General features: G+C 73.6%; 55 protein-coding genes (1 of these 55 cut by a window edge). 41 read left to right on the top strand and 14 right to left on the bottom strand.

The genetic code is table 11. The annotated features are described in order from the left end of the window. From BUE41_RS25150 to BUE41_RS25140, 3 genes are all read left to right on the top strand, one after another. Positions 1–221, top strand: partial view of a M50 family metallopeptidase gene (locus BUE41_RS25150; RefSeq protein WP_073459803.1) — the 3' end only. 1,078 nt of this gene lie to the left of the window's left edge; only the last 221 of its 1,299 coding nucleotides appear in the window; its start codon lies off the left edge, out of view; it ends in the stop codon at positions 219–221. Between the two features lie 58 nt (positions 222–279). Continuing rightward, complete coding sequence (ispG, locus tag BUE41_RS25145) at positions 280–1,422, top strand: flavodoxin-dependent (E)-4-hydroxy-3-methylbut-2-enyl-diphosphate synthase (protein WP_073459802.1); 1,143 nt, start codon at positions 280–282, stop codon at positions 1,420–1,422. 112 nt (positions 1,423–1,534) lie between these two features. Beyond that, the gene (locus tag BUE41_RS25140) at positions 1,535–2,368 is read left to right on the top strand and encodes a GNAT family N-acetyltransferase (protein WP_073459801.1); all 834 of its coding nucleotides are present in this window, start codon (positions 1,535–1,537) and stop codon (positions 2,366–2,368) included. An 8-nt stretch (positions 2,369–2,376) separates the two neighbouring features. Here BUE41_RS25140 and BUE41_RS25135 read toward each other — a convergent pair whose 3' ends face one another. Continuing rightward, a complete protein-coding gene (locus tag BUE41_RS25135; RefSeq protein ID WP_073459800.1) occupies positions 2,377–3,201 on the bottom strand; it encodes an ABC transporter permease in 825 nt (274 codons plus the stop codon). Then, positions 3,198–4,229 carry an ATP-binding cassette domain-containing protein gene (locus BUE41_RS25130; protein ID WP_073459799.1) on the bottom strand — a complete coding sequence of 344 codons (1,032 nt, stop codon included), beginning with the start codon at positions 4,227–4,229 and terminating at the stop codon, positions 3,198–3,200. Before BUE41_RS25130 ends, BUE41_RS25135 begins: the two co-directional genes overlap by 4 nt. A gap of 126 nt (positions 4,230–4,355) precedes the next feature. On the opposite strand from BUE41_RS25130, the gene BUE41_RS32215 reads away from it, so the two are divergent. The 6 genes from BUE41_RS32215 (at position 4,356) to BUE41_RS30920 (ending at position 8,970) form a co-directional block, all read left to right on the top strand. Continuing rightward, complete coding sequence (locus tag BUE41_RS32215; protein WP_084755801.1) at positions 4,356–4,646, top strand: hypothetical protein; 291 nt, start codon at positions 4,356–4,358, stop codon at positions 4,644–4,646. 13 nt (positions 4,647–4,659) lie between these two features. Further along, positions 4,660–5,409, top strand: coding sequence for a TetR/AcrR family transcriptional regulator (locus tag BUE41_RS25120; protein WP_073459798.1), 750 nt, complete (start codon positions 4,660–4,662; stop codon positions 5,407–5,409). A 55-nt stretch (positions 5,410–5,464) separates the two neighbouring features. Next, entirely contained in the window at positions 5,465–7,288 is a 1,824-nt protein-coding gene (locus tag BUE41_RS25115; RefSeq protein ID WP_073459797.1) for a penicillin-binding transpeptidase domain-containing protein, read from the top strand. A gap of 157 nt (positions 7,289–7,445) precedes the next feature. Then, positions 7,446–7,820 (top strand): DUF3054 domain-containing protein, encoded by a 375-nt coding sequence (locus BUE41_RS25110; RefSeq protein WP_073459796.1) that lies wholly within the window; start codon positions 7,446–7,448, stop codon positions 7,818–7,820. A 41-nt stretch (positions 7,821–7,861) separates the two neighbouring features. Further along, complete coding sequence (gene map / locus BUE41_RS25105; protein ID WP_073459795.1) at positions 7,862–8,728, top strand: type I methionyl aminopeptidase; 867 nt, start codon at positions 7,862–7,864, stop codon at positions 8,726–8,728. 86 nt (positions 8,729–8,814) lie between these two features. Next, positions 8,815–8,970, top strand: a complete 156-nt coding sequence (locus tag BUE41_RS30920) for a hypothetical protein (protein ID WP_159444963.1) — start codon at positions 8,815–8,817, stop codon at positions 8,968–8,970. A gap of 11 nt (positions 8,971–8,981) precedes the next feature. On the opposite strand, the gene BUE41_RS25100 is transcribed toward BUE41_RS30920, so the two are convergent. Next, positions 8,982–9,794: a DUF1295 domain-containing protein gene (locus BUE41_RS25100; protein WP_073459794.1), complete on the bottom strand. Its 813-nt coding sequence runs from the start codon at positions 9,792–9,794 to the stop codon at positions 8,982–8,984. 155 nt (positions 9,795–9,949) lie between these two features. Between BUE41_RS25100 and BUE41_RS25095 the strand changes: the two genes are divergently transcribed. After that, the gene (locus BUE41_RS25095) at positions 9,950–10,729 is read left to right on the top strand and encodes a lysophospholipid acyltransferase family protein (protein ID WP_073459793.1); all 780 of its coding nucleotides are present in this window, start codon (positions 9,950–9,952) and stop codon (positions 10,727–10,729) included. A gap of 72 nt (positions 10,730–10,801) precedes the next feature. Here the strand turns inward: BUE41_RS25095 and BUE41_RS25090 are convergent, their stop codons facing one another. Together BUE41_RS25090 and BUE41_RS25085 are read right to left on the bottom strand one after the other, a co-directional pair. Further along, the gene (locus BUE41_RS25090) at positions 10,802–12,178 is read right to left on the bottom strand and encodes a mycothione reductase (RefSeq protein ID WP_073459792.1); all 1,377 of its coding nucleotides are present in this window, start codon (positions 12,176–12,178) and stop codon (positions 10,802–10,804) included. A gap of 27 nt (positions 12,179–12,205) precedes the next feature. Continuing rightward, entirely contained in the window at positions 12,206–12,727 is a 522-nt protein-coding gene (locus BUE41_RS25085) for an NUDIX domain-containing protein (RefSeq protein ID WP_073459791.1), read from the bottom strand. Between the two features lie 250 nt (positions 12,728–12,977). On the opposite strand from BUE41_RS25085, the gene BUE41_RS25080 reads away from it, so the two are divergent. Beyond that, positions 12,978–13,472 carry a LapA family protein gene (locus BUE41_RS25080; RefSeq protein ID WP_200804104.1) on the top strand — a complete coding sequence of 165 codons (495 nt, stop codon included), beginning with the start codon at positions 12,978–12,980 and terminating at the stop codon, positions 13,470–13,472. A 51-nt stretch (positions 13,473–13,523) separates the two neighbouring features. On the opposite strand, the gene BUE41_RS25075 is transcribed toward BUE41_RS25080, so the two are convergent. The 3 genes from BUE41_RS25075 to BUE41_RS25065 form a co-directional block, all read right to left on the bottom strand. Next, positions 13,524–14,777, bottom strand: a complete 1,254-nt coding sequence (locus BUE41_RS25075; protein WP_073459790.1) for a DEAD/DEAH box helicase — start codon at positions 14,775–14,777, stop codon at positions 13,524–13,526. A 281-nt stretch (positions 14,778–15,058) separates the two neighbouring features. Then, complete coding sequence (locus tag BUE41_RS25070) at positions 15,059–15,988, bottom strand: serine protein kinase RIO (protein ID WP_073459789.1); 930 nt, start codon at positions 15,986–15,988, stop codon at positions 15,059–15,061. Between the two features lie 234 nt (positions 15,989–16,222). Then, complete coding sequence (locus BUE41_RS25065; protein ID WP_073459788.1) at positions 16,223–17,287, bottom strand: helix-turn-helix domain-containing protein; 1,065 nt, start codon at positions 17,285–17,287, stop codon at positions 16,223–16,225. A 268-nt stretch (positions 17,288–17,555) separates the two neighbouring features. On the opposite strand from BUE41_RS25065, the gene BUE41_RS25060 reads away from it, so the two are divergent. Continuing rightward, complete coding sequence (locus BUE41_RS25060) at positions 17,556–18,488, top strand: alpha/beta hydrolase (RefSeq protein ID WP_073459787.1); 933 nt, start codon at positions 17,556–17,558, stop codon at positions 18,486–18,488. Positions 18,489–18,498: 10 nt separating this feature from the next. Next, entirely contained in the window at positions 18,499–20,136 is a 1,638-nt protein-coding gene (locus tag BUE41_RS25055) for a flavin-containing monooxygenase (RefSeq protein WP_073459786.1), read from the top strand. Between the two features lie 333 nt (positions 20,137–20,469). Here BUE41_RS25055 and BUE41_RS30480 read toward each other — a convergent pair whose 3' ends face one another. Continuing rightward, the gene (locus tag BUE41_RS30480; protein WP_143172345.1) at positions 20,470–22,551 is read right to left on the bottom strand and encodes a hypothetical protein; all 2,082 of its coding nucleotides are present in this window, start codon (positions 22,549–22,551) and stop codon (positions 20,470–20,472) included. 210 nt (positions 22,552–22,761) lie between these two features. Further along, positions 22,762–23,511 (bottom strand): peroxide stress protein YaaA, encoded by a 750-nt coding sequence (yaaA, locus tag BUE41_RS25040; RefSeq protein ID WP_073459783.1) that lies wholly within the window; start codon positions 23,509–23,511, stop codon positions 22,762–22,764. Positions 23,512–23,543: 32 nt separating this feature from the next. Between yaaA and BUE41_RS33015 the strand changes: the two genes are divergently transcribed. The 8 genes from BUE41_RS33015 to BUE41_RS25005 all read left to right on the top strand — a co-directional run bounded on the left by BUE41_RS33015 (position 23,544) and on the right by BUE41_RS25005 (position 34,698). Then, positions 23,544–23,678 (top strand): putative leader peptide, encoded by a 135-nt coding sequence (locus BUE41_RS33015; RefSeq protein WP_407691686.1) that lies wholly within the window; start codon positions 23,544–23,546, stop codon positions 23,676–23,678. A gap of 47 nt (positions 23,679–23,725) precedes the next feature. After that, positions 23,726–25,033 carry a bifunctional o-acetylhomoserine/o-acetylserine sulfhydrylase gene (locus tag BUE41_RS25035; protein WP_073459782.1) on the top strand — a complete coding sequence of 436 codons (1,308 nt, stop codon included), beginning with the start codon at positions 23,726–23,728 and terminating at the stop codon, positions 25,031–25,033. 11 nt (positions 25,034–25,044) lie between these two features. After that, positions 25,045–26,184 carry a homoserine O-acetyltransferase MetX gene (gene metX / locus BUE41_RS25030; RefSeq protein ID WP_073459781.1) on the top strand — a complete coding sequence of 380 codons (1,140 nt, stop codon included), beginning with the start codon at positions 25,045–25,047 and terminating at the stop codon, positions 26,182–26,184. A gap of 187 nt (positions 26,185–26,371) precedes the next feature. After that, the gene (locus BUE41_RS25025; protein ID WP_073459780.1) at positions 26,372–26,989 is read left to right on the top strand and encodes an FHA domain-containing protein; all 618 of its coding nucleotides are present in this window, start codon (positions 26,372–26,374) and stop codon (positions 26,987–26,989) included. Positions 26,990–27,002: 13 nt separating this feature from the next. Then, positions 27,003–30,110, top strand: coding sequence for a Kelch repeat-containing protein (locus tag BUE41_RS25020; protein WP_073459779.1), 3,108 nt, complete (start codon positions 27,003–27,005; stop codon positions 30,108–30,110). Positions 30,111–30,211: 101 nt separating this feature from the next. Continuing rightward, the gene (locus tag BUE41_RS25015) at positions 30,212–30,856 is read left to right on the top strand and encodes a RibD family protein (protein ID WP_073459778.1); all 645 of its coding nucleotides are present in this window, start codon (positions 30,212–30,214) and stop codon (positions 30,854–30,856) included. Positions 30,857–30,897: 41 nt separating this feature from the next. Beyond that, positions 30,898–32,646 (top strand): proline--tRNA ligase, encoded by a 1,749-nt coding sequence (locus tag BUE41_RS25010; RefSeq protein ID WP_073459777.1) that lies wholly within the window; start codon positions 30,898–30,900, stop codon positions 32,644–32,646. Positions 32,647–32,895: 249 nt separating this feature from the next. Further along, a complete protein-coding gene (locus tag BUE41_RS25005) occupies positions 32,896–34,698 on the top strand; it encodes an FHA domain-containing protein (protein ID WP_073459776.1) in 1,803 nt (600 codons plus the stop codon). Between the two features lie 9 nt (positions 34,699–34,707). Here BUE41_RS25005 and BUE41_RS25000 read toward each other — a convergent pair whose 3' ends face one another. Beyond that, positions 34,708–35,118: a secondary thiamine-phosphate synthase enzyme YjbQ gene (locus BUE41_RS25000; protein ID WP_073459775.1), complete on the bottom strand. Its 411-nt coding sequence runs from the start codon at positions 35,116–35,118 to the stop codon at positions 34,708–34,710. A 19-nt stretch (positions 35,119–35,137) separates the two neighbouring features. Between BUE41_RS25000 and BUE41_RS24995 the strand changes: the two genes are divergently transcribed. After that, a complete protein-coding gene (locus BUE41_RS24995) occupies positions 35,138–36,166 on the top strand; it encodes an aminotransferase class V-fold PLP-dependent enzyme (RefSeq protein ID WP_073459855.1) in 1,029 nt (342 codons plus the stop codon). 13 nt (positions 36,167–36,179) lie between these two features. On the opposite strand, the gene BUE41_RS24990 is transcribed toward BUE41_RS24995, so the two are convergent. Beyond that, a complete protein-coding gene (locus tag BUE41_RS24990) occupies positions 36,180–36,656 on the bottom strand; it encodes a ferritin-like domain-containing protein (RefSeq protein WP_073459774.1) in 477 nt (158 codons plus the stop codon). Between the two features lie 41 nt (positions 36,657–36,697). Further along, complete coding sequence (locus tag BUE41_RS24985; RefSeq protein WP_073459773.1) at positions 36,698–37,234, bottom strand: hypothetical protein; 537 nt, start codon at positions 37,232–37,234, stop codon at positions 36,698–36,700. A 267-nt stretch (positions 37,235–37,501) separates the two neighbouring features. On the opposite strand from BUE41_RS24985, the gene rimP reads away from it, so the two are divergent. The 18 genes from rimP (at position 37,502) to dapB (ending at position 54,926) form a co-directional block, all read left to right on the top strand. Then, complete coding sequence (gene rimP / locus BUE41_RS24980; RefSeq protein WP_073459854.1) at positions 37,502–38,008, top strand: ribosome maturation factor RimP; 507 nt, start codon at positions 37,502–37,504, stop codon at positions 38,006–38,008. Then, complete coding sequence (nusA, locus tag BUE41_RS24975; RefSeq protein ID WP_073459772.1) at positions 38,005–39,036, top strand: transcription termination factor NusA; 1,032 nt, start codon at positions 38,005–38,007, stop codon at positions 39,034–39,036. Before rimP ends, nusA begins: the two co-directional genes overlap by 4 nt. Positions 39,037–39,172: 136 nt before the next feature. After that, positions 39,173–39,547 carry a YlxR family protein gene (locus BUE41_RS24970; RefSeq protein WP_084755798.1) on the top strand — a complete coding sequence of 125 codons (375 nt, stop codon included), beginning with the start codon at positions 39,173–39,175 and terminating at the stop codon, positions 39,545–39,547. 91 nt (positions 39,548–39,638) lie between these two features. Beyond that, a complete protein-coding gene (gene infB / locus BUE41_RS24965) occupies positions 39,639–42,710 on the top strand; it encodes a translation initiation factor IF-2 (RefSeq protein WP_073459770.1) in 3,072 nt (1,023 codons plus the stop codon). Between the two features lie 86 nt (positions 42,711–42,796). Next, positions 42,797–43,093 carry a DUF503 domain-containing protein gene (locus BUE41_RS24960; RefSeq protein WP_073459769.1) on the top strand — a complete coding sequence of 99 codons (297 nt, stop codon included), beginning with the start codon at positions 42,797–42,799 and terminating at the stop codon, positions 43,091–43,093. A gap of 21 nt (positions 43,094–43,114) precedes the next feature. Next, complete coding sequence (gene rbfA / locus BUE41_RS24955; RefSeq protein ID WP_073459768.1) at positions 43,115–43,591, top strand: 30S ribosome-binding factor RbfA; 477 nt, start codon at positions 43,115–43,117, stop codon at positions 43,589–43,591. A gap of 108 nt (positions 43,592–43,699) precedes the next feature. Then, positions 43,700–44,341: a class I SAM-dependent methyltransferase gene (locus tag BUE41_RS24950; RefSeq protein ID WP_143172343.1), complete on the top strand. Its 642-nt coding sequence runs from the start codon at positions 43,700–43,702 to the stop codon at positions 44,339–44,341. Beyond that, positions 44,338–45,663 (top strand): MATE family efflux transporter, encoded by a 1,326-nt coding sequence (locus tag BUE41_RS24945; protein WP_073459767.1) that lies wholly within the window; start codon positions 44,338–44,340, stop codon positions 45,661–45,663. The genes BUE41_RS24950 and BUE41_RS24945 overlap by 4 nt, the downstream gene beginning before the upstream one ends. Positions 45,664–45,705: 42 nt before the next feature. After that, entirely contained in the window at positions 45,706–46,581 is an 876-nt protein-coding gene (truB, locus tag BUE41_RS24940; protein WP_234997558.1) for a tRNA pseudouridine(55) synthase TruB, read from the top strand. Positions 46,582–46,646: 65 nt separating this feature from the next. Beyond that, positions 46,647–47,570 (top strand): bifunctional riboflavin kinase/FAD synthetase, encoded by a 924-nt coding sequence (locus tag BUE41_RS24935; RefSeq protein ID WP_073459765.1) that lies wholly within the window; start codon positions 46,647–46,649, stop codon positions 47,568–47,570. 53 nt (positions 47,571–47,623) lie between these two features. Then, a complete protein-coding gene (locus BUE41_RS24930; protein WP_073459764.1) occupies positions 47,624–48,073 on the top strand; it encodes a helix-turn-helix domain-containing protein in 450 nt (149 codons plus the stop codon). Further along, positions 48,073–48,570: a 2'-5' RNA ligase family protein gene (locus tag BUE41_RS24925; protein ID WP_073459852.1), complete on the top strand. Its 498-nt coding sequence runs from the start codon at positions 48,073–48,075 to the stop codon at positions 48,568–48,570. The genes BUE41_RS24930 and BUE41_RS24925 overlap by 1 nt, the downstream gene beginning before the upstream one ends. Before the next feature lie 104 nt (positions 48,571–48,674). Next, complete coding sequence (locus BUE41_RS24920) at positions 48,675–49,247, top strand: hypothetical protein (protein ID WP_143172342.1); 573 nt, start codon at positions 48,675–48,677, stop codon at positions 49,245–49,247. A 233-nt stretch (positions 49,248–49,480) separates the two neighbouring features. After that, positions 49,481–49,750, top strand: coding sequence for a 30S ribosomal protein S15 (gene rpsO / locus BUE41_RS24915; RefSeq protein ID WP_073459762.1), 270 nt, complete (start codon positions 49,481–49,483; stop codon positions 49,748–49,750). Between the two features lie 212 nt (positions 49,751–49,962). Continuing rightward, positions 49,963–52,194 (top strand): polyribonucleotide nucleotidyltransferase, encoded by a 2,232-nt coding sequence (locus BUE41_RS24910; protein WP_073459761.1) that lies wholly within the window; start codon positions 49,963–49,965, stop codon positions 52,192–52,194. After that, positions 52,191–53,528, top strand: a complete 1,338-nt coding sequence (locus BUE41_RS24905; RefSeq protein WP_073459760.1) for a M16 family metallopeptidase — start codon at positions 52,191–52,193, stop codon at positions 53,526–53,528. The genes BUE41_RS24910 and BUE41_RS24905 overlap by 4 nt, the downstream gene beginning before the upstream one ends. A 155-nt stretch (positions 53,529–53,683) precedes the next feature. Beyond that, positions 53,684–54,160 carry a DUF456 domain-containing protein gene (locus BUE41_RS24900; RefSeq protein WP_073459759.1) on the top strand — a complete coding sequence of 159 codons (477 nt, stop codon included), beginning with the start codon at positions 53,684–53,686 and terminating at the stop codon, positions 54,158–54,160. 19 nt (positions 54,161–54,179) lie between these two features. After that, on the top strand, positions 54,180–54,926 hold the full coding sequence (gene dapB, locus BUE41_RS24895; RefSeq protein WP_268794551.1) for a 4-hydroxy-tetrahydrodipicolinate reductase: 747 nt from the start codon (positions 54,180–54,182) through the stop codon (positions 54,924–54,926). A gap of 38 nt (positions 54,927–54,964) precedes the next feature. Here dapB and BUE41_RS24890 read toward each other — a convergent pair whose 3' ends face one another. Then, positions 54,965–55,519 (bottom strand): GNAT family N-acetyltransferase, encoded by a 555-nt coding sequence (locus BUE41_RS24890; RefSeq protein ID WP_073459758.1) that lies wholly within the window; start codon positions 55,517–55,519, stop codon positions 54,965–54,967. Positions 55,520–55,630: 111 nt separating this feature from the next. Here BUE41_RS24890 and BUE41_RS24885 point away from each other — a divergent pair, with 111 nt between their 5' ends. Beyond that, positions 55,631–56,827, top strand: coding sequence for a winged helix-turn-helix domain-containing protein (locus BUE41_RS24885; protein ID WP_234997557.1), 1,197 nt, complete (start codon positions 55,631–55,633; stop codon positions 56,825–56,827). Positions 56,828–56,923 lie beyond the last annotated feature (96 nt).

Below are 56,923 nucleotides of genomic sequence, written 5' to 3'. Positions count from 1 at the left end.
TGCTGCCGATCCCGCCGCTGGACGGCGGCCAGATCTTCCCGGCGCTGTGGGAGGCCGCCCGGCGGCGGATCGCGAAGCTGCGCGGCAAGCCCGATCCCGGCCCGGTCGACGTGGCCAAGCTGATGCCCGTCTCGTACGTGGTGGCGCTGATCTTCGTGGCGTGGAGCGGGCTGCTGTTCGTGGCCGACATCATCAACCCGGTCACGCTCGTCCAGCAGTAGCAGTGCTCCCGGGCACGCTCGGCGACGTCCGCGCCGGGGCAGGGGGATACTGGGCCCCGTGAGCGTCTCCCTGGGCATGCCCACCCCGCCCGCGCCGGCACTGGCCCCGCGCCGGCCCACCCGCCAGCTGCAGGTCGGGTCCGTCGGGGTCGGCTCCGAGCACCCCATCTCGGTGCAGTCGATGACCACCACGGTCACCGCCGACGTCAACGCGACGCTGCAGCAGATCGCCGAGCTGACCGCGGCGGGCTGCGACATCGTGCGTGTGGCGTGCCCGAGCCAGGACGACGCCGACGCGCTGCCGGCGATCGCGGCGAAGTCGCAGATCCCGGTCATCGCCGACATCCACTTCCAGCCCAAGTACGTGTTCGCCGCCATCGAGGCCGGCTGCGCCGGTGTGCGGGTGAACCCGGGCAACATCCGCAAGTTCGACGACCAGGTCAAGCAGATCGCGGCCGCGGCCAAGGACCACGGCACCCCGATCCGCATCGGCGTCAACGCGGGCTCGCTGGACAAGCGCCTGCTGGCCAAGTACGGCAAGGCCACCCCGGAGGCGCTGGCCGAGTCGGCGCTGTGGGAGGCCAGCCTGTTCGCCGAGCACGATTTCCACGACATCAAGATCTCGGTCAAGCACCACGACCCGGTCGTCATGATCCGGGCCTACGAGCTCCTCGCCGAGCAGTGCGACTACCCGCTGCACCTCGGTGTCACCGAGGCCGGTCCGGCGTTCCAGGGCACCATCAAGTCCGCGGTCGCGTTCGGGGCGCTGCTGCGCCAGGGCATCGGCGACACCATCCGGGTCTCGCTGTCGGCTCCGCCGGTCGAGGAGATCCGGGTCGGCTCGCAGATCCTGCAGTCGCTGAACCTGCGCCCGCGCAAGCTGGAGATCGTCTCCTGCCCGTCCTGCGGCCGCGCCCAGGTCGACGTCTACAAGCTCGCCGATGAGGTCACCGCGGGGCTCACCGGCCTGGAGGTGCCGCTGCGCGTCGCCGTCATGGGCTGCGTGGTGAACGGTCCCGGCGAGGCGCGCGAGGCCGATCTGGGCGTCGCCTCCGGCAACGGCAAGGGCCAGATCTTCGTCCGGGGCGAGGTCATCAAGACCGTCCCGGAGCACGCCATCGTGGAGACCCTCATCGAGGAGGCCATGAAGATCGCCGGCTCGGTCGGGGGAGAGGGCACTCCTCAGGTCACCGTCGGGTGAACCGGTGCTGAAGCCCCCGGCCCCCGCCTCGCCCGAACCCGCACCCGGCCGGTCGGTACCGTCCGGCGATCCCGTCGTACCGCCTCGGCGGTCGTTGTGGCACCGTAGGAGGGTGCTACGTGTCGCCGGTGCGCGGCTCCTCGATGATCGCGACCGAGTAGGGGTCCGCGCGGTCCTGGACGACGATCCGGTGGCCACCTGCATGGTCGCGGCGCGCGTCGAGGTGGCCGGTCTGGATCCCTGGCGTCTGGGCGGCGAGCTGTGGGGGGTCGGTTCCCGCTTCGACGGGTTGTGCTTCTCCGGGGCGAACCTGGTCCCGCTGCGCGGCGACCGCCACGTCATGCGGCTGTTCGCCGATCGCGCCCGCCGGCACGGCCGGACCTGCTCGTCGGTGGTGGGCCGGCAGGAGCTGGTGCTGCCGCTGTGGGAGGAGCTGGCGGCGTACTGGGCACCTGCCCGCGAGATCCGCGACGACCAGCCGCTGATGGTGTTGGCCGGGCCGCCCGCGGTGACCCCCGATCCGCTCGTGCGCGAGGTGCGGCCCGAGGAGCTCGACGCCTACCTGCCCGCCGCGATCGCGATGTTCACCGAGGAGGTGGGCATCGACCCGTGCGCGGGCGACGGCGGGGCCGGCTACCGCGCACGGGTCGCCGAGCTGGTGGCGTCGGGGCGGGCGTTCGCCCGGTTCGAACACGGCCAGGTGGTGTTCAAGGCCGAGATCGGTGCCTTGTCCGCCCGGGTCGGGCAGATCCAAGGCGTGTGGGTGCACCCGGCCTACCGCGGCCGCGGGCTGGGCGTGGCGGGCACGGCCGCGGTCGCCGACCGGCTCGCCGCGCTCGGGCGGATCGCGAGCCTCTACGTCAACAGCTTCAACCACACCGCCCGCGCCGTGTACCGCAAGATCGGGTTCACTCAGGTCGGCAGCTTCGCGACGATCCTGTTCTGACACCCGTTCTAACGCGCCGCGCGGGCGTAGCGGCGCACTGCCAGCGGCAGGAAGACCGCCACGATCAGCAGTGGCCACAGGACGGCGAGGACCAGCGCGTTCTGCGCCGGCCAGCTCGCGGTCCCGGCGGTGACCGCGCCCGCGTTGCCGAACAGGATCCGGGCGGCACCGGCGGTCGCCGACACCGGGTTCCACTCGGCGATCGTGCCCAGCCAGGCGGGCATCTGCTCCGGCGAGACGAACGTGTTGGCCACCATCGACAGCGGGAAGATCGGCGCCCACGCCATCCCGGCCGCCTCCGGGCTCACGATCAGCCCGAGGAAGATGCCGACCCAGATCATCGCGAACCGCATCAGGAACAGCACACCGATCCCGGCCAGCACCGCCAACGGGCCGGTGCGGGTGACCCACCCGACGAGCAGCCCGCAGACGACGAGCACCGTCAGCTCCAGCGCCGAGTTGCACAGGTCGGCGATGCTGCGCCCGACCAGCGCGGCGCCCCGGGAGACGGGCATCGAGCGGAACCGGTCGGTGACCCCGCGGGCCCGGTCGGTCGACACGATCGCGACGGTGGAGGCCGCGCCGCTGATCATCGCCTGGGCGAACATGCCCGGCATGAGGAACTCCCGGTAGTCGCCGCCTCCGGGCACCGAGATCGCGCTGCCGAACACGTAGCCGAACAGCAGCACGAACATCACCGGGAACGTGACCCCGAAGACGATCGCGGTCGGGTTGCGGACCCAGTGCACGAGATCGCGCTTGGCGATGGTCCAGGAGTCGGCCGCGAGCCAGCGCAGGGCCGATCCCGGCGCGGGTGCGACGAGGGTGGTCATGCGGGCACCTCCTCTGCGGTCGGGTTCTCGCCAGTCGTCCGGCCGGTGGTCTCTGCCTGTGTGGTCTCTGCCGGTGTGGTCTCTGCCTCGGTGGTGCGCCGGCCGGTGAGGTGCAGGAACACCTCGTCGAGGGTGGGCCGGCGGATCGAGATGTCGTCGACGGCGAGCATCGCGTCGTCGAGGGCGCGCACGACGGCGGTGAGCGCGGCGACGCGGTCCCGCACGGGCGCACCGACCCGCAGCTGCGCCCGGTCGTGCTCCGGTTCGGCGCCGGTCACCCGGGCGAGCAGGTCCGCCACGGCCGGCAGCTCAGCCGCCTCCCGCACCTGCACGGACAGCCGGTCGCCGCCGAGCAGCGACTTGAGTCCGGCTGGGGTGCCCTCGGCGACCTTGCGGCCCTCGTCGAGGACGACGACCTGGTCGGCGACCTGGTCGGCCTCGTCGAGGTACTGGGTGGTCATGAGGACGGTGGTGCCGTCGGCGACGAGCCCGCGCAGCGCCGCCCACACCTCGCCGCGGTTGCGCGGATCGAGCCCGGTGGTGGGCTCGTCGAGGAAGAACACGCGCGGCGCCAGCACCAGGCTGCTGGCGATGTCCAGGCGCCGGCGCATGCCGCCGGAGTAGTCCTTCACGCGCCGGTCGGCGGCTTCGGTCAGGCCGAAGCGCTCGAGCAGCTCGTCAGCGCGGCGGCGGGCGGTGCGCCGATCGAGGTGGAACAGCCTGCCCCACATCACGAGGTTCTCCCGGCCGGTGAGCACGTCGTCGACGGTGGTGGCCTGCCCCGTGAGCCCGATGTGGCGACGGACCCCGGCCGGGTCGGCGACCACGTCGACACCGGCCACGGTGGCGCGGCCGCGCCGCGGACGCAGCAGCGTGGTGAGGATGCGGACGGTGGTGGTCTTGCCGGCGCCGTTGGGACCGAGCAGCGCGCAGACGGTGCCCGCGGGGACCGCCAGGTCGAGCCCGTCGAGGACGGTCTTGTCGCCGAACGAGTGGCCGAGCCCGACGGCCTGCACGGCGGTGGTCACAGGACCTCCAAACTGAGTACGGTGTACGACATGCGTACACCGTACTTTGTTTTGTGGTCGACGTCGAGCGGCGCCCGCGCCTCCGTAGGCTCGGGCCCCGTGAAGCACCGCGCCGTTACGTCCTTGATGTCCGTTCTGCTGGCGGTCCTCGTGGTCGCGGGCTGCGGCGGGCAGGGCACGCGCACCGAGTGCGGGCCGGGCGGCTGCACGGTGACCTTCCCGCGCGGCGGCACCGTGTCGGTGTCGCTGCTCGGCGTCGAGGCCCGGCTGGTGGAGGTGCGCACCGGCACGGCCCGCCTGGAGATCGCCGGCCAGCAGATCGCCCTGCCCGTCGGTGTCGAGACCGAGGCGGGCGGGCTGCGCATCACCGTCGAGCGGGTGACCGACGGCGAGGTCGTGGTGCGGGTGCGACCCTGAATACGGTGTCGCCATGACCTCCGAGTCCGGTGCCGGCCTGCGGCGGACCCTCACGCTGCTCTGGCACGGCGTGCCCGAGCCCGCCCGCGGGCCGCGGCAGAGCCTGTCCCTGGAGCGGATCGTGCGTGCCGCGATCGGTGTGGCCGACGCGGAGGGCCTGGCCGCGGTGTCGATGCGCCGGGTCGCGAGTGAGCTCGGGGCCGGGGCGATGTCGCTCTACCGGTACGTGCCGGGCAAGGCCGAGCTGATGGACCTGATGGTCGACGCGGTCTACGCCGAGGACCTCCCGGCGCTCGAGGCCGCGGAGGGCGACTGGCGGGCGAAGATGGAGCACGCCGCGCGGCTGCAGTGGGCGACGTTCCTGCGCCACCCGTGGCTGCTGGACATCCCGCAGGGCCGGCCGATGCTCGGGCCCAACGCCATGCAGTCCACCGAGCTCACGCTGCGCTACCTGGACGGCATCGGGCTCGACGAGCACGAGATGATCGGCGTCGTCATCACCGTCAGCTCGTTCGTGACGGGGCTGGCGCGCACCACCGTCGAGGAGCGGGAGGCCGCGCGGCGCACCGGGGTGAGCGACGACGAGTGGTGGAAGGTGCACACCGAGGTCCTGTCCGCCGCGCTGCCGCCGGGCCGGATGCCGATCATGGACCGGCTGGGTGAGGCCGGCGTGTGGGACGGCACCTACGACACGCTCACCTTCGGGCTGGAGCGGATCCTCGACGGCGTCGCCGCCCTGGTGGAATCCCGCCGGCGCGGCTGAACCCGGCGGCGTGGCGGCCTGCCGGGGGAGCGCACCGCTCGGCATACTCGCCCCGATGCGCGCCCGGACGTCCACCGCCCTGCTCGCTCTCCTGCTCTCCGCCCTCCTCGTGCTGGCCACCGCAGCCGGCTGCGGCCTGCTGGGCAGCAAGGCGGGCGACGCCGCGGAGGAGTTCGCGCGGGCGTGGACGGCGGGCGACGACCAGGCGGCCGCCGCGCTCACCGACGACCCGTCCGCCGCGGCCGCGGTGCTGCGCCGCACCCGCGAGGCCCTGGCGCCGACCGGGCTCTCCGTCACCGTCGGGCAGGTGCGCGAGGCGACCGGTCGCGCCACCGCGTCGATCGACGTGACCTGGACGCTGGGCCCCGACCGCACCTGGCAGTACCTCGGCTCGATCGATCTCGTGGCCGCACCGGACACCGAGCACGGATGGCTGGTGCGCTGGGCACCGTCCGTGGTGCACCCCGATCTCGGCGCGCGCCAGCGGCTCGCGTTCTCGACGACACCCGCCGAGCCCGGGCCGGTGCTCGACCGGGAAGGGGCGCCGCTGCTCACCGCCACGCCCGTGGTGACCGTGCTGCTCGACCGCACGGCCACCGGGAACCTGCCCGCCGTCACCGGCGCGCTCGCCGCCGCACTGCGGACCATCGACGACCGGATCACCCAGGAATCGATCACCCAGGGCGCGGCGCGCACCCCGGACGGGCAGGCGTACCCCGTCGCCGTGCTGCGCCGGCCGGACTACGAGCGGGTCAAGAGCGCTATCCACGATCTGCCGGGGGTGCGGTTCACCAGCTCCGACCGGCTGCTCGGCCCGGCACCGGCGTTCGGTCAGCAGGTGCTGCCCGGAGTGCGCACGGAGATGGCCGCACAGCTCGAGGGGGTGCCCGGGTGGGCGGTGCGCGTCGTAGACGAGGCCGGCACGACCGTGAAAACGCTGGTCGAGCAGCCACCCAAGCCCGGAACCGCGGTCTCCACCGGGCTCGACCGCACGCTGCAGGCGGCGGCGGAGGACGCCGTCGAGCCGCTGCCGCAGCAGGCGATGCTCGTGGCCGTCTCGGCGTCGACGGGGGACGTGCTCGCCGTCGCCCAGAACGGGGCGGCCGACCTCGCGGGTGCGCTGGCGCTCACCGGCCGCTACCCGCCCGGTTCCACGTTCAAGATCGCGACCGCGGCGGCTGCCGTCGGCGCGCGGGGGCTCACCGCGGACTCGCCCGTCCCGTGCCCGGAGCAGACCGTGATCGGCGGGCGGGCCGTGCCCAACGACGACCGCTTCGACCTGGGCACGGTGTCGCTGCGCACCGCGTTCGCCCGCTCGTGCAACACCACGTTCGCCCAGCTGGGCGCGGAGCTGGGGGCGGACGCGCTGCCCACCGCGGCGCGAACGCTCGGGCTCGGCGCCGACTACACGATCCCCGGCATCGTCACCGTGACCGGCTCGGTGCCCGCCACCGCAGACGAGGTCCTGCGCGCCGAGAACGGGTTCGGCCAGGGCCGGGTCCTCGCCAGCCCGTTCGGGATGGCGCTGGTCGCGGCGACCGTCGCGCACGGCGCCCCGGTGGTGCCGCAGCTGATCCGCGGCCGGCCCACGCTCGTCTCCGTGCCCGCCACCGAGCCCGATCCCGCGGTGCTCGACCAGGTGCGCGCGCTGATGCGGGCCGTCGTCACGGAGGGGACGGCCACTCGGCTGGCCGGCTCGGGGGAGGTGTACGGCAAGACCGGCACCGCCGAGTTCGAGCAGCAGGGGCGGCGCGGGGCGCACGGATGGTTCGCGGGCTACCGGGGCGACGTCGCCTTCGCGGTGCTGGTCGTGGACGCGGGGAGCTCGGCGCCGGCCGTGGAGGTGGCGGCGCGGTTCCTCGAGGCGGCGGAGCGGTAGCGACCCCACCCTGAGACCAGGTCCAGGGTGCGCTCGCTGGACCGGGGAGCTGCGTCCCGCCGTGCCGTCGCCCGCGTCGCCGCGCACCTGCGCCTGAGGTCAGGCCCACGTCCCTGCGCCCGCTCGCCCGGCCTGCACTGGGCTAACGTGGTACTCCGTGGACCGCCGGATCCCCCTGCTCGCCGCCCTCGCCGACGTCGTGGCCGTGCTCGTGTTCGCCGGGGTCGGCCGGTCCAGCCACGCCGAGGCGTTCGAGATCGCCGGGCTGCTCGCCACCGGCGCGCCGTTCCTGGCCGGGCTCGCGGTCGCCTGGGCCACCCCGTACGTGCGCGCGGATCCGCCGAGCCTGACGTCGGGCGCGGTGGTGTTCGCCGTCACCGCGGTGGTCGGGTTCGCGCTGCGGGCGATCTTCCTCGGCCGGCTACCGCTGTCGTTCGTACTGGTCGCGTCGGTGGCGCTGGTCGTGCTGCTCGTGGGCTGGCGGGCGCTGTCGATGGCGGTGGCGCGCCGCGCGATCGATCGCGTCGGCTGAGCCGCTCGGGGCTGCCGCGCGCCGCGCATAGACTGGGCGCCATGCCCTCCCGCACCTTGCTCACGCCTGGGGTCGTCGGCCCGCCGCGGCCCGTCCCGGCGGACATCCCGCGCCCCGAGTACGTGGGCAGGCCCGGCCCCACGAAGAGCAACGACCCGTGGGTGCAGCCTCCGGAGATCATCGAGAAGATGCGGATCGCCGGGCGCATCGCCGCGGAGGCGCTGGCGGCGGGCGGGGCGGCCGTGCGGCCGGGCGTCACCACCGACGAGATCGACCGCGTGGTGCACGAGTGCCTGCTCGACCACCACGCCTACCCGTCGACGCTCGGCTACAAGGGCTTCCCGAAGTCGTGCTGCACGAGCCTCAACGAGGTCATCTGCCACGGCATCCCCGACTCGACCGTGATCGAGGACGGGGACATCGTCAACATCGACGTCACCGCCTACATCCACGGCGTACACGGCGACACCAACGCCACGTTCCTCGCCGGTGAGGTCGACGAGGAGTCGCGGCTGCTCGTCGAGCGCACCCGTGAGGCGATGATGCGCGGGATCAAGGCCGTGCGGCCCGGGCGCGAGCTCAACGTCATCGGCCGGGTGATCGAGTCCTACGCCCGCCGCTTCGGCTACGGCGTGGTGCGCGACTTCACCGGCCACGGCATCGGCCGCAGCTTCCACAGCGGGCTGGTCGTGCTGCACTACGACGAGCCGAGCGTGCGCACGGTGCTGGAGCCCGGGATGACGTTCACGATCGAGCCGATGATCACCCTCGGCACGGTCGAGTACGACATCTGGGACGACGGCTGGACCGTGGTGACCAAGGACCGCAAGCGCACCGCCCAGTTCGAGCACACCGTGCTCGTCACCAACGACGGTGTGGAGATCCTCACGCCGACTCCGGAGTCGTGATCACCGACCGGTGATCGTGGCGCAACCCACTGTGACCTGCGTCGACGGTGGTAATGGCGCCGTCGTCGGCCGCGTTGACTGAAGATGTGAGCACCGACGTCACCACCCGCTTGCAGGAACTGGCCGACTACTACACCACCCGCGTGAACGAGGCCGTCGCCGAGGACCGGCCCGATCTGGTCCGCGCGCTCGCCGACGAGTACCCCGACGCCGTCGCCGCACTCCTCGCCGAAGCCGGCTGACCCGGCGACGATCACTTCCTCGGTGGCATCGGGAAGAACCCGCTGGTCCGGCGCACGTACTCGGCGTAGCCGGGGCGGCGGTCGCGGATGCGGCGCTCCAGCAGCGCGGCCCCGGTGCCCTTGATCAGCAGCCACGTCATCAGCGCGGCGCCGAGCAGGCCGATCAGCCCGGCGAAGTGGTGCAGGGCGAGCAGCGCGAGTCCCCACCAGACGGCCGCGTCGCCGAAGTAGTTCGGGTGGCGGGTGTAGCGCCACAGCCCGGTGTCGAGCACCTCGTCGCGATTGGCCGGATCGGCGCGGAACCGGACCAGCTGGGCGTCGCCGACGGTCTCGAACACGAACCCGACCAGCCAGCCGAGCACGCCGAGCACGGTGACGACGACCGGCCACACCCCGGTGGCGAACCCGTACTGACCCAGCTGCACCGGCAGCGACACGATCCACGCGATCACCGCCTGCGGTACGTAGATCTTGCGCAGCGCGTACGCGGTGGGGTTGCCCGGCGCGCTCTGTCGGATCGCGGCGTAGCGGCGGTCCTCGGGCACGCCGTGGTTGCGCAGGGCGAGGTAGCCCGCCAGGCGCAGTCCCCACATGCACGTCAGCACCGTGATCAACCAGCGGCGCCAGTCCTCGCCGTGGCCGGCGGAGGCGATCAGCGTGGTGACGGCGACGGCCGCGTGCACGAGCCCCCACGCCACGTCGACGCCGTCGTGCCGCCCGCCGCGCAGGCCCACCGCGACGGCGAGGGCCAGGCCGAAGACGACGACAACGACGATCGCGGTGATCCACAGGTTGGTGGCGAGCGCGTCCCACGGGTAGCCCATGGCGACACTCTGGCAGGTCGTGATCGCGCAGCGGAGCAGCGGGTGGGACGCAGGTCACACTGTTCTGGGCGGTCCGTAGCCCTACCGACGACCATCGTCCCCGTCCGGGGGAGGATACGGCGGTCCGGGCCCGCGACCGCGACGGAGAGGAACAGATGACCGACACACCGGCACGGGTGCCGCTGCTGACGTTCTGGCAGAAGCTGGTGCTGAGCTTCCGCCGCCGCTGGTCGGACTGCGGCTTCTGGTACGGGCTGGCGATCACCGTGCTCTGGCCGTTCGCGATGTTCGGGGTGAAGGTGGGCTTCCGCGGCGGCGAGCACATCCCGAAGACCGGGGGCGTGCTGCTGGCGTGCAACCACGTGTCCGGGTGCGACCCGATCTACGACGTGGCGTTCGTGATCGCCAACGGGCGCATGCCGCGGTTCCTGGCCAAGGCCGAGCTGTGGAAGGTGCCGATCGTGCGCCGGGTCCTCGGCGGCGGCAAGCACGTGCCCGTGCAGCGGGAGAGCGTGCGGGCCGCCGACGCGTTCAAGGAGGCCGTGGCGGCGCTGGAGCGCGGCGAGGTCGTCGTGTTCTACCCGGAGGGCACCTACACCGGTGATCCTGACTTCTGGCCGATGAAGTCGAAGAACGGGATCGGCCGCATCGCGCTGATGACCGGTGCTCCGGTCATCCCCGTCGCGAACTGGGGCAGCCAGGACCTGCTGCCCCCGGACGGGCGGCTCAAGCCGTTCCCGCGCAAGCGGGTGCTCGTCGCGGCCGGCCCCCCGGTCGACCTGGAGAAGTGGCGCGGCGGCCCGCGCACCCGCTCCGCCCTCGACGCCGCCACCGCGGCGATCATGGCGGACGTGACGAAGCTGGTGGCGCAGCTGCGGGGTGAGGAGCCGCCCGCACAGGCCTACGACCCGGACGCAGCCCGCAAGGCGAGTTGATCGCGCTCTGATCGCGCTCCCTGATCGCGCTGCCTGACTCAGCAGCCGCCCCGGGCTCTCCCCAGCGCCCGCTCAGGGCACGTCCAGCCCCAGCAGCGCGTTCTCCACGACCTCGGGCAGCGCGGGGTGGATCCAGTACTGCCCGGTCGCCATCTCCCGCGCTGGCAGCCCGAACGACATCGCCTGGATCACCGGCTGGATGATCGACGCGGCCTGCGGGCCCATGATGTGCGCACCGAGCAGCTGCCCGGTGCCGCGGTCGGCGATGAGCTTGCAGAAGCCGGTGGTGTCCTCCAGCGCCCAGCCGTAGGCGACGTCGCCGTACTCCTGGACCTTGACCGTGATGTCGAGGCCCTCGGCGCGGCACTGCTCCTCGGTGCGCCCGACGGCGGCGATCTGCGGATGGGTGAACACCGCGTGCGGGACGAACCGGTGATCGGAGCGGCGCGGGTCCTCCGGGTGCAGCAGGTTGTGCTGCACCACCCTGGCCTCGTGGTTGGCGACGTGCTTGAGCTGGTACGGCGAGCAGATGTCGCCGAGCGCCCAGACCCCGTCGACGGTGGTGCGCTGCTGGTCGTCGACGACGAGGCGGCCGTCGTCGTGCACGGCCAACCCGGCGCGGTCGACGTCGAGCAGGTCGGTGTTGGGGCGGCGGCCGGTGGCGACGAGGAGGGTGTCGGCCTCGATCGTCGTGCCGTCGGTCAGGTCGAGGGTGATGACGCCACCCTGCTCGCGCGCGGCCGTGACCTCGGTGCCCAGCCGCACCTCCCAGCGCTCGCGGGCCAGCGCGGTGAACCGTTCGCGCACGGTGGCGTCGTGGTCGCGCAGCAGCTCCGGCCCGCGCACCACCAGCGTCACGTGCGCGCCGAACGCGCCGAAGACGTGCGCGAACTCGGTGGCGATGTAGCCGCCGCCGACGATCACGAGCCGCTCGGGGACGGCCTCGATCCGCATGATCGTGTCGGAGGTGTGGTAGCCGACGCCGCTGCGCTCGATCACCGGCGGGATCACGGGCCGGCCACCGGCGGCGACCACGATCCGGTCGGCGCTGATCTCGTCGGTCCCGGTCCCGTCGGTGCGCTGCACGGCCAGCGTGTGCGGGCCGGTGAAGCGGGCGTGCCCCTCGTAGACGGTGACGTAGGGCAGGTCGATCCGGTACTGCCGGCCCGCCGACGCGATCGGGTCGATGCGGCCGAACACGCGGTCGCGGATGTCGAGCCAGCGCACCTTGTCCACGGACTCGTCGACGCCGAGGCGGGCGGCCTCACGCGCGTACTCGGCGAGATCGGCGGGCAGCACGAACATCTTGGTGGGGATGCAGCCGACGTTGAGGCAGGTGCCGCCGAACACCCCGTGCTCGACGATGGCGACGTCGAGATCGGCGAACCGGTCGTCGACGATCGAGTTACCCGAGCCGGTGCCGAGGATGACGAGATCGTGGTGCCGCACGATCCGAGGTTAACCGTCCAGCCTCGATCAGCCCGGCCGGAAGGACGAGGGCCCGGTCACTCCCCGGGCGGCGAAGAAGCGTGCGGCCGCGGCGGCGTGCAGATCGAAGGCGAACTCGTCGGCCAGCCCGCCGGGGCCGAGCACGACGCCGCGCTCCGCGGTCTCCGCGTCCGGGGTGAACGGGGGCAGCTCCGCCACAGCGGGTGCCTCGGCGAACAGCAGCACCCGGTCGGGCCGCGGCGTCGTCGAGGCGAACGCCGCCGGCTTCAGCGTCGCCGGGTCCAGCTCGACGCCGGTCTCCTCGCGCACCTCCCGCACCGCGCCCTCCTGCCAGGTCTCGTGCGCCTCCAGGAAGCCGCCCGGCAGGGCGAGCCGACCGCAGCCGGGATCGATGCCGCGGCGCACGACGAGCAGGCCGGGCCCGGGCACCGGCACCAGCACGACCACCACCGGGACGGGGTTGTCCCAGGTGGTGCGGCCGCAGGCGACGCAGGTGCGCGGTGAGGTCAGCGGCTGCGGGAACGCGGTGCCGCAGTGGACGCAGTGCACGGCCGGGCCTCCGTCGGGGATCGATGCCAGCGGTCGAAAGGATCATGCCTCGGGATCTTCCGCGAACGGCCCTTCGTGAGCACCACTGCTGACGACAGTGCCGTTCGAAGAACCAGGGCGGGGCCAGCGGGGTCCGCACCCGGACCCGCCGCCCCCGGACTCGCGGCGCTCCACCGGGTGGTGTTGCGCGCCGTCGCCGCCCCGTTACGGGATACTCCGCGCGGACAGGCCACGAGCAAGGATGGACACGATGACCGAGGACCCGACGCGGGCGATGCCCCGGGATCCCGACCGGCCGCTGATCGGCAACGTCGGGCCGGAGGATCCGCACGCCGACCCCGAGACCCACCCGGGTCTGCCGGTGGTGCGCGACGTGCGGCCCCCGTCGTCCGAGCCGGCCACCGACCCGAACCTGCGGCCGGCCCGGCCGCCGCAGGAGGATCCGCCGACCGTTCCGGTACCGCCCACCGCCCCGGCGCGGCCGCACGTGCAGCGCACCCGCACCGGCGGGCTCTACCTCGGGCTGATCCTCTCGGCGCTGGTCCTGCTGGTCCTGCTCGTGTTCATCCTGCAGAACCTGGCGCCTGTGCAGATCCACTTCCTCGGCCTGGTGGGGGAGCTGCCGGTCGGGGTGGCGATGCTGCTGTCGGCCATCGCCGGGCTGCTGCTCGTCGCGATACCCGGTGGCCTGCGGATCTGGCAGCTGCGCCGGCTCGCGACGAAGGCGCAGCGCGCGAAGCGCTGAGCCGCAGCACCACGCAGCACCACGCCGCACCTGCGCCACATCCGTGCAGCGTCAGGCCGCGACTCGCCGCCGCCGCCCGCTGCGGGCCGCGGTGCGCCGCCGTGCAGGCGGTGCAGGCGTGACCGGTGCGGCCACGGGCTCCCCGGACGGCGGCCGGGCGCCGGTGATCCGCACCAGCTCCGCCGCCCCCGGCCGGACCTCCGCGCAGGCCGGGCGGATGCCGGCCTCCCGGGTCATCCGGTCGACGTCCGCGCGCTGCTCGGGCGTCACCAGCGTGACGACGACGCCGGAGCCGCCCGCGCGGGCGGTGCGCCCGGCGCGGTGCAGGTAGTCCTTCGGGTCCGCCGGGGGATCGACGTGCACGACCAGCCCCACGTCGTCGACGTGGATGCCGCGGGCGGCGACGTCGGTAGCGACCAGCACGGGCACGCTCCCGCAGCGGAACGCCTCGATGGCGCGGGTGCGCGCGTTCTGCGCCTTGCCGCCGTGCAGCGCCGCCGCCCCGACGCCCTGCCGGCGCAGCTGCTTGACCAGCCGGTCCGCGCCGTGCTTGGTCCGCACGAACAGGATCGTGCGGCCGTCGCGGGCGGCGATCTCGGCGACGACGCGCGGCTTGGCGTCGCGCTCCACGTGCAGCAGGTGGTGCTCCATCGTGGCGACCGACCCGGTGGGCGGTGCCACTGAGCACGTCACGGGATCGCTGAGGTAGCGGGCGACGAGCGCACCGACGGCGCCGTCGAGGGTGGCGGAGAACAGCAACCGCTGCCCGTCCGCCGGTGTGCGGTCGAGGATCGCCCGGACCTGGGGGAGGAACCCCATGTCGGCCATCCGGTCGGCCTCGTCGAGCGCGGTGACGGCCACCGCGCCGAGATCGGCCGTGCCCTGCTGGAGGTGGTCGGTGAGCCGGCCCGGCGTCGCCACGACGAGGTGCACGCCGCGCTCGAGCGCGCCGGCCTGCCGGGTGAACGGCAGCCCGCCGACGACGACCGCGGTGCGCAGCCGCAGTGCGGCCGCGAACGGTGCGAGCGCGTCGTCGACCTGCTGGGCCAGCTCGCGGGTCGGTACGAGCACGAGCCCGCGCGGGGACCGCGGTGCGGTGGGGCCAGTGCCGGCGAGCCGGGAGAGCAGCGCCAGCCCGAACGCGAGCGTCTTGCCGGAGCCGGTCTGGCCGCGGCCGAGCACGTCCCGGCCGGCGAGCGAGTCGGGCAGCGCGGCGGCCTGGATCGGGAACGGGGTGGTGAAGCCCTGCTCGGCCAGCGCGGTGACCAGCGCGGCGGGCAGGCCGAGCTCGGCGAAGGACGGCATGCCTGCCGGGGGCGCGGTCCAGGTCGGTGCGGACGTGGGAGCAGGTGCGGCCGGGCGGGACCTGCGGGGGCGGGTGGCGGCCGGGCGTGTGCCACGGCGGCCGGTGGGGGACGGCACGAGACCTCCGGTTGGGGGCTCTCGGCACGCCGTGCTCCGGCGGAAGAGCCCGCGGCGCCTGAGCGCCGATCGATGGTGAGCTGCGGGGGACCGCAGCGGCGCCGCCGCGGAGTGCGGGCCGGGCGCTGCTGCCAACGTACCCCGGCGCCCGGCCCGCCACACGATCACCGCGGGGTGATGCCCGCCTCCTCGGCCAGCTCCACCAGCAGCACATCGGGATCTGCGAGGTGGTCGGGCAGGCCGCGGGCCCTGAACCACTCAGCGATGCGGGCCACGTCGCGAGCCAGGAACTGCGGCCCGTTGGGGTTGCCGACGATGTCGACGACCTGCGGCAGATCGATCAGCACCAGACGCCCGGCTCCGGCGCCCGGCTCGACGAGCAGGTTGTACGCCGACAGGTCACCGTGCGCCCAGCCGCGCCGGGCCAGCCCGTGCAGGGCCTCGGTGAGCTGGCGCCACAGATCGGCCAGCTCGTCGGGGCCCGGCCGCAGCTGCGCCAGGCGGGGCGCCGCGGCGGTCTCGCCGGTCTCGGGATCGGTGCTGCCGAGGAACTCCAGCAGCACCTCGGTGCCGTCGCAGGAGACGGGGTAGGGCACCGGCAGGCCGTCCGCCCACAGCACCGAGAGCGCGGCGAACTCCGCGCCGGCCCACTGTCCGGCGAGCAGGTCGCGGCCGAACGCGGTGCGGTTGGTCATCGCGCGCATCTCGCGGGAGCGGCGTACCCGCCGTCCTTCGAGGTAGCCGGCGTCGCGGTGGAAGAGCCGGTGCTCGGCGGCGCGGTAGCGCTTGGCGGCGAGCAGGACGCGCCGGTCCGTGCCCGGCACCCGGCGTTCCAGGAGATGGACGTCGGCCTCTTTGCCGGTCTTGAGGACGCCCAGCTCGGTGTCGACGGCGCCGTGCTCGGTGATCACCCAGGCGGGCCGGGGCCGCGGCCCGTGGGTGGCGCCGTCCCAGGTGGACCAGCGATCACCCTCGGGCGGGCCGTCGATGTCGGTGTCGCCGCGCTCGTCCCAGTCGGAGACGTCGACGGGGCCGCGGCGGTGAGGGCGGTACTCGGGATCATCGTCGTCGAAGCGCCGACGACGTGCGGACATGCGTGAGTCGTAACGGGACAACGCGGGTTGTGCTCCAGGTGTGCGGCCCGCGCAGCAGGAGGAGTGAGTCAGCGCGGGGAGGAACGGGGACGGTGCGGGCACACGTCGGCGACAGCGGTCGACACAGCGCACACCTCCCTGCGGAGCACGGACCGGTCGATCGTGCTCGACCGGCTCGCAGCGGGCAACCGGATTTCCCGCCCTCCCGTCGCACCCCGCTGTCACAACCCGCTGTCACACCATGCCGTGGGTCTGGCGGATCCGCCGCAGGGTGAGCGCGAGGAAGAGCCGATTGCGGCCGTAGGCGTCGTTGAGGCCGAAGCCGAGCAGCCGCTCGGCCTGCGCGACCCGGTGCAGCACCGAGTTGTGGTGCACCCGCAGCGAGCGCGCCGCCCTCCTGATCGATCCGGTGGCGACCACGTCGAGGGTCGAGAGCATGTCCGCGCCGCCCACCGCGAGCACCTCGTCGAGCGCGCGGACGTCGCCGATGCGGGAGATCTGCTCGGGCGTGAGCGCGTCGGCGAGGATGTCGTAGCCGTTGACGACCTCGGTGCGGACCAGCACGCCCTCCTCGATCGGGTACGGGCCCCGGTCGCGCGGGCTGGGCTGGGTGAACCGGAACGCCCCGTCGGCCTCCCGGCGGGCCCGCGGCGCCGCGCTCGCGGGATGCACGCGGCTCACCGAGACCTGCAGGCCGCGGGGCACGTCCAGCCGGTCGATGTCGTCGACGCCGCTGATGCGCAGCAGCACGGTCGTGCGGGCCCTGGTCGTCGCCAGCACACGGGTGCCGGTGGCGGACAGGGCGGCGGTGAACGCCGCGAGGGTCCGCTCCGGACCGGCCGCGGTGAACGCGCGCAGCGGTGTCGTCGGGTGCAGGCCGAGTCCGAGCAGGGCCTGGTTGCGCCGAGCCGGGCTCGCGGTCCGGTCGATCAGCAGCGCCACCTGCTCGGCCTCCGACCGGGCCGGGACGGTCAGCGCCTCCCGGTCCAGCAGCACGATCGCGAGCACGGCGAGGCGCTCGATCAGCAGAGGATCGTCGGGGTGCGCGGGCGGGCCGAGGGCGATCCGCACGCCGCGCGGGGTGGCCTCGACGGCGACGTCGCGGGGCCAGTGCGTCGTCATCCCGGCGAGCGGGCACGCGACGACGGCCCGGGACCGGGTGGTCTCGATCGCGACGACGCGGTCCAACCGGCGGGCGACCTCGGCGATCGCCTCCTCCACCGGCGGGTGGCGCACGAGCAGGTCGTCGAGGAAGCGCAGGGTCTCGATCCGCCCGACCGGCAGGTCGGATAACGTCATCCACGTCCTCCCGCCGCGTCAGCGCCGACCCGACCGATCCAGGTTCGCATGCGCGGTACCTGCGGGAGAAGGACGCATCAGGGTGCCAGTTGGCTACTTATGCGCGCCGTTTGACCGGTGACCCCCGTCACCGGGCCGGGTGATGCTCGACCCGTCCCCTTCACTCCGTCCCCTTCACTCCGGCCCCGTTCCGCGGGCCGTGTTCCCCGGTCCGTCGCCGCGCGCTGCGGCGCGGCCGTGTCCGCCCACTCACACCGAGGTGATGTGCATGGCACTGGACGAAGCGACGTCCGCGTTCCTGGCCCAGATGGCCGAGTCCGGCGGGAAGGCGCTGCACGAGATGACGCCCGAGGAGGCCCGCGGCCTCGGCGCGATGCTGCGCGGTCTCTACGGCGCAGGCCCCCAGATGAAGCAGGTGCGGGACCTGCAGGTCCCGGTCGACGGCGGGGAGATCGCCGTCCGCGTGCTCACGCCGGTCGAGGACCCCCGCGGCGTGCTCGTCTACTACCACGGCGGCGGTTGGGTGATCGGCGCGATCGACGAGTTCGACACCCTCGGCCGCATCCTCGCCGAGCGCACCGGCTTCACGACCGTGCTCGTCGACTACCGGCTGGCGCCCGAGCACCGCTACCCCGTCGCCGTCGACGACTCGTGGGCGGCGCTGCAGTGGGTGGCCGCCAACCGGGCCGCCCTCGCACCGAACGGCCCGCTGGTCATCGCGGGCGACAGCGCGGGCGGCAACCTCAGCGCGATCATGGCGCAGCGGGCGAAGGCCGCCGGTGGCCCGGCCATCGACCTGCAGGTGCTCGTCTACCCGGTGACCGACGCCGACTTCGACAACGAGACCTACGTCGACCCGGAGAACCAGCTCATGCTCACCCGTGACGCGATGATCTGGTTCTGGGACCACTACGTGCCCGATCCGGCGGCACGCGCCGAGCCGGACGCATCCCCGATCACGGCCGAGGACCTGTCCGGGCTGCCGCCCGCCGTCGTCCTCACCGCGGAGCACGACGTGCTGCGCGAGGAGGGCGAGGCCTACGCCCGCCGGCTGGCCTGGGCCGGGGTGCCGGTGCAGCACCGTCGGTTCGAGGGGCAGATGCACGGGTTCTTCACGATGGTCAACGTCCTGCCGGGCAGCGCGGCGGGCATCGACTACGTCGTGGCCGCGATCGACGAGCTCGCCGCGGCGCAGGCCTGAGGGGACGACGATGACCAGCACCGCAGAACCCACCGCCGCCGAGCGCCGCGAAGTGCCCGGCACCGTCGACGTGGTCGTGGTCGGCGCCGGTTTCGCCGGCATGTACCTGCTGCACGAGCTGCGCCTGGCGGGCCTGTCCGCCGTCGTGTTCGAGAAGGGCACGGACGTGGGCGGCACCTGGTACTGGAACCGCTACCCGGGCGCCCGCGTCGACGTCGAGAGCCTGGCCTACTCGTACTCGTTCGATCCCGACCTGGAGCAGCGCTTCGAATGGCAGGAGCGCTACCCGACCCAGCCGGAGATCCTCGCCTACGCCCGCCACGTCGCCGACCGGTTCGATCTGCGCCGCGACATCGTGTTCCGCACCGCCGTCACCGCGGCGCACTACGACGAGGCCGCGAAGACGTGGCAGGTGCGGACCGACCAGGGCGACGCCGTCACCGCGCAGTACCTCGTCATGGCGACCGGCTGCCTATCGGCGTCGAAGCTGCCGGAGATCCCCGGTCTCGAGACGTACGAGGGCGCGACCTACCACACCGCGCACTGGCCGCACGAGGACGTCGACTTCACCGGCAAGCGGGTCGGCATCATCGGCACCGGTTCGTCGGGGGTGCAATCCATCCCGGTCATCGCCGAACAGGCAGCGCACCTGACGGTCTTCCAGCGCACGCCCGCGTACAGCCTGCCGGCGCGCAACCGGAAGCTGACCGTCGAGGAGATCGCGGACATGAAGGCCCGCTACCGGGCCTACCGCAAGGAGCAGCAGGAGTCCGGGTTCGGCGTGCCCACCGCGATCCCCACGAAGTCGGTGCTCGAGGCCTCCGAGGAGGAGCGCAACGCGGTCTTCGAACAGGCGTGGGAGAGCGGCAGCCTGGTGAACCTGCTGACCGCCTACACCGACCTCACCATCGACCAGGAGGCCAACGACGTCGCGAAGCGCTGGATCCACGGCAAGATCAAGGCGATCGTCGAGGACCCGCAGACCGCGGAGGACCTCTGCCCGGACTACCCGGTCGGCACCAAGCGGCCGTGCCTGGACACCGGCTACTACGAGACGTACAACCGCGCGAACGTCTCGCTGATCAACCTGCGCCGGGAGCCGATCGTCGAGATCACCCCGCGGGGGATCCGCACCGAGGCGCGCGAGTACGAGTTCGACGCGATCGTCTACGCGACCGGGTTCGACGCGATGACCGGGGCGCTGACCAAGGTCGACATCCGCGGCCGCGGCGGGGCGTCCCTCGCCGAGACGTGGAGCGCCGGCCCGCGCACCTACCTCGGCATCGGCACGGCCGGGTTCCCGAACCTGTTCATGATCACCGGGCCGGGCAGCCCGTCGGTGCTGTCCAACATGATCGTGTCGATCGAGCAGCACGTCGACTGGGTCTGCGACGCGATCGAGCACCTGCGGGCGCAGGGGCTCACGACGATCGAGCCGCAGCCCGAGGCGCAGGACGCCTGGGTCGACCACGTCAACGAGGTCGCGAGCGCGACGCTCTACCCGAAGGCGAACTCGTGGTACATGGGCGCGAACGTGCCCGGCAAACCACGGGTGTTCATGCCGTACGCCGGCGGGGTGGGGGAGTACCGGAAGAAGTGCGACGAGGTCGCGCGCAACGGGTACGAGGGCTTCGTCCTGCAGCGTTGACTGCGGCCGGCTGATTCGTCGCCGGACTGTGTTGACTGCGGCCGGCTCCTCCGTCGCCGGACCGCGGCTCGCGGCCTGGTGAGTCGCCGAGTTGCTCCCCCGGTGCTCGTGCCCGCTCGTCGTTCCGCCGAGGGCACTGCGCGCCTCCTCCGCAACTCGGCGACGGCCGCTCGCGTTGACTGCGGCCGGCTCCTCCGTCGCCGGACCGCGGCTCGCGGCCTGGTGAGTCGCCTGGTGGTTGTGCCATCACACGGACGGGCACCGGTGGTCTTCACCGGTGCCCGTCTCGTGTCTGTGCTCAACCGGCGAGCTCAACCGGCGAGCTCAACCGGCTCAGCCGGCTCGGCCGTCCCAGCTGGCGAGGACCCGCAGCTTGTCCCAGGGGATGTTGTTCAGGCTCCCGTAGCTGCCGTGCAGGCCGTTCTCGGCGTAGACCGAGCTGCCCGGCACGTACTCGAACAGGAACGCCATCCGGGCGCCCCCGTTGTCGCCGACGTAGGCGCCGTACTTCTGCAGCGCCTTCGCGACGGTCCGTTCGGCGCGGGTCAGGCCCGGCAGCGAGTCGACGTCGATGCTCGGGTCGAGCTGGACGCGGGCGCCCTCGGGGATGGGGGTGGGCATCCCGGTCATGTTGCTGCCGTCGGTCTTCGTGGCGGGGTAGCGGTACTCACCGCGCGCGGCCATGTTCGTGGAGAAGAACAGCGCGTGCGGGATCTCACCCGCCGCGATCTCCGACTCGCGCACGACCGCGGCGAACCGGGCGATGCCGGAGCCGGTGGAGCTGCCGTTGATCTCGCGGCCGTCGCCGTCGAGCGGCACCATCGCGCCCCAGCCCGCGCGCCAGAACGAGCCGGCGGGCTCGGCCATCCAGAGGTTGAACACGAGGTTCGTCGTGGGGTCTGCGACGGCCAGGTGCTTGTCCGAGCCGGGCGCGAGCGGGGTGTTCGGCGGGATCGGCATGGTCTGCCCGCCGAACGGGTCGGGGCCCCAGCTGCCGGTCTGGGAGAAGACCACCTTGTAGCGCGGGGTCTCCGCGGTGATGCCGTCCGGTCCGCGCAAGGTGACGCCGAAGTCGCCGATGTTGGCGACGTGGTCGCCGGTGCGCAGCCCCGCGACCATGCCGGCCGACTTCGGGTCGATCACCGGGTTGTGCGGGATCGGCTCCCACAGCCAGTCGGCGGCGTTGAAGTACGGGCGGTCGTTCTCCTCGCAGAACGGCGGCAGCGGCTCGGTCGCGCCGGGCACCCCGGGCGGGACGTAGCCCGGCTCCGTGGTCGGCGGGGCAGTCGTGGTCGGTGGGGCAGTCGTGGTGGGTGGCGTGGTCGGAGCCGCGGTGGTCGCCGGCGGCGCGGTGGTCGGGGCGGGCTCGGGGGTCGTCGTCACGGGCGCTTCCGTCGGCGCGGGGGCAGCAGTCGTCGGGGCAGGAGTCGTCGGGGCAGGAGTCGTCGGGGCAGCAGTGGTCGTGGGCGCCGGGGCAGGGGTCGGCGCGGGGGCAGCGGAGGTCGTGGGTGGGGTCGCCGTCGGTGCCGTGGCGGACGGGGCCGCGACCGCAGGGGCAGTGGTCGGCACAGGGGTGGTCGGCACAGGGGTGGTCGGCACAGCCGGTTCACTGGTCACCGGCGCGGCCGGCGCGGTGGTCGGGGCGGGCGCCGTCGTGGTCACGGGTGCCGGGGGCTGCGGGGCCGCGGGCGGGGACGGCGGCACCGGTGGGCTCGGCGGGGCCGGCGGGCTGGGCAGTGCCGGAGGAGCGGGCAGTGCCGGAGGAGCGGGCGGGGCCGGAGGAGCGGGCGGGGCCGGGGGCGCCCAGGGGACCCGGGCGCCGTCGGCTGCCGGGTCGACCGGGACCATCTCCGGGACCGGCACGGGCAGCAGGATCGGCACCGGCACGAAGACCGGCACCGGCACGAAGACGGTCGCCGGAGCTCCGGCGGGCGCAGGCGCGGCCGGTTCCGCAGCGGTCGGCTCGGTGGTGGTCGGCTCGGTGGTGGTCGGCTCGGTGGTGGTCGGCTCGGTGGTGGTCGGCTCGGTGGTGGTCGGCTCGGTGGTGGTCGGCTCCGGCGCAGGCTCCGCCGTCGGCTCGACCGCCGGCGCGGCCGCCTCGGCAGCGAGCTCGGTGGTGGGCTCGTTGGCAGGCTCCGCCGTCGACCCCGTCGCCGCTTCCGTGGTGGATTCGGTGGGGGATTCCGTGGTGGATTCCGTGGTGGGGGCCGGGGTGCTGCTCGGCTCGGCGGGGGTGGGGTAGTCGTCGAGGACGATCTCCGCCGGGGTGCCGACGATGCCCGCCAGTTCCGGCAGCACGGTGCAGGCATCGATGGGCGCCGCGTGCGCCGGGGCGGTGGCCATCGGAACGGCGAGCAGCGCGAGCGCGGCGGCGACGGCCACTGTGCGCAGCCGTTGCGTCGCTGTTCGGGTCATGCCGACCTCCGTGCTCCGTGTGACTTCTGGGGTTGCTGTTACAGCTGATGCTGTTGGGTACGGAGAGTCCAGAGGTGCGGATGAGACTCACACGATCGGGTCGGCGTGTCGGCCCCGAAGGTGGCGCAGCGCTCACCCGGACGGAATCTTGACGCGCTTCGAGCGACGCGATCACTGAGAGTGACGACCCGCGGGGGTGAGATCCGGGTCTCAGGCCGGGACGACGATCTCCAGCCGCAGCGGCTCGGGGCGTTCGACGCGCATCCCGGCACGGCGGGCCAGCCGCGCGACGGCGGTCGCGTCGGTGGGCTCGGCCCGGGTCGACGCGAGCACCCGCGCGAGCGCGCCCTTGTGGGCCTTGTTGAAGTGGCTGACCACCGTGCGTCGCCCGTCGGTGTGCTCGGCGAGCACGGTCACGCTCACCGCCCCGGGCACCCGGGCCAGCGCCGCGTACGAGCCCGAGCGCAGGTCGATGACCAGCTCACGCGCGGCGATCTCGGCCAGCACGGGCTCGAGCACCGGGCGCCAGAACGCGGCGAGCGTGCCCCTCCCGGGCAGCGCCGACCCGGCCGAGAGGCGGTAGGCGGGCACCGGGTCGTCGGCGTGCAGCAGCCCGAACAGCGCCGATCCCACCGCCAGGCGGGCGCGGGCGCGTTCGGCCGCCGCGCCGGTCAGCGACCGCACGTCGAGCGCGTCGTACAGAACGCCCGTGTAGCGCAGGATCGCCGGGGCGGTCGGGGCCGTCCACAGCGCCGCGTTGCGGGCGATCTCCGCGTCCTGCCGCGGCGAGAGGCCGAGCGCTGCCCGGCTCGCGGGCACGTCCGCGGACAGCTCCACCAGGTGGTCGACCAGCTCCTTGCGGGCCGGGCCCAGCTCGGGGTAGCGCAGCGCGTCGAGCCGCAGCGGGGGACCGTCGCCCCCGTCGAGCTTGGTCTCCGACGGCGGCAGCAGGACGAGCACGGGGCGAGACGTTACCGCCGGATGACGTGACGATGATCCCGGAGGGGAGGGTGTGTGTTGTGCCGCAACATGGCCACAGCTACGTTCCTCTGGTGCTCCGCCTCGTTGCCCGTCGACACGTCGACCTGATGCGCGTGGCGAGCGCGGCTTGTCGTCTCCCGCGCTGAACCGAAGCACGACCCGATTCCTGCACGACCCGACCTGGGAGACATCTGTGTCGACCCCCGACCCGACCAACTGGTCCTTCGAGACCAAGCAGGTCCACGCCGGCGCCACCGCGGACCCCACGACCGGTGCCCGCGCCACGCCGATCTACCAGACCACCTCGTACACGTTCCGCGACACCGAGCACGCCGCGGCCCTGTTCGGGCTCACCGAGACCGGCAACATCTACACGCGGATCATGAACCCGACGCAGGACGTGCTCGAGCAGCGCGTCGCCGCGCTGGAGGGCGGTCTGGCGGCCGTGGCGTTCGCCTCCGGGCAGGCCGCGGAGACGATGGCGATCCTCAACATCGCCCAGTCCGGCGACCACTTCGTGTCGAGCGCCTCGCTCTACGGCGGCACCTACAACCTGTTCCACTACACGCTGCCGAAGCTGGGCATCGAGGTCAGCTTCGTCGAGGACCCCGACGACCTCGACGAGTGGCGGCGGGCGGTCCGGCCGAACACCAAGGCGTTCTACGCCGAGACGCTGGGCAACCCGCGCGGCAACGTCCTCGACGTGCGCGCCGTCGCCGACCTCGCCCACGAGGTCGGGGTGCCGCTGATCGTCGACAACACGATCCCCACCCCGTACCTGCTGCGCCCGATCGAGCACGGCGCCGACATCGTGGTCCACTCGGCCACCAAGTTCCTCGGCGGTCACGGCACCGCGATCGGCGGCATCGTCGTCGACTCCGGGAACTTCCCGTGGGGCGACCACGCCGCGCGCTTCCCCGGTTTGACCACACCGGACCCGAGCTACCACGGCCTCAACTACTGGGAGGCCCTCGGTCCGCAGAGCTACATCATCAAGCTGCGGGTGCAGCTGCTGCGCGACATCGGCCCGGCCATCTCCCCGCAGAACAGCTTCCTGATCATCCAGGGCATCGAGACGCTGTCGCTGCGGATGGAGCGGCACGTGCAGAACGCGCAGGCCGTGGCCGAGTGGCTGGAGGCCCGCGAGGACGTGGAGAAGGTCCACTACGCGGGCCTGGAGTCCAGCCCCTGGCACGACGCCGCGCAGAAGTACCTGCCGAAGGGCACCGGCGCGATCGTCGCGTTCGAGATCCGCGGCGGGGTCGACGCCGGTCGCCGGTTCGTCGACGCGCTGCAGCTGCACAGCCACTTGGCCAACATCGGTGATGTGCGCAGCCTCGTCATCCACCCGGCGTCCACCACCCACAGTCAGCTCTCCGGCGAGGAGCAGCTGGCCACCGGCGTCACCCCCGGCCTGATCCGGCTGTCGGTGGGGCTGGAGGGCATCGAGGACATCAAGGCCGACCTCGAGCTCGGCTTCCAGGCGGCCAAGGGCTCCTGAGGACGACCGGCGTGAGCAGTGCCGTCACCACCCTCCCTCCCGTCACCGGCGCGTGGCGGGAGGGAGACCCCGTTGGTCGCCGCAAGTGGATCGAGCTGCCCTCGCCGCTGCGCCTCGAGGCGGGCGGCGAGCTGCCCGGCGTGCGGATCGCGTACGAGACCTGGGGCACGCTGAACGCCGAGCGGTCCAACGCCGTGCTCGTGCTGCACGCCGCCACCGGCGACAGCCACGTGGCCGGACCCGCCGAGCCGGGGCATCCCACCCCCGGCTGGTGGGGCGACCTCGTCGGCCCGGGGCGCGCGCTCGACCCGCAGCGGTGGTTCGTCGTGGCGCCCAACGTCGTCGGCGGGTGCCAGGGCAGCACCGGGCCGTCGTCGCGCGCCCCGGACGGACGGTGGTGGGGCAGCCGGTTCCCGCTGGTCACCCCGCGCGACACGGTGGCGGCCGAGCGGGTGCTCGCCGACGAGCTCGGCATCGACCAGTGGGCGTTGGTCATCGGCGGCTCGATGGGCGCCATGCGCGCGCTGGAGTGGGCGGTCACCGAGCCCGACCGGGTGGCCCGGCTGATGTTCCTGGCCGGGCCGGCGGCGTCCTCGGCCGAGCAGATCGCCTGGGCGCACTGCCAGCTGGCTGCGATCCGCTCCGACCCGAACTGGCGGGGCGGCGACTACTATGACGCCCCGCCCGGTGAGGGCCCGCACAACGGCCTGGCCGTCGCGCGGCGCATGGCGCACCTGAGCTACCGCAGCCCCTACGAGCTGCAGACGCGGTTCGGTCGCAAGCCGCAGGACGGTGAGGACCCGTTCACCGGCGGCCGCTACGCCGTGGAGTCCTACCTGGACCACCACGGCGACAAGCTGGTGCGGCGCTTCGACGCCGGCTCCTACGTGCGGCTGACCGAGATGATGAACGCCCACGACGTGGGTCGCGGTCGCGGCGGGGTGGCCGCGGCCCTGGCCAGGGTGCGCGCTCGGACGATGGCCGTGGGCATCTCGACCGACCGGCTCTACCCGGTGGCCGACCAGGAGGAGGTGGCGAGGGGCATCCGCGGCGCCGAGCTGCGCGTGATCGACTCCCCGTACGGCCACGACGGGTTCCTCATCGAGTGGGAGGCCGTCAGCCGGCACGTCGAGGACCTGCTCGCGAGCTGAGGGCGGAACGGGGTTGCCGGCAATCACCCGAACGTGGTGTTGTCATGGCAGCGGATCGTCGTAATGAAGCCGATACCCGATTCGACGTATCGGCACGAGACGATGTTGCTCTGTTCGGTACGACCGCCCGACGAGGGTCTGTGAGACCGGTCGGGGACCCGCTACCGTTCTGCCCGAAGGTGGTGAGATGAACCCGTTCCTGGAGGTCTGGCGCCAGTCCGGTGCTGACCTGGTGCAACTGGATGGAGATCGGCTGACGGTCGGCCGGGCCGAGGGCAACGACATCGTCCTCGCGGACGACGGGCAGGTCTCCCGTGTCCACGCCGTGTTCGAGCGCCTGGCCGGGACGTGGAGCATCCGCGACGTCAACTCGCGCAACGGGACGTTCGTGAACGGAACCCGGGTCACCGGCGAGGCGCGGGTCGGCCCCGGCGACGAGGTGCGCATCGGCCGCACCCGCATCGTCGTGCGCGGCGACCGCAGCCAGGACAACGCCGACGTCACCGAGGCCCAGGCCCCGCCGCCGCAGCTCACACCGCGGGAGCGGGACGTGCTCATCGCTCTGTTCAAGCCGATGATCGGGGCCGAGATGTTCACCGAGCCGGCGTCCACGCGCCAGATCGCGCAGGAGCTGTGGGTGAGCGAGGCCGCGGTCAAGCAGCACCTCCTGCGGCTGTACGACAAGTTCGGCGTCAGCGGTGAGGGGGAGCGGCGCCGCACCCGGCTCGCCAACGAGGCGCTTCGCCGGGGTGCGATCACCTTGGCCGAGGTGCGCGCGGCTACCGCGGGCAAGTCCACGAGCTGACCGGCGCGACGTCGTGGCTACCGACTTCGAGCACCACCCACCGACGGCAGGCGGCCGTCCCGCCGTCGTGGTCGACCTGGCCCGGGCCGGGTTCACCGACGCGGTGGAGGTCGGGCGGGGTGGCTTCGGCGTCGTGTACCGCTGCCGGCAGGAGGAGCTCAACCGCACGGTCGCGGTGAAGCTGCTGCACACCGATCTCGACCAGACCAGCCGCGAGCGGTTCTTCCGCGAGGGCCGGGCCATGGGCGGCCTGTCCGGCCACCCCAACGTCGTCGACGTCCTGCAGGTGGGCGTCACGCCCAGCGGCCGCCCGTTCATCGTCATGCCCTACCAGGCGATGGACTCGCTGGCCGCCCGCGTGCGCCGCGAGGGCCCCATCGGGTGGGCCGAGGCCACTCGGATCGGGGTGCGGCTGGCCGGGGCGCTGGAGAGCGCGCACCGCGTCGGCACGCTGCACCGCGACATCAAGCCGGGCAACGTCCTCATGTCCGACTACGGGGAGGCCCAGCTCACCGACTTCGGCATCGCCCGCATCGAGGGCGGCTTCGAGACCGCGACCGGGGCGTTCACCGGGTCGCTCTCCTACAGCGCCCCCGAGGTGCTCAACGGGCACCCGCCCAGCCCGCAGTCGGACATCTACAGCCTCGCCGCCACGCTGTTCTCGATCATCGCCGGGCGCGCGGCGTTCGAGCGGCGCGAGGGCGAGGAGATCATCGCCCAGTTCCTGCGCATCACCGGCCAGCCGATTCCCGACCTGCGCGTGCACGGCGTGCCCGACGTGCTGTGCGAGGTCCTCGAGCGGGCCATGGCCAAGAACCCGGCCGACCGGCCGCCGACGGCCGAGGCGTTCGGGCGGGAGCTGCAGGAGGTCCAGCGCCGCACCGGGCAGCCGGTCGCCGAGATGGCCCTGCCCGCCACGCGCCGGCCGTCCGCGGACGTCACCGAGACCGCCGGCGCGCTGGACGAGCGGTCGCCGTCGCGGGTCTCCCGCTCCTTCGAGCTCGTCGAGAAGCCGTGGGGGCCGGCCACCGCCACCGAGGCCACCCAGCTCGTGCCGCCCCGGCCGCTGCTGCCGGGCCCGCCGTACCGCAACTCGCCGTCCGGGCCGTCCGGGCCGCTGCCGCCGTGGCAGGGCGGCACCGGCCCGTCGGGGCCGTACCCACCATCGCCCGTCGGGCCCACCATCCCGGACCGGCCACCGGAGCAGCCCGGCGGCAAGCGCCGCCGCCTGCAGGTCGTCGCGCTCGTCGCGGTGGCTGTGCTGTTCTTGGGTGCGCTCTCCGTCGGCGGCATCTACCTGCTGCGCGGCCGCGGCGGCGAGGCCCCGCCCGCGGCGGCGGGCGCGGGCACCGACCCGGCCTCGACCGCGCTGACGTGGTCGGCGCTCACCGACGTCCCGCTCGCGCGTCAGCAGGTCGCCACCACCATCGCCGACGGCGTCATCTGGGTCATCGGCGGGCTGACCAACACGGAAGCCACCGCGGCCGTCCAGGGCTACGACGCGGCGATCAACGCCTGGAAGGACGCCACCCCGCTGCCGGTGCCGCTGCACCACGAGATGGCCACCACCTACAACGGCCAGATCGTCGTGCTCGGCGGCTGGCAGCCCAGCGGCGCCCAGCTCAACGCCATCGAGAACGACAAGGTCTACGCGCTCGCCAGCGACCGGTGGACCGAGCTGCCGAAGCTGCCGGGCCCGCGCGTCGCCGGCGGGGCCGTCACCGTCGGCAACAAGATCGTGGTCGCCGGCGGGCAGGCCGGCGACAAGCTCGTGACCGGCACAGACGTCTTCGACGGCACCAAGTGGGTCCGCGGCGCCGACATCCCGACCCCGCGCGAGCACCTCGCGATGGTCAGCGACGGCCGTTACGCCTACGCCATCGGCGGGCGCGCGCTGTCGTCGGACAAGAACAGCGACGCCGTCGAGCGCTACGACCCCGAGACCGACACCTGGACCAAGCTCGCACCCCTGCCCAGCCCGCGCGGCGGCATCGGCGCGGCCTACGCCGACGGCCGGATCATCGTCGCCGGCGGGGAGGCCCCGGCGAGCGTGATCGACCGGGTCGACCAGTACGACATCGCGGCCGACTCCTGGTCACCGCTGCCGTCGATGAAGACCCCGCGGCACGGGCTCGCCCTCGCCGCCGTCGGCGGCACCGTCTACGCGTTCGGCGGCGCGGCCAAGCCGAGCCACGAGGCGTCGGTCTCCGTCGCCGAGTCGCTCGTGCTGCCGCCGCGCCGGCTCGGCCCCGCCGCGGCCTGGCGCACCACCCGCGACGCCCCGATCGCGCGGCAGTTCACCGGCTCCGCCGTCGTCGACGGGCGGATGTGGGTGGTCGGCGGCCTCACCACCAACGAGGCCACCGCCGCCGTCTACGCCTACGACGCCGCCATCGACACCTGGACCCGCGGACCCGACCTGCCCATCCCGCTGCACCACGTGATGGCTGTGAACTACCGCGACGAGCTGTGGGTGCTCGGCGGCTGGACCCCCGAGGGCGGCAACGAGTCGGGCCGCAACTCCGACCGGGTGTTCGCGCTGCGCAACGGTGCCTGGGTGGAGATGCCCAAGCTGCTGCGGCCCCGCGTGGCCGCCGCGGCCGCCGTCGTCGGCGACAAGCTCGTCCTGTTCGGCGGGCAGACCAACGGCCAGCTCACCAGGGAGACCGAGGTCTTCGACGGCACGGCCTGGCACGACGCCGCCCCCATCCCGACCCCGCGCGAGCACCTCGCCGGCGCCGCGGGCGGTGGTTTCGTCTACGCGGTCGGCGGCCGCGAGCTGTCGTCGTCGAAGAACCTGCCGACGTTCGAGCGGTACGACCCGGCCACCGACACCTGGACCTCGTTGCCGCCCATGCCGACCGCCCGCGGTGGCCTCGGTGCGGCCTGCTTCGACGGCCGCGTGGTCGCCGCGGGCGGGGAGCTGCCGCGCGACGTGCTCGGCACGGTCGAGGCGTTCGACGTGGACACGGGGCTGTGGACCACGCTCGCGCCGCTCGGTGTGCCGCGGCACGGGTTCGCGTTCGACGTGATCGGCAACTCGATCTACGCCGTGGGTGGGGCGCAGAAGCCCACGCACGCCGAGTCGACGGCCAGGGTTGAGGTCCTGGACTTCACGTAGACCCCAGGGTGCGGGGAAGAACGCCGAGCGGGGAAGCCGCTCGGCGGTGTTCCCGCCGATCCCGGCAAGCACCGCCAGGCCGACAGGGCAGGATCAGGTGCGTGGCCAGACGACCGTTCGTGCTGCTGTCCGTCGCCATCAGCCTCGACGGTGCGATCGACGACGCGTCGCCGACGCGGTTGATCCTCTCCGACGACGCCGACCTGGACCGGGTGGACGCGGAGCGGGCGGGGGTCGACGCGATCCTGGTCGGCGCCGGCACCCTGCGGCGGGACGATCCGCGGCTGGTGCTGCGCGACCGCTCGCGTGGGCGGGACCCGGTGAAGGTGGTGCTGTCCGGGTCGGGGGAACTGGACCCGGACGCCAGGTTCTTCACCACCGGCGACGCCGCGCGGCTGGTCTACACCTCGCGGCCGGACGTGGCGATGGAGCGGCTGGGCGGGGCCGCCACGATCGTCGACGCCGGTGACCCGCTGGATCTCGGCGTCGTGCTGGCCGATCTGCACGGGCGCGGGGTGGAGCGGTTGATGGTCGAGGGCGGGGCGCAGGTGCACCGGCTCGTGCTCACCGCCGACGTGGTCGACGAGCTGCAGGTGGTCGTCGCGCCGCTGGTCGTGGGCGATCCGACGGCGCCGCGGTTCGGTGGGCTGCGCACCGAGGTGCAGCGCCTCGACCTGCGTCTCGCCGAGGCCCGGCCGATGGGCGATCTGGTGCTGCTGCGCTACGTCCGGGACGGACAGCGGTAACCGGCGCGACCGGTCGTGAGGCACGTCGCTACCCTCGTCGCGTGCTGACCCGGATGTCGTCGCTGTTCCTGCGTACCTTGCGCGAGGACCCGGCCGACGCGGAGGTGCCGAGCCACAAGCTGCTCGTCCGCGCCGGTTACGTCCGTCGCGTCGCCCCGGGGATCTACGACTGGTTGCCGCTGGGGCTCAAGGTGCTGCGCGCGGTCGAGAACATCGTCCGCGAGGAGATGGACGCGATGGGCGCGCAGGAGATCCTGCTGCCTGCGCTGCTGCCCCGCGAGCCGTACGAGCAGACGAACCGGTGGACCGAGTACGGCCCGAACCTGTTCCGGCTCAAGGACCGCAAGGGCGCGGACTACCTGCTCGGGCCCACGCACGAGGAGCTGTTCACCCAGCTGGTGAAGAGCGAGTACAGCTCGTACAAGGACTACCCGATCTCGCTCTACCAGATCCAGACGAAGTACCGCGACGAGGCGCGGCCGCGCGCGGGCATCCTGCGCGGGCGCGAGTTCCTGATGAAGGACTCGTACTCGTTCGACCTGGACGACGAGGGCCTGGACCGCTCCTACCAGGCGCACCGCGACGCCTACGTGCGCATCTTCGACCGGCTCGGCATCGACTACGTCATCGTGTCGGCGACGTCGGGCGCCATGGGTGGCTCGGCGTCGGAGGAGTTCCTCGCGGTCGCCGAGACCGGTGAGGACACCTACGTGCGCAGCCCCGGCGGGTACGCGGCCAACGTCGAGGCCGTCACCACGCCGGCGCCGCCGCCCCGTCCGATCGAGGACCTGCCCGAGGCGCAGGTCCACCACACGCCGAACACGCCGACGATCGAGTCGCTGGTCGACTTCCTCAACAAGGCCGGGCTGGGCCGCACGTTCACCGCGGCCGACACGCTCAAGAACGTCATGCTCAAGACCCGTGAGCCCGGCGAGCAGGAGTGGCGCCTGCTCGGCGTCGGCGTGCCGGGCGACCGCGAGGTCGACATGAAGCGGGTCGAGGCGTCGCTGGCGCCCGCCGAGGTCGCGCTGCTCGACGACGCCGACTTCGCCCGCCACCCGTTCCTGGTGAAGGGCTACATCGGCCCGGGCGCGCTGGCCGCGAACGGGGTGCGCTACCTGGTCGATCCGCGCATCGTCACGGGCACGGCGTGGGTCACCGGCGCCGACAAGGTCGACCACCACGTCGTCGACCTGGTCGCGGGTCGCGACTTCCACCCGGACGGCACGATCGAGGCCGCCGAGGTCCGGCCCGGCGACCCGGCCCCCGACGGCTCGGGCCCGCTGGAGGCGGCCCGCGGCATCGAGATCGGGCACGTGTTCAAGCTCGGCCGCAAGTACTCCGACGCGTTCGGCCTGGACGCGCTCGGCCCCGACGCGAAGCCGATCCGCATCACGATGGGCTCGTACGGCATCGGCGTGTCCCGCCTGGTCGCGGTGCTGGCGGAGCAGAACCACGACGAGCACGGCCTCATCTGGCCGCGCGCGGTCAGCCCGTTCGACGTGCACGTGGTCATCGCCGGCAAGACCGACGAGATCAAGCAGGGGGCCGAGCGGCTGGCCGCCGAGCTCGACGAGAGCGGCGTGAAGGTGCTGCTCGATGACCGCAACGCGTCGCCGGGCGTGAAGTTCGCCGACGCCGAGCTGATCGGCGTGCCCACGATCGTCGTCGTCGGCCGCGGGCTGGCGAACGGCGTGGTCGAGGTGAAGGACCGGCGCAGCGGCGAGCGCGTCGAGGTCCCGGTCGTCGAGGCCACCGCACATCTGCGCGACGTCATCCGGGCAGGCTGACCAGGAGGACGAGGAGGCGGCGATGCGGGTTCGATCGACCGGTCGTCGCCCCCGCCCGCACCGGCCCGGCTGCGCTGGGTCAGGGGCCGGGCACACCCTGTGCCGATCACCGTTCGCGCTGGTCGGCGGGGTGTGGCGGGCGTCCTTGCCGTCCCCGTCCGCCCCGGGGATAGTCGGGTTGCTCCGGGTGGACGAGCCGGTGCCGTTGCCGCACGGGCACCACCGGCCCCTGGGGGGAGGGTGTTTCTGATGGAGTTCGACGCAGCCCGCGTGGCGGTGCTGCCGGGCGAGCCCGGGGACGTCGTCGGGCGGTTCCCCGGTGTCGTGGTGGTGGCGCGGTGCGCTGAACCGGACCTGCTGCGCGCGCTGCTCACCCGCTGCGCCGACGCCGCGGGCCCCGAGCCCGGCCGCGCGCTCGCCCGGTCGCTGGCCCGCTGGCTGGCGAGCGAGGACGATCTTCCCGACCGCATCGTGTTCGGCACCGTCTCGACGGTGGGAGAGCAGCTGGCGGTGTTCCTGTCCGGCGCTGCGATGGTGGAGATCGGCGACACGGTGCTGTCCGGCACCGACGCGGCCGCCTGGACCGACCGGCTCCTGCCCGTCACCGGGCCCGTGCGGTTGGCGCTGCACGGCGCCGTCGGGCGGATCGGCTCCCTGCCGGACGTGCTCGATCTGCGCGGCGGCGTCGTCCCCGGCTCCGGCGCGATCATCCACGGCGGTGGCCCGAGTGCCTCGCGGCCGGCGGCCGCCTCCGCGTCCCGACCGGTCCCGGCCGAGCCGCGGCGGGTCCAGCCGCTGCCCGAACGTTCGCCGCTGGCCCCCGATCCCGGCCCGCACCCCCGCGGCAACGGGGTGGTCCCCGCGGTGGAGCTGCGCAGCCCCGAGTCCGGTGAGCGGGCGGTCGCCCGCACCGGGTCGGTGCAGGCACCGCCCGAGCGCCCGGACGAGCGCGGCGCCGGCGAGGACTTCTCCGGCGAGTGGTTCGCCGGCCCGGGTCCGAAGGAGACCGGCGGCGGGGACGCCCAGCCGGCCGCTCGCTCGCCGCGGGTCGCGCCGCAGGATCCGGCCCGGGCACCGGCCCGGCACGCCGTCTACGGGCGGAGCGACGGCGAGCCCGCGGCGGCCGACGTCGGCCTGGCCGATCCGCCGACCCCGCGTTCGGGCACCGAGCAGCTGACCTCGGAGAAGGTGATCCCCGAGAAGACCGCGGACGGCGAGATCACCGAGGCCGCGCCGCTTCCGGCCGAGCCTGCCGAGCGAGAGCCGTCCGGGACGGTCCCGGCCCCGCGGAAGGCGCCCACCGAAGCCCCCACGGAGGCAGCGCCCTCGTCCTCCGCGCCGTCGTCCTCCGCGCCGTCGTCCTCCGCGCCGTCGTCCTCCGCGCCGTCGTCCTCCGCGCCGTCGTCCTCCGCGCCGTCGTCCTCCGCGCCGTCGTCCTCCGCGCCGTCGTCCTCCGCGCCGTCGTCCTCCGCGCCGTCGTCCTCCGTGCCATCACCGGCGCCACCGGCCGCACCGGCGCGCAACGGGCACCCGGCGAGCCAGAACGGCGCCGCCCCGCCGCCGGCCGACGCCGAGCACCAGGTACCGGGCCTGCTCTGCGCCCGCGGGCACCTCAACGACCCGCGATCGCAGTTCTGCACCCAGTGCGGCGGCCGCATCGACGAGCGCGGCTCGGTCGTCGTCGGTCCCCGCCCGCCGCTCGGCGTGCTCGTGTTCGACGACGGCGCGACCTACACCGTCGACGCGGATTTCCTCGTCGGCCGGATGCCCGAGTCCGACCAGCGGGTGACGTCCGGCGAGCTGCGCCCGATCGTCGTGGAGGACCGCTCCGGCGCGGTGTCGCGGGTCCACGCCGAGATCCACATCGACGGCTGGGACGTGCTGCTGTCCGACACCGGGTCGCGCAACGGCACGTTCGTCGCCGGCCCCTCCCAGCAGGGCTGGTCGCCGCTGCCGCCCGGCCGGTCCCGCCGGCTCGTGCCGGGCACCCGGGTCCGCATGGGCGGGCGCACGTTCGTCTTCGAGGCGCCCGACGGTGCCTCGTCGGCGTGAAGCCGCCGGTCAGCCGGCGAGGAACGACAGCCGCACCTGCCGCACCGGGTTGTCGGCGTTGGTGTCGACCAGGCAGATCGACTGCCACGTGCCGAGCGCGGCGCGCCCGCCGATCACCGGCACCGACGCCGACGGGGAGATGAACGCCGGCAGCACGTGGTCGCGGCCGTGCCCGGGGCTGCCGTGGCGATGCCGCCAGCGGTCGTCGGCGGGCAGGAGGTCGCGGAGCGCCGCGAGCAGGTCGGTGTCGCTGCCCGCGCCCGTCTCGATGATCGCCACGCCGGCGGTGGCGTGCGGCACCCAGACGTTGAGCAGGCCGTCCCCGGCCCGGACCGAGCGCAGGAACGCGGCGATCTGCGACGTGAGATCGACGACGGTCTCGGCGGTGCCCGTGCGAATCTCGATGACGGTCGACTCCATGGCGACCATCATGCGGGACATGCGCACCGCGTTCGGAGAGCAGTTCGACGTCCCCGACGGCTACCTCAACACCGCGAGCATCGGTATCCCGCCCGCAGCGGTGGCCGATGCGGTGGAGCGGGCGGTGGCGGACTGGCGGCGGGGCCGATCGTCACCTCCGGACTTCGACGCCGACGTCGCCGCAGCGCGAGCCGGGTTCGCTGCGCTCGTCGGCGTGCCGGTGGAGCGGGTCGCGATCGGTGCCACGGTGTCGCAGCTGGTCGCGCAGGTGGCGGTGAGCCTGCCGGCGGGCAGCCGGGTGGTGGTGCGGGCCGGCGAGTTCACCAGCGTGACGTTCCCGTTCGCCGCGCAGGCCGCCCGCGGCGTGGTCGTCGACGAGGTGCCCGCGGCCGAGCTCGCGGACCGCGCCGCCGAGGCGGACCTGGTCGCGGTGAGCGTCGTCCAGTCCGCCGACGGCGCCGTGGCCGATCTCGCCGGGTTGCGGGCCGCGCAGGCCGCCGGCACGACGGTGGTGCTGGACGTGTCCCAGTCGCTCGGCTGGCTCGACGCCGAGATCGGCTGGGCGGACGCGGTGGTCGGCGCCGGCTACAAGTGGCTGCTCTCCCCGCGCGGCTGTGCGTGGTTGGCCGTCAGCCCGTCGGTGCGGGAGCGGATGGTGGCGCACCAGGCCGGCTGGTACGCCGGGGACGATCCGTGGACCACCGTGTACGACCTGCCGCTGCGGCTCGCCCCGGACGCGCGGGCGTTCGACGTCTCGCCCGTGTGGTTCGCCCAGGTGGGTGCCGCGGCGGCGCTGCCGTGGCTGGCCGGGCTGGACCGGGCTGCTGTGCACGCGCACTGCGTCGGGCTCGCCGACGCCCTGCGAGCCGAGCTGGGGATGGCGCCCGCAGGGTCGGCGATCGTGTCGCTGTCCGGCCCGGACGTGGGTGAGCGACTGGCCGCGGCCGGGGTGCGCTCGAGCGTGCGCGCCGGCGCGGTGCGGGTGGGATTCCACCTCTACAACGACGCGAACGATCTCGACCGCGTCGTGCGTGCCCTGAAGCGCTGAGTCGGGTTCCTCGTCAGGGGGTGGCCTCGGGGGCCCCGGGGAACTGCGGCACCGCCGGTTCGCGGCCGACGACCTCGCGCCAGCGGGCGCAGCGCACGGTCGCCGAGGTGAGCGCGTCGAGCGCGGCCTTGCGCAGGGCGCGCTCGCTGCTGCGCTCCAGCACCGAGCGCCACGCGACGAGCGCGTCGGTCTCGGCCACGACGAGCAGCCGGGCCGCCGACGCGGCGTCGGTGACCTTCTCCGGCGGGCTGTAGGCGGGCTGGGCGGACACCGGCTGCGAGCCGATGCTGGACAGCGTGTTCGCGATCTGGTTGCGCAGCTCCCGGTGCGCGTCGGTGTCGGTGCGCGCGGCGGCGCGCTGCTCGGCCCCGAGGAACGCGACGGCGAGCGAGTAGCACCAGACGGCGGCGTGCTCGGCGGCGAGCGCCTGCTGCAGTGCGGCGATCGTGACCTCGTCGACGCCGGTCCGGGCGGGTTGGGCGGTGCTCATGATCGTCTCCGCGCTGTTTCCGTGGCTGCGGTTCCGGTGCCTTACAGCAGCGCCGCGTACGCCGAGCAGCAGGCGGCGATGGACGCGACCAGTCCGACCTTGTCGGGGGGCAGGGTGAGCGCGGCGTCGGCCGCGGCGGAGGCCGACGCCGCGACCGCGTCGTGCACCTCCCGCACGCCCGGGCCGCTGCCGCGGGAGGAGCGGGAGCCCGGGGCCGGGGTCGTCGTGGGAGCAGCGGCAGCCGTCGTGGGGGCGGCCGCGGTGTCCGTGTTCACCGGCCGGCCGAGCAGCTGGTCGAGCGCCGCGGCGTGCGCGAGCCGGGCGGCGCGCAGCGGCTCCAGCCGGGACCGCAGGCTCGCGTCGGCCGCGATCGCGGCGGCGGCCAGCGCGGCGTCGTCGCGGGCGGCGTCGGCCAGCCCGGGAAGAGGATCGGGCTGGCGGGCGTTGTCCTGCCCGAGCAGCGAGCAGCCGCCGAGCGCGGTGGTGCCGGCCGGGAGCGCCGCGAGCGCGGGCAGCACCCTGGTCAGCACGCACCGCCGGGTGAGGCGGGTGCCGCCGGGCCGGTGCAGCGGGTCCACGGGCCTCCTCCCCAACCTCGCGTCGCCGGTGCGGCAGCGCCCGGGGAGCGCCGGGGCCGCCGAGGCGCCATCCTGCCAGGCCCGCGCCCGACGGGGTGCGCCGGTCGACGGTGGCGCTGCTCGTGGGCCGCGGCGCGCTACGCTGACGGACCGCACCGCGTCCGCGGTCCCGATCGACCACGAGCGCCGAGTCCGTAGAGGACGCGCGCGTCGCAGGAGGAGTTCGTCATGTCGCCGTCCCGACCCGTACAGCAGGATCTCGGGTCGCTGCCCGAGCAGCTGCACGGCGTGCTGGAGCCGATCGTCACCGGCGCCGGCTTCGAGCTCGACGACATCGACGTCCGGGCCGCCGGCCGGCGCCACACCGTCAAGGTGATCGTGGACTCCGACAACGGGGTGGGGCTGGACGATCTGGCCGGGCTGTCCCGGTCGGTGTCGGCGGAGCTGGACCGCCACGACCACCTGATCAACGGGTCGTACACGCTCGAGGTCACCTCCCCGGGTGTGGAGCGCCCGCTCACCAAGGCACGGCACTGGCAGCGTGCGCACCTGCGCAAGGTCGTGATCACCACGACCGACGGGCAGAAGTTCACCGGGCGGGTGGGCACGGCCGGTGCGGAGTCGGTGGTCGTGCTGGTGGACGGCCAGGCGCGCGAGCTGCGCTACGCCGACGTCCGGCGGGCCACCGTGGAGGTGGAGTTCAAGCCGGCCCCTGAGGCGGAGCTGCGGGCCCTCGGCGCCGCGTCCGCGGCGCAGGCGGAGGAAGAGTCATGAACGTCGACATCGCGGCGCTGCGCGCCATCGAGCGGGACAAGGACATCCCCTTCGAGACCGTCCTCGAGGCCATCGAGACGGCCCTGCTCACCGCGTACAAGCACACCGAGGGCCACCAGCCGCACGCGCGGATCGACATCGACCGCAAGACCGGCGTGGTGCGGGTGCTGGCGCGCGAGACGCGGCCGGACGGCACCGTCGTCGAGTGGGACGACACCCCCGAGGGGTTCGGCCGCATCGCGGCCACCACGGCCCGCCAGGTGATCCTGCAGCGCCTGCGGGACGCCGAGCACGAGCGCACCTACGGCGAGTTCTCCGCCAAGGAGGGCGAGATCGTCACCGGGGTGGTGCAGCGCGATGCCCGGGCCAACGCCCGCGGGGTGGTGATCGTGCAGCTGTCGCCGCAGACCGAGGGCGTGCTGCCGGCCGCCGAGCAGGTGCCGGGGGAGCGCTACGAGCACGGCGAGCGGATCCGCTGCTACGTCGTCGGCGTGAGCCGGGGAATGCGCGGCACGCAGATCACGTTGAGCAGGACGCATCCCAACCTCGTCCGCAAGCTGTTCGCGTTGGAGGTCCCGGAGATCGTCGACGGCACGGTGGAGATCGTGTCGGTGGCGCGCGAGGCCGGGCACCGGTCCAAGATCGCGGTGCGGTCGACGGTGCCGGGGGTCAACCCCAAGGGGGCCTGCATCGGCCCGGTCGGCTCCCGCGTGCGCAACGTGATGAGCGAGCTGTCCGGGGAGAAGATCGACATCATCGACTGGTCCCCGGATCCGGCCACCTACGTGGGCAACGCGCTCTCGCCGTCGAAAGTGGTCTCTGTCACGGTCGTCGACGAGAAGGCGCGCAAGGCGCGGGTGGTCGTGCCCGACTTCCAGCTCTCGCTCGCCATCGGCAAGGAGGGTCAGAACGCGCGCCTGGCCGCCCGGCTGACCGGATGGGGCATCGACATCCGCAGCGACGCCGATCCGCGCGCCGGCGTCCCGACCGGCGCTGATCCCGGCCGGCTGCGTCCCGGCGCCGGCTGACCGGTCGCGTTCCGGCCACTACGCCGCACGGGTCGTGCGGTGGATCCGTCCGGGGTCGAGGCGGATCGAGGACCGCGCCGTCGACGCTGTGTCGACAGCGCCGTCGCCCGGCGGCAAGCGCCTGGAGGAGTGATCGATGGGGAGGCGCAGGGTCACGGACGGCAAGGGTGCTGCGCTACACTCGGCACCGGCCCACGATCAGGCAGCGGGGCCGGTGCGTACATGCATCGGATGCCGCTCCCGATCACCGGCTGGCGTACTCCTGCGTGTCGTCGTGCGGGACGGGGTACTCACCCCTGACCCACGTCGACGGCTCCCCGGACGTGGTGCCTGGTTGCATCCCGCTCCGGAGTGCCTCGCCCGAGCCGATCGCCGTGCAGCGTTCCCGCGCGCCTTGCGCGTGGCGGGGCCGCTCTCGATCGACCCGGTGCGAACGTTCCTGGACGAGCAGTACGGGGCCCGGGACCGACCCGGGCCCGGCACGGAAGAGAGCAAGGTCGACCCGTCATGAGCCAGTCGTGAAGATCGCACCATGAACGTGCTTCGACAGGCCTAGAGGTCGAGCGGGTCCCGCCGCCGGCCTCCGATGAACAAGGAGAGCAGTGGCTGGCAAGGCCCGCGTGCACGAGCTCGCGAAGGAGCTCGGTATCAGCAGTAAGCAGGTCCTCAGCAAGTTGCAGGACCTGGGGGAGTACGTGAAGTCTCCCTCCTCCACGGTGGAGGCCCCGGTCGCCCGCAAGCTGCGGGAGGCCCTCGCCGGCGGCAACGGCGGCGACAGCAAGGGACGTCCGGGCGGCAGCGGCCGCCCGCAGCGGCCCGGCGCCCAGGCGCAGCCCGGGCAGCGGCCGCAGGGTCCGGGGCAGCGGCCCCAGGGCCCCGGCCAGCGCCCGCAGGCGCCCGGTCCGCGCCCGCAGCCGCCCGCCCAGGCCCGGCCCGGTGCGCCCACGCCCGGCCCGGCGCCGCGCCCGCAGGCCCCAGCGGCCGGTCCGGCCACGCCGGCGCCGGCGCAGCCGGGTCAGCAGCCGACCGGGCAGCCCTCCGCGCCGACGCGTGCGCAGGCGACCCCTGCGCCCGGGCAGAGCGCGCCGCGGCCGGGTCCGGCCGTGCCCAAGCCCGGCCCGCGCCCGCAGCCGCCCGCGCAGCCGGGTCAGCAGGCGCGCCCGCAGGCCCCGGCGGCCGGCCCGAAGCCGGGTGCCGGTCAGCAGCCCGCCGCCGCGTCGGCCGACGCGACGACGGTGCCGCCGCGCCCGCAGGCGCCCAAGCCCGGCCCGCCGCGTCCGCCACGGGTGGGCAACAACCCGTTCGGCGTCGGTTCCGGTGCGCCGCCGCGCCCGGCGCCCCCGCCGCGTCCCGCGCCGCCGCAGGGCGGTGGCCAGCAGCCCGCGCAGGGCGGTCAGGGTGCTGCGCCGCGTCCGGGCCCGCGGCCCGGTGCGCCGCGCCCGCAGGCGCCCGGCCAGGGCGGTCCGCGTCCGTCGCCGGGCAACATGCCCCCGCGGCCGAACCCGGCGAACATGCCGCCGCGGCCGAACCCCGGCATGATGCCGCCGCGACCGCCTGCCTCGAGCCGGCCCGGTGGTGCCGGTGGTCGGGGTGGCGCCGGTGGTCGAGCCGGCGGCACGGGTGGTCGCCCGGGTGGCGCCGGCGGTGGCTTCCGGCCCGGTGGCGGCGGGTTCCGGCCCGGTGCTCCGGCCGGCGGTGGGTTCCGGCCCGGCGGTGGCGGCGGTCGCCCCGGTGGCGGCGGTCGTGGCCGCGGTGGGGCCGCGGGTGCCTTCGGGCGTCCCGGTGGTCCGGCGCGGCGCGGGCGCAAGTCGAAGCGGCAGAAGCGCCAGGAGTACGACGCCATGCAGGCGCCGACGGTGGGCGGCGTCCGCCTGCCGAAGGGCAACGGCGAGACGATCCGGCTGCCGCGCGGTGCCTCGCTGACCGACTTCGCGGAGAAGATCGGCGCGAACCCGGCGTCGCTGGTGCAGGTGCTGTTCCACCTGGGCGAGATGGTCACCGCCACCGCGTCGGTCGCCGACGAGGTGCTGGAGCTGCTCGGCTCCGAGATGAACTACAACGTGCAGGTCGTGTCCCCCGAGGAGGAGGACCGCGAGCTGCTCGACTCGTTCGACATCTCGTTCGGTGAGGACCTCGGTGACGAGGAGGACCTCGAGGTCCGCCCGCCGGTCGTGACCATCATGGGGCACGTCGACCACGGCAAGACGCGCCTGCTGGACACGATCCGCAAGACCAACGTCCGCGAGACGGAGGCCGGCGGCATCACCCAGGCCATCGGCGCGTACCAGGTCGAGACCGAGCTGGACGGCGAGAAGCGGCTGATCACCTTCATCGACACCCCGGGTCACGAAGCGTTCACCGCAATGCGTGCCCGCGGTGCGAAGGCCACCGACATCGCGGTGATCGTCGTCGCCGCCGACGACGGCGTGATGCCGCAGACGGTGGAGGCGATCAACCACGCCCAGGCGGCCGACGTGCCGATCGTCGTCGCGGTCAACAAGATCGACGTCGAGGGCGCGAACCCGGCGAAGGTCCGCCAGCAGCTGACCGAGTACGGCCTGGTCGCCGAGGAGTACGGCGGCGACACGATGTTCGTCGACATCTCGGCGAAGCAAGGCACCAACATCGACCAGCTGCTCGAGGCGATCCTGCTGACCGCGGACGCCACGCTGGACCTGCGCGCCAACCCGAACATGCCGGCGCAGGGCATCGCGATCGAGGCCCACCTCGACCGCGGCCGTGGCCCGGTGGCCACGGTGCTGGTCCAGCGGGGCACGCTGCGCGTCGGCGACTCGATCGTCGCGGGCGACGCGGCCGGTCGTGTCCGGCGGATGCTCGACGAGCACGGCGACGACGTCACCGAGGCCCTGCCGTCCCGTCCGGTGCAGGTCATCGGGTTCACGTCGGTGCCGGGTGCGGGTGACACGTTCCTCGTCGTCGACGAGGACCGGGTCGCCCGGCAGATCGCCGACCGGCGCCGCGCCCGCGAGCGCAACGCCGAGCTGGCGCAGCGCCGCAAGCGGGTGTCGCTGGAGGACCTGGACGCCGCGCTGCGGAAGACCTCCCAGCTCAACCTGATCATCAAGGGCGACAACTCGGGTTCCGTCGAGGCCCTCGAGGAAGCGCTCATGAAGATCGACGTGGGCGACGAGGTCGAGCTGCGGGTCATCCACCGCGGCGTCGGCGGCATCACCGAGGGCGACGTGAACCTGGCGACCGCGTCCGACGCGATCGTGCTCGGGTTCAACGTCCGCGCCGAGGGCAAGGCCACCGAGCTGGCCAACCGCGAGGGCGTGGAGATCCGGTACTACACCGTGATCTACCAGGCCATCGAGGAGATCGAGCAGGCCCTCAAGGGCATGCTCAAGCCCGAGTACGAAGAGGTCGAGCTCGGTCGCGCCGAGATCCGCGCGATCTTCCGCTCGTCGCGGTTCGGCGTCATCGGCGGTTGCCTCGTCGTCAGCGGCGTCATCCGGCGCAACGCCAAGGCCCGCCTGCTGCGCGACAGCAAGGTCGTGGCGGACAACCTCTCGATCGTGTCGCTGCGGCGCGAGAAGGACGACGTCACCGAGGTCCGCGAGGGCTTCGAGTGCGGTCTCACGCTCGGCTACTCCGACCTGAAGGAGGGCGACGTCGTGGAGACCTACGAGATGAGGGAGAAGCCGCGCGCCTGAGCGGCGCGCCGAGCCCGTAGCGGTGGTGGCCGCAACCCTGCTCGAGGGGGCGGCCACCACCGGGCCCGGCCACCCGGCAACCACACATGTTCGTCGGTGCTCTGGAGCTGGACATCCTGCTCGGTGACGTCGGGTCGCTGAAGCAGAAGCGCTCGGTGGTGCGTCCGCTCGTGGCGGACCTGCGGCGCAAGTTCGAGGTCGCGGTGGCCGAGGCCGGGCACCTGGACCTGTACCGCAGGGCGCTCGTCGGCGTCAGCTGTGTGGCCGCCGACGCCGGGCACGTACGGGACGTCCTCGACCGGTGCGAGCGGTTCGTCGCCGAGCGCCCGGAGGTGGAGCTCCTCTCGGCCCGCCGGCGCATGCTGGGGCCGGAGGACGACTAGAGATCTGCACAGGAGCACGTCATGGCCGATCAGGCCCGAGCCCGCCGACTGGCGAAACGGATCACGCAGATCGTCGCGAATGCGCTCGAGCACGAGGTGAAGGACCCACGGCTGAAGATGGTCACGATCACCGACACCAAGGTGACCGGTGACCTGCGCGAGGCCACCGTCTACTACACGGTGCTCGGGGAGACCATCGACGCCGAGCCGGACACGGCCGGGGCCGCCGCCGCGCTGGCCAGCGCCACCGGGGTGCTGCGGTCGCTGGTCGGGGCCGGCACGGGCGTGCGGTTCACGCCCACGCTGACGTTCGTGCCCGACCAGGTGCCGGCCGCGGCGCGGCGTCTGGAGGACCTGCTCGCCCGCACCCGCGAGGCCGACGCTGAGCTGGCCCGCATGGCGGCCAACGCCAAGCCCGCCGGTGATCCGGACCCGTACCGCAAGCCCCGCGAGATCGCCGACGAGGACGACTCCGAGGACGACGACGATCACGAGTGATCACGGCAGTGATCACGGCAGTGATCACGGCAGCGGGGACGAAACCGGCACCGGACGACAACGGCGCGGACGTCGCGGCGTGGCGCTCCCGCTGGATACGGTGGGCACATGACGCGGATCGGGGGGCAGGCAGCGGCGTGTGAACACCGATCGGTACAGCGCTCGGCGCGGCGGACCTTCCTGAAGGCCGCGTTGCGCGGCCCGGGCACCGTGGGCGCCGTGGCGCCCAGCTCGCCGCAGCTCGCTTCGGTGCTGGTCGCGGTCGTGCCACGCACCGGCACCCCGACGGTGGTCGAGCTGGGCCCGGGCACGGGCGCGGTCAGCGGGGTGATCGCCCAGCGCCTGCCGCCGGGCGGGCGGCACCTGGCCGTGGAGCTGGACCCCGACCTGGTCGGCTACCTGCAGCGCACCCACCCCGAGCTGGAGGTGGTGCACGGCGACGCCCGGGACCTGACGCGGCTGCTGGCCGCACGCGGCGTGCGGCACGCCGACGCCGTCATCGGTGGCCTGCCGTGGTCGTTGTTCGACGAGCGGACACAGCGGGCCGTGATCGGTGAGGTGAGCAGGGTGATCGGTGAGACCGGCGCGTTCACGACGTTCGCCTACCTGCACGGCATGACGCTGGCGGCGGCGCGGCAGTTCCGCCGGATCCTGCGCGGATCGTTCGAGGAGGTCCTGGTGAGTGCCACGGTGTGGCGCAACGTACCGCCGGCGTTCGTCTACGTCTGCCGCAGGCCGACCGGTCGATGACCCGCGCGCCTTCCGCGCGGGGCTCGGCGGCCGACGTCCTGCGGCTGGCCGTGCCCGCGCTGCCGGTGCTCGCCGCTGAACCGCTGTACCTGCTCGTCGACACCGCGGTGGTGGGTCGGCTCGGTGCGGTGGCGCTGGCCGGCCTCGCCGTGGCCGGCGTGCTGTTCGCCCAGGTCACGAGCGCGCTGACGTTCCTGTCGTACGGCACCACGGCGCGGGCGGCCCGGCTGCACGGGGCCGGGCGGCGCGCCGAGGCGGTCGCCGAGGGCGTGCAGGCCACCTGGCTGGCGCTCGCGGTCGGGCTGGTGCTGCTGGTCGTCGGCCAGCTGGTGGCGGAGCCGGTGACCGCGGCACTGGGCGACGGCGGCGAGATCGCCGAGGCCGCTGTGTCGTGGCTGCGGATCGCGCTGCTCGGCACCCCGCTGGTGCTGGTGACGCTGGCCGGCAACGGCTGGATGCGCGGGGTGCAGGACACCCGCCGCCCGCTGTGGTTCGTGCTGACCGGCAACGGGGTGTCGGCCGCGCTGTGCCCGCTGTTCGTGCTGGTCCTCGACTGGGGGCTGATCGGGTCGGCGTGGGCGAACGTCTGCGGGCAGACGCTGGCCGCCGCGTTGTTCTTCGCCGCGCTGGTCGGCGAGCGTTCCCGCGGCCACGTCGGGCTGCGGCCGCAGCCACGGGTGATCGCCGCGCAGCTGGAGCTGGGCCGCGACCTCATCGCGCGCACCCTCGCTTTCCAGGTCTGCTTCCTGTCCGCGACGGCCGTCGTGACCCGGTTCGGCGCGCAGACCGCCGCCGCCCACCAGATCGTGCTGCAGGTGTGGATGTTCATCACGCTGGTGCACGACGCGCTCGCGATCGCCGCGCAGCAGCTGGTCGGCGCCGCTCTCGGTGCGGGCGACGGCGAGCGGGCCCGCGACCTGGCGCGGCGCATCCTGCGCTACGGCGTCGTCATGGGTGTGGTGTTCGCGGTGGTGTTCGCGGTGCTCTCCGGGATCGCGCCGCCGTGGTTCACCCCGGACGCGGCGGTGCTGGCCGTGGTGCCGGTGGCGTGGTGGTTCCTCACCGCTCTGCAGCCGGTGTCCGGCGCGGTGTTCGCGCTGGACGGGGTGCTGCTCGGCGCGGGCGACGCGGCCTACCTGCGCACCACCACGCTCGCCGCGGCGCTCGTCGGGTTCCTGCCGGCGATCTGGGCGTCGCTCGCGTTCGGGTGGGGCTTGGCCGGGGTCTGGTCGGGGCTGGCGGCGTTCATGCTGCTACGCCTCGTGGCGGTGCTCGTCCGCACCCGCAGCGGGGCGTGGGCGGTGCCCGGCGCGGTGCGCTGACCCGGCGCGCCGGGACCGGTGAGGATCGGCAGAATGCTCAAGATGCACGCCGAACCTGCGGGACTGGTCGTCGTCGACAAGCCGGGCGGGATGACCTCGCACGACGTGGTCGGTCGGCTGCGCCGGATCCTCAAGACCCGCAAGATCGGGCACGCCGGCACGCTCGACCCGATGGCGACCGGGGTCCTCGTCTGCGGGGTCGGGCGGGCCACGAAGCTGCTCGGGCACCTCGCGCTCGACACGAAGTCCTACACCGCGACGATCCGGCTCGGCGTCACCACGACGACCGACGACGCCGAGGGCGAGATCGTCGCGACCGTCGACGCCCGCGGGGTGTCCGACGCGGCGATCGCGCACGCCATGGACGCCCTGACCGGAGACATCATGCAGGTGCCCAGCTCGGTCTCGGCGATCAAGATCGACGGGCGGCGCGCCTACGCCCTGGTCCGCGCGGGGGAGGAGGTCGTGCTGCCCCCGCGGCCGGTCACCGTGTCGGAGTTCATGCTGGTGGCGCGGCACGGGACCGACTTGGACGTCGAGGTCACCTGCTCCTCGGGCACGTACGTGCGTGCGCTGGCCCGCGACCTGGGCGCTGCGCTCGGCGTCGGCGGGCACCTGACGGCGCTGCGGCGCACCCGCGTCGGCCCGTTCGGGCTGGAGCACGCCCGCACGCTGGAGGACCTGGAAGCCGCCCCGGGCGTGTCGCTGTCGCTGGACGAGGCGGTCAGCACCGCGTTCCCGCGGCACGACGTGAACGACGTCGCCGCGGCCGACGTCGCGCACGGCCGGTGGCTGGCCCCGTTCGGCGACGAGGGCGTCTACGGGGTGTTCGGCCCGGACGGGCACGTGGTGGCCCTCATGCGGGACGAGGGCGGAAAGGCCCGGCCGGTCGTGGTGCTCGCGCCCGCGGCGAGCTGACCGCAGCGCCCTGGCTAGGCTTCGGACCAGAGGAGCCGACGCAGGAGGCGGGGCGGGCAAGGACAGTGCAGCGCTGGCGAGGACTGGAGGCCGTGCCGGCCGGGTGGGGGCGCAGCGTCGTCACCATCGGCGTGTTCGACGGCGTCCACCGGGGCCACCAGGAGCTGATCGGCCACGCGGTGGCGCGGGCGCGCGAGCGCAGCCTGCCGTCCGTACTGATCACGTTCGACCCGCACCCGGCCGAGGTCATCCGCCCGGGCACGCACCCGGCGCGGCTCACGTCGCTGCGCCGGCGGGCGGAGCTGGTCGCCGAACTGGGGATCGACGCGTTCTGCGTGCTTCCGTTCACGCTGGAGCTCTCCCGCATGGACCCGGCGACGTTCGCCCACGAGGTGCTCGTCGACCGGCTGCACGCCGCCGAGGTCGTGGTCGGCAAGAACTTCACCTTCGGGCACAAGGCCTCGGGCGACGTCGCGACCCTCACCGAGCTGGGCCGCCGCTTCGGGTTCACGGTGCTCGGCCTGGACCTGATCTCCGACCACGACATCACGTTCTCGTCCACCTACATCCGCTCCTGCATCGACGCGGGCGACGTCGCGGCCGCGCGGGCCGCGCTGGGTCGCCCGCACCGCGTCGAGGGCGTGGTGGTGCACGGGGCCAAGCGCGGACGCCAGCTGGGCTTCCCGACGGCGAACGTGGCCACCCCGCCGTACACGGCGCTGCCCGCCGACGGGGTGTACGCCGGCTGGTTCGTGATCAAGGACCGGTCGCTGCCCGGCGCGATCTCGGTGGGCACCAACCCCACGTTCTCCGGTCGGGAGCGCACGTGCGAGGTGTACGTCCTGGACGTCAACGAGGACTTCTACGGCTTCGACGTCGCGGTGGAGTTCGTGGAGCGGCTGCGCGGCATGGAGCGCTTCGACGGCATCGAGCCGCTGATCGAGGCCATCCAGCGGGACGTGCAGCGCACCCGCGAGATCCTGTCCTGACCGGTGCGCCCGTACGCCTGCGCGCCCGGGGCCGCAGCTGCCACCATCCGGGCGTGACCTCCGACGTGCAGCGCAACCGGCAACGGCAGCGCGAGCTGTACGGCGCCCCGCTCGCGGAGCGGGTGCACCGGCTCACCGCCGCGCTGCGCATCTCCCAGGCCCAGCTGGCGGCGGCGCTGGGCCTGTCCCCGGCGATGCTCAGCCAGCTCGTCAGCGGCCGCCGGGCGCGCATCGGCGACCCCGCCGTGCTGGCCCGGCTGCTCCTGCTCGACCAGCGCGTGGCCGCCCTGCCGCACCCCGTGCCGGCGGCGGAGGTGGCCGGGCTGCTCGGCGAGCCCGCGGTGCCCGCGCCCCGCGTCGAGCAGCTGCGGGCGGCGGCGGACGCGCTGCGCCGCGTCAGCGAGCCCGCCCGGCTGGCCGCGGCGGCCGTCGCGCTCGCCCCGGGGTTCCCCGAGCTCGCCGCCGTGCTGCGCGCGGCGGCCGGCCCGGTGCGGGGCTCGTGATGCGGCTGTTCACCGCGCTCGTCCCGCCCGCCGAAGCGGTCGCGCAGGTCGCGGCCGCGCTGGCCGGCCCGGCGCCGGACGGCTGGCGGCTGGTCGACCCCGCGACCTGGCACATCACCCTCGCTTTCCACGGCGACGTCGACGATCCGGCGCCGCACCTGGCCGCGCTGGACGCCGCGGCCGGGCTGCCCGGCCCGCGGCTGCGCGTCGACGGCTCGGGCGCGTTCCCGGGGGTGCGGTGGGCGCGGGTCGTCGCCGAGCCGCGGGCGGCACTGGACGCTCTGGTCGAGGCGGTGGGCGGGGACGCGCAGGGGTTCGTCCCGCACATCACCGTGCTGCGCCGCCGCGGCCGGCGCCGCCCCGAACCGCGCGCGGTGCTCCCACCGCTGTCCGGGCCGTGGTGGCAGGCCGACGAGGTGCTGCTCATGGCGAGCGAGCTGCGCCGGGACGGGGCGGTGCACCGGATCGTGCACCGGGTGGCCCTGACCCGAGGGTGACATCACCCTTACCCGCTCCGCACGCAGGTCTGGTGGTGGCGGGGAGCGCGGCGCGGCGCGGATCCGGCGACTCTTGTGGCAGTCCACGAGAAGAGGTGTTCCCGATGACCGCTCGCCGGCGCGCCGCCGCTGCGCTCCTGTTCGCCGCCCTCACCGCGGGCGTCCTGACCGGCTGCAGCACGACCCCGGCCCGCATCGTGCCCGTCACGGTGTCCTCGCCGGTGGACCAGGCCTCGGCCGTCGAGGACGACCTCGTCCCGCCGCCCGCCCCCGAGCCCGCGGCGGAACCGCCCGCCCCGACCGAGCCGGCCGTGCAGGCCGGTGGCGGGTCCGGCAGCGGATCGTCCCAGTCGGCGTCCAAGAACCAGTCGTTCAAGAACCAGTCGCCCAAGAACCAGTCGCCCAAGACGGAGTCGCCGCAGAAGGAGACCCCGCAGCACGAGTCCCCGAAGCCCGACCCGCACGAGGGCGAGGACCCGCACAAGGACGAGCACGAGCCCGATCCGCACGAGCCCGATCCGCACAAGAACGACAAGAAGGACGACAAGAAGGACGAGCACAAGACGGACCCGCACAAGGGGGACTCCCACAAGGAGGGTTCCCATGAGGAGGGCTCGGCGACACGGGATTCGGCCACGCAGGGTTCGTCCAGCGACTCCTCGAGCAGCCACCACTGATCCGTCCGCTGTGGAGCAGCTGGATCGCTCCCACCACCAGGTCCGACCATCACTTCCGGGTGCCCCGTCGCGTGCGGCGGGGCACACCGGTGGGTGTGGAAGGCGTCGTTGCTGGTAACGTGGCGTCTCGGGTCCGGCTGCAGTCCGTGGTGGCCGAGACCGACTCCCACCCGCCCCGGGTCGCCCGGGCCAGCGGGTCGGCACACGGCACAGCAGAACGAAAGAGGAAGCACGTGGCACTCGACGCCGCAACCAAGAAGGAAATCCTGAAGACCTACGGCATCCACGAGAAGGACACGGGATCGCCGGAGGCGCAGGTCGCCCTGCTCACCAAGCGGATCAGCGACCTGACCGAGCACCTGAAGCAGCACAAGCACGACCACCACTCCCGCCGTGGTCTGCTGCTGCTGGTCGGGCGCCGGCGCCGGTTGCTCAAGTACCTCGCCTCGGTCGATGTGGCGCGCTACCGGTCGCTGATCGAGCGCCTCGGCCTCCGCCGCTGACTCTCCCGGCCCGGACCGCTGCCCGCGGTCCGGGCCGGTCCACAATTCAAGAGAAAACATGCACTGACGCCACGCCGCCGGCAGACGATCCGCCGGTCCTCGGTAGTGGTTCCCGGGCCCGAAGCCGGTTCCCGGGGACTTCGATCGATGACCGGCTCGCGCCGAGATCGAGATGCGGTGGCGTGGAGTCTCCGCCAAGGAGAAGCCACTTCATGACAGACGACACCGTGCACGAAACAAGTGCCGTGATCGACAACGGGCGCTTCGGTACCCGCACCGTCCGGTTCGAGACCGGACGGCTGGCCCGGCAGGCCGCCGGGTCCGTCGTCGCCTACCTGGACGACGACACCATGCTGCTGTCCGCCACCACGGCGTCGAAGCAGCCCAAGGAGCAGTTCGACTTCTTCCCCCTCACGGTGGACGTCGAGGAGCGGATGTACGCCGTGGGGAAGATCCCCGGCTCGTTCTTCCGCCGCGAGGGCCGTCCCGGCACCGACGCGATCCTCACCTGCCGGCTGATCGACCGGCCGCTGCGCCCGTCGTTCGTCGAGGGCCTGCGCAACGAGGTCCAGATCGTCGTCACCGTCCTCTCGCTCGACCCGGAGGACCCCTACGACGCACTGGCCATCAACGCGGCCTCCGCGTCCACCCAGCTCGCCGGCCTGCCGTTCTCCGGGCCGATCGGCGGCGTGCGCGTCGCCCTGATCGACGGCCAGTGGGTGGCGTTCCCGCAGTTCGTGGACCTGCAGCGGGCCGTGTTCGACATGGTCGTCGCCGGGCGCGTCGTCGGTGACGACGTCGCGATCATGATGGTTGAGGCCGAGGCCACGGCCGAGACGATCGAGCTGGTCAAGGGCGGCGCGCAGGCCCCGACCGAGGAGGTCGTGGCGCAGGGCCTGGAGGCGGCGAAGCCGTTCATCCGCAGCCTCTGCATCGCCCAGCAGCAGCTGGCCGACGTGGCGGCGAAGCCGACCACCGAGTTCCCGCTCTTCCCCGCCTACGAGCAGGACGTCCTGGACGCCGTCTCGGCGGTCGCCACGGAGGACCTGGCGAAGGCGCTGACGATCGCCGGCAAGCAGGAGCGCGAGGCCGCGATCGACGAGATCAAGGTCGCCGTCCTGGAGAAGCTCGGCGAGCAGTTCGAGGGCCGGGAGAAGGAGATCGGCGCGGCGTTCAAGGCCGTCAACAAGAAGCTCGTCCGCGAGCGCATCCTGCGCGACCAGATCCGCATCGACGGGCGCGGCATCACCGACATCCGGCCGCTGTCGGCCGAGGTCGAGGTCGTCCCGCGGGCCCACGGCTCGGCGCTGTTCGAGCGCGGCGAGACCCAGATCCTGGGCGTCACCACGCTGAACATGCTGCGGATGGAGCAGCAGATCGACTCGCTCGGCCCGGAGACGCACAAGCGCTACCTGCACCACTACAACTTCCCGCCCTACTCGACCGGTGAGACCGGCCGTGTGGGCTCCCCGAAGCGCCGCGAGATCGGCCACGGTGCGCTGGCGGAGCGGGCGCTGATCCCGGTGCTGCCCTCGCGCGAGGAGTTCCCGTACGCGATCCGGCAGGTGTCGGAGGCGCTGGGTTCCAACGGCTCGACCTCGATGGGTTCGGTCTGCGCGTCCACGATGTCGCTGCTCAACGCCGGTGTGCCGCTGAAGGCGCCGGTCGCCGGCATCGCGATGGGCCTGGTGTCCGACGAGGTCGACGGTCAGATGCGCTACGTGGCGCTGACCGACATCCTCGGTGCTGAGGACGCCTTCGGCGACATGGACTTCAAGGTCGCCGGCACCGCGGAGTTCGTCACTGCCCTGCAGCTGGACACCAAGCTGGACGGCATCCCCTCCGAGGTGCTGGCGGCGGCGCTGTCGCAGGCCCGGGACGCCCGGCTGACCATCCTCGAGGTGCTCAACGAAGCCATCGACGGCCCCGACGAGATGAGCCGCTACGCGCCGCGCGTCGTCTCGATCAAGGTGCCGGTGGACAAGATCGGCGAGGTCATCGGCCCGAAGGGCAAGATGATCAACTCGATCACCGAGCAGACCGGTGCCGACATCACGATCGAGGACGACGGCACGATCTACGTCGGCGCGACCGACGGCGACTCGGCCGAGGCCGCGATCGGCATGATCAACGCGATCGCGAACCCGCAGCTGCCGAAGGTGGGCGAGCGGTTCCTCGGCACCGTCGTGAAGACGGCCGCGTTCGGCGCGTTCGTCTCGCTGGTACCGGGCAAGGACGGCCTGGTCCACATCTCGAAGCTCGGCAACGGCAAGCGCATTGCGAAGGTCGAGGACGTCGTCAAGGTCGGCGACAAGATCCGCGTCGAGGTCACCGACATCGACAACCGGGGCAAGATCAGCCTCGTGCCGGTGGTCGAGGAGACCGCCGCCGACGGCGCCACCCCGGCCGACCCGGTGGAGGCCGCGGAGGTCCCCGCGGGGTGACGAACCGCATCCAGGCACCGGGGGCGGGGGCGTCGGCCTCCGCCCCCGGCGTCTTCCGCAGCGAGCTGCCGGGCGGGCTGCGCGTGCTCACCGAGGAGGTCCCCGGGGTGCGCTCGGTGTCGCTGGGCATCTGGCTCGGCGTCGGCGCCCGAGACGAAGCCCCCGACGAGGCGGGTGCCGCCCACTACCTGGAGCACCTGCTGTTCAAGGGCACCGGCAAGCGCAGCGCGGCCGACATCGCGGAGCAGTTCGACGCCGTCGGCGGTGACATCAACGCGTTCACCGCGAAGGAGCACACCTGCTACTACGCGCAGGTCCTCGACACCGACCTGCCGCTGGCGATCGACGTGCTCACCGACGTCGTCACGGACGCGACGATGGACCCGGCCGACGTCGAGGTCGAGCGCGGCGTGGTGCTCGAAGAGATCGCCATGCGCGACGACGACCCCGAGGACCTCGTCGGCGAGCTGTTCGACGCGGTCCTGTTCGCCGGGCACCCGCTCGCGCTGCCGGTGCTGGGCACCGAGGAGTCGATCCGCGGCATGCGACGCGACACGCTGCGCTCGTTCTGGCGCGACCGCTACACCACCCCGGCGATGGTCGTCGCGGTGGCGGGCAACGTGCGCCACGAGCACGTCGTGGATCTCGTCGGGTCGGCGCTCGCCGATGCGATGAGCCGCGCCGGATCGGCCAGCCCGGTGCCGCCGCGCCCCGGCGAGCCGACCGTGCCCGTGGTGGCCCAGCCGCGGCTCGTGCTGTCCGGGGAGGACTCCGAGCAGGCGCACCTGCTGCTCGGCGTGCCCGCCCTGTCCCGCTACGACCCGCGGCGCACCGCGCTGACCGTGCTGAACACGGCGCTGGGCGGCGGGCCGAGCTCGCGGCTGTTCCAGCAGGTCCGTGAGCAGCGAGGCCTGGCGTACTCGGTGTACTCGGCGGTGGCCGGCTACTCCGACGCCGGCTCGCTGTCGGTGTACACCGGCTGCGCGCCCGAACGGCTCGACGAGGTCGTGACCGTCGTGCGCTCGGTGCTCGCCGAGGTCGCCGCGAAGGGGCTCACCGAGGCCGAGGTCGTGCGGGCGCAGGGCAACCTGCGCGGCGGCCTCGTGCTCGGGCTCGAGGACACCCCGTCGCGGATGAACCGGCTGGGGCGCTCGGAGATCGACCACGGCTACCAGCGCAGCATCGCCGACAGCCTGGCCCGCATCTCCGCGGTCACGGTCGACGAGGTGAACGAGCTGGCCCGTGAGCTGCTCACCCAGCCGCTCACCGCCGCGGTCGTGGGGCCGTACGACGACGAGGCCGACCTGCCGGGGAGTCTCCGCTCGCTCGGTTGAAGAAGCCAGGAAGCTGCTGGAAGGCCACCGCGTTGATCGCGCTCTGCTCCTCGTCGCAGAGCGCCGTGCGGCGGTGCGCGGTCAGCCGGAGTTCCTCCCACCCGACCGAACCGGGGACCGGCTGTCCTGCCGAGATCACCGGTTAGGGTTCCCGCGTGGTTGAGACCGTGATCGCGGCCGTGCTGATCGTGGTCGGCATCCTGGGGATCCTCCTCCCCGTGCTGCCCGGCCTGCTGCTCGTCCTGGCGGGCATCGCCGTGTGGGCGATCCCGCGCAACGACGCGGTGGGCTGGTGGGTGCTGGGCATCGCGGCGGCGGTCGTCGTGCTCGGCACGATCGTCAAGTACGCGCTGCCGGGCAGGCGGCTGCGCGACTCCGGCGTGCCGAACCGCACGCTCCTCGTGGGCGCGGTGCTCGGCATCGTCGGGTTCTTCGTCGTGCCGGTGGTGGGCCTCTTCCTCGGCTTCGTGCTCGGCGTGTACGTGGCCGAGCGGATCCGGCTGGGTAGCCCGCTCGAGGCCTGGCCGTCGACGAAGAAGGCGCTGGCGGCGGTCGGCTGGAGCATCCTCATCGAGCTGCTCACCGGCCTGCTCGCCGCGGCCGTGTGGGTGGGTGCGTTGATCGCCTTCTGAGTCCCTAGGCTCACCTGTCGTGAGCGCGATCAAGGTGGGTGTGCTGGGTGCGCGTGGGCGCATGGGGTCGCAGGTGTGCCGCGCCGTCGAGGGCGCGGACGGACTGGAGCTCGTCGCCCGCATCGACGACGGCGACGCGCTGGACGGGCTGACCGCCGCCGGCGCGCAGGTCGCCGTCGACTTCACCCATCCCGGTGTCGTCATGGACAACCTCGCGTGGCTCATCGAGCACGGGGTGGCCGCCGTCGTCGGCACGAGCGGGTTCGACGAGGAGCGGCTGGCGAAGGTCCGGCAGCTGCTCGACGCCACGCCGGGGCACGTGCTGATCGCACCGAACTTCGGCATCGGTGCTGTGCTGATGATGCAGTTCGCGAAGCAGGCGGCGCCGTTCTTCGAGTCGGTCGAGATCGTCGAGCTGCACCACCCGAACAAGGCCGACGCGCCGTCGGGCACCGCTACGCACACGGCGTCGCTGATCGCTGCGGCCCGGGCGGAGGCCGGCGCCGCGCCGCTGCCCGACGCCACCACGCACGCGCTCGACGGCGCCCGCGGGGCCCGCGTCGACGGGATCCCGGTGCACTCGGTGCGGCTGCGCGGGCTCGTCGCGCACCAGGAGGTGCTGCTCGGTGCGGCGGGGGAGACCCTCACGATCCGGCACGACTCGTTCGACCGCACCTCGTTCATGCCCGGGGTGCTGATGGCCGTGCGCGCGGTGCTCGACCGCCCGGGGCTGACCGTGGGCCTGGAGCCCCTCCTCGGACTCTGATCCACTCCAGAGCGCCACCCCCGGCGGTCGCTCCCGCGCTACTCCACCAGCTCCAGGTCGAGCGACCCGACGAAGCGCACCTCGCGCATCGTGCCCTTCCCGGTGTCGAGTACGCGGACGGCGCCGTCGAGCTCCCAGCCCGCGCGGGCGTAGAACCGCCGGGACGCGGCGTCGGCCTCGGGCACCCACGCCAGCCCGTACACCGCGCCGGCCTCGCGCAGGGCTGCGGCGGCGTAGGCGAGCAGGCGGCCGCCGTGCCCGCGCCGTCCCCACCGCGGCTCGACGAGCAGCACCCCGATCTCGCCCCACGCCTCGGGACCCAGCGTGGGCGCGTTCGGCGGAGTCGCGTTCTCCGGGGCCTCCGCCGGGCCCGCGGCGACGAACCCGACGACGGCGCCGCCCTCGGTGGCGATCAGGACGGTGCCGGTCTCGGTGGCCCGTTCCCACGCGGCGTGCGCCTCGGGGCTGCCGATCTGCTCGATCGCGCTGCGCGGGACGAGATCGCTGTACGCCGTGGACCAGGTGAGCGTCTGGATGCGGACGATCTCCGGGACGTCGGAGGCGGTGGCGGGGCGCACCGCGGCGATGGCCATGCCGCATGGATACCTCACGGGCGACGACCGGGAACTGTCGGGGGCTCGTGGCAGCATCGGGCCGTGCACCCGTCCCCGGTCGCGCCCGTCGATACCGTTTCCGTCGATGTCGTGCGCCGTGCCGCGCTGGCCGCGCAGGGGTTCGCCGATCCGCGCCCGTCCGGCCCGGTGACCCGCCGGCACCTGACCCGCGTGCTGGAGCGCGTGCAGCTGCTGCAGCTCGACTCGGTCAACGTGGCCGTGCGTGCGCACTACATGCCGCTGTACTCCCGCCTCGGCCCCTACGACCCAGCGCTGGTCGACGACGCCGCGTGGGCGCACTCCGCGCGGCGGCCGCGTCTGCTCGTGGAGGCGTGGGCGCACGAGGCGAGCCTGCTGCCGATCGCCGACTGGCCGCTGCTCATGTCCGGTGCCAAGCGCAGCGGGTGGTGGCGGCACTACCAGCAGCTGGTCGACCAGGACCCGGGCATCGTCGACGACGTGCTGGCCGCGGTGAAGGAGCTGGGCCCGATCGGCGCCGGCGCGCTGGAGAAGGCGCTCGGCGGATCGAGCCGGCCGCGGCGCCGTGGCGCCACGTGGTGGGAGCGCTCGGAGATCAAGCGGGTCTGCGAGCTGCTGTTCGGCATCGGCCAGCTCACCACCGGCACCCGGGTCCACTTCCAGCGGCTCTACGACCTGCCCGAACGCGTGCTGCCGCCGGAGGTGCTGGCCGCGCACCCCGCGGATCCGCAGGAGTCCGCGCGAGCCCTGGTCCTGCGCGCGGCCACAGCGCTGGGCATCGCCACCGAGCCGCAGCTGCGCGACTACTACCGCCTCGGCCCGCAGACCAGCCGGCAGGCGGTCGCGGAGCTGGTCGAGGCGGGGGAGCTGGAGCCGGTCGCGGTGGTCGGCTGGCGCCACCTCGCTTACCGGCGGCCGGGAATCCGCGTGCCGCGGCGGGTCACCGGCCGCGCCCTGCTGTGCCCGTTCGATCCGCTGGTGTGGGAGCGGGAGCGCACCGAGCAGCTGTTCGGCTTCCGCTACCGCATCGAGATCTACGTGCCCGAGCCGAACCGCGAGTTCGGCTACTACGTCTTCCCGTTCCTGCTCGACGGGCAGCTGGTGGCCCGGGTGGATCTCAAGGCCGACCGGGCCGCCGGGGTGCTGCGGGTGCCGGGCGCGTTCGCCGAGCCGGGTGTCGACGTCCCGCGGGTCGCGGCGGAACTGGCCGGCGAGCTGCGCACGATGGCGACCTGGCTCGGCCTCGACGACGTCGTGGCCGGCGAGCGGGGCGGGCTGGCCGCCCCGCTCGGCACCGCACTGCGTTAGCTGTACTGACCCGGGAGGTTGTTGACAGTTAGGCGGCGAGTCGGGTGGCTGGGGGTCGGCCACCGAGAGCGGAGTGGGCGCGTCGAGTGTTGTAGC

Source organism: Pseudonocardia thermophila (assembly GCF_900142365.1).
In the GTDB taxonomy this organism is placed as follows: domain Bacteria; phylum Actinomycetota; class Actinomycetes; order Mycobacteriales; family Pseudonocardiaceae; genus Pseudonocardia; species Pseudonocardia thermophila.
The sequence above is the reverse complement of the archived record's forward strand: the minus strand, read 5'-3'. Positions and strand labels throughout refer to the sequence as shown.

Bases quoted from the DNA above. Each gene is read 5' to 3' on its own strand.
- BUE41_RS25135 (WP_073459800.1), bottom strand. From the start codon at position 3,201: ATGACCACCCTCGTCGCACCCGCGCCGGGATCGGCCCTGCGCTGGCTC.
- BUE41_RS32215 (WP_084755801.1), top strand. From the start codon at position 4,356: ATGTCCGTTCTGCTGGCGGTCCTCGTGGTCGCGGGCTGCGGCGGGCAG.
- BUE41_RS25120 (WP_073459798.1), top strand. From the start codon at position 4,660: ATGACCTCCGAGTCCGGTGCCGGCCTGCGGCGGACCCTCACGCTGCTC.
- BUE41_RS25115 (WP_073459797.1), top strand. From the start codon at position 5,465: ATGCGCGCCCGGACGTCCACCGCCCTGCTCGCTCTCCTGCTCTCCGCC.
- map (WP_073459795.1), top strand. From the start codon at position 7,862: ATGCCCTCCCGCACCTTGCTCACGCCTGGGGTCGTCGGCCCGCCGCGG.
- BUE41_RS25100 (WP_073459794.1), bottom strand. From the start codon at position 9,794: ATGGGCTACCCGTGGGACGCGCTCGCCACCAACCTGTGGATCACCGCG.
- BUE41_RS25095 (WP_073459793.1), top strand. From the start codon at position 9,950: ATGACCGACACACCGGCACGGGTGCCGCTGCTGACGTTCTGGCAGAAG.
- BUE41_RS25080 (WP_200804104.1), top strand. From the start codon at position 12,978: ATGACCGAGGACCCGACGCGGGCGATGCCCCGGGATCCCGACCGGCCG.
- BUE41_RS25075 (WP_073459790.1), bottom strand. From the start codon at position 14,777: ATGCCGTCCTTCGCCGAGCTCGGCCTGCCCGCCGCGCTGGTCACCGCG.
- BUE41_RS25070 (WP_073459789.1), bottom strand. From the start codon at position 15,988: ATGTCCGCACGTCGTCGGCGCTTCGACGACGATGATCCCGAGTACCGC.
- BUE41_RS25065 (WP_073459788.1), bottom strand. From the start codon at position 17,287: ATGACGTTATCCGACCTGCCGGTCGGGCGGATCGAGACCCTGCGCTTC.
- BUE41_RS25060 (WP_073459787.1), top strand. From the start codon at position 17,556: ATGGCACTGGACGAAGCGACGTCCGCGTTCCTGGCCCAGATGGCCGAG.
- BUE41_RS25055 (WP_073459786.1), top strand. From the start codon at position 18,499: ATGACCAGCACCGCAGAACCCACCGCCGCCGAGCGCCGCGAAGTGCCC.
- BUE41_RS30480 (WP_143172345.1), bottom strand. From the start codon at position 22,551: ATGACCCGAACAGCGACGCAACGGCTGCGCACAGTGGCCGTCGCCGCC.
- BUE41_RS33015 (WP_407691686.1), top strand. From the start codon at position 23,544: ATGATCCCGGAGGGGAGGGTGTGTGTTGTGCCGCAACATGGCCACAGC.
- BUE41_RS25025 (WP_073459780.1), top strand. From the start codon at position 26,372: ATGAACCCGTTCCTGGAGGTCTGGCGCCAGTCCGGTGCTGACCTGGTG.
- BUE41_RS25005 (WP_073459776.1), top strand. From the start codon at position 32,896: ATGGAGTTCGACGCAGCCCGCGTGGCGGTGCTGCCGGGCGAGCCCGGG.
- BUE41_RS25000 (WP_073459775.1), bottom strand. From the start codon at position 35,118: ATGGAGTCGACCGTCATCGAGATTCGCACGGGCACCGCCGAGACCGTC.
- BUE41_RS24995 (WP_073459855.1), top strand. From the start codon at position 35,138: ATGCGCACCGCGTTCGGAGAGCAGTTCGACGTCCCCGACGGCTACCTC.
- BUE41_RS24990 (WP_073459774.1), bottom strand. From the start codon at position 36,656: ATGAGCACCGCCCAACCCGCCCGGACCGGCGTCGACGAGGTCACGATC.
- nusA (WP_073459772.1), top strand. From the start codon at position 38,005: ATGAACGTCGACATCGCGGCGCTGCGCGCCATCGAGCGGGACAAGGAC.
- BUE41_RS24970 (WP_084755798.1), top strand. From the start codon at position 39,173: ATGGGGAGGCGCAGGGTCACGGACGGCAAGGGTGCTGCGCTACACTCG.
- BUE41_RS24960 (WP_073459769.1), top strand. From the start codon at position 42,797: ATGTTCGTCGGTGCTCTGGAGCTGGACATCCTGCTCGGTGACGTCGGG.
- rbfA (WP_073459768.1), top strand. From the start codon at position 43,115: ATGGCCGATCAGGCCCGAGCCCGCCGACTGGCGAAACGGATCACGCAG.
- BUE41_RS24950 (WP_143172343.1), top strand. From the start codon at position 43,700: ATGACGCGGATCGGGGGGCAGGCAGCGGCGTGTGAACACCGATCGGTA.
- BUE41_RS24945 (WP_073459767.1), top strand. From the start codon at position 44,338: ATGACCCGCGCGCCTTCCGCGCGGGGCTCGGCGGCCGACGTCCTGCGG.
- truB (WP_234997558.1), top strand. From the start codon at position 45,706: ATGCACGCCGAACCTGCGGGACTGGTCGTCGTCGACAAGCCGGGCGGG.
- BUE41_RS24925 (WP_073459852.1), top strand. From the start codon at position 48,073: ATGCGGCTGTTCACCGCGCTCGTCCCGCCCGCCGAAGCGGTCGCGCAG.
- BUE41_RS24920 (WP_143172342.1), top strand. From the start codon at position 48,675: ATGACCGCTCGCCGGCGCGCCGCCGCTGCGCTCCTGTTCGCCGCCCTC.
- BUE41_RS24910 (WP_073459761.1), top strand. From the start codon at position 49,963: ATGACAGACGACACCGTGCACGAAACAAGTGCCGTGATCGACAACGGG.
- BUE41_RS24890 (WP_073459758.1), bottom strand. From the start codon at position 55,519: ATGGCCATCGCCGCGGTGCGCCCCGCCACCGCCTCCGACGTCCCGGAG.